The sequence below is a fragment of the Dechloromonas sp. H13 genome, from assembly GCF_009469615.1.
GTDB lineage: Bacteria > Pseudomonadota > Gammaproteobacteria > Burkholderiales > Rhodocyclaceae > Azonexus.
Genome location: NZ_SSXX01000006.1, coordinates 113444 through 169805, shown reverse-complemented (window position 1 = coordinate 169805; position 56362 = coordinate 113444). Strand labels below are relative to the sequence as shown.

Here is a 56362-nt window from a genome sequence, read left to right as displayed (position 1 = left end):
AGACCCCGGTGCCGAATGCCGAATACCGCCTCGTTTCGCTGCCGGACAACGACCGTACCTGGTTCAGCGCCGGCTTCCAGTGGAAGCCCGCCAAGGACATGGCGCTCGACGTTGGCGCTGCATACCTGTATCTGAGGGATGCGAATATCAATAACGACCTGCGCGCCGAAGGAAAGGGGCTGGTCAAGGGCTCCTACAATGACAGCGCTTGGCTGATCGGTACCCAGTTCTCGATGTTCTTCTAAGCGACTTTCCGTTTTATTCATTGCCCCGGCCAGTCCGGGGCTTTTTTTTGAGTATTTCCTCTAAAAAATGCGTTGACCGCAACCGCGCCTCCTCTATAATTCAAACGTTCGTTTTAGTTTAGCGAAGCAGTCAAAAGACCATTAAAGGAGAACCGCTTGAACAAGCTGATCGTAAGAAAAGCCGCCGTGCTAGGCGCCGGCGTGATGGGGGCGCAGATTGCGGCGCACCTGGCGAACGCCGATGTGCCGGTGGTGCTGTTCGACCTCCCGGCGAAGGAAGGCGACAAGAACGGCGTCGTGAAAAAGGCCCTCGACGGCCTCAAGAAGCTCGACCCGGCCCCGTTGTCCGGCAAGGCCAAGCTCAAGTACATCGACGCCGCCAACTACGATGAGCACCTGCCACTGCTCGCCGAGTGCGACCTCGTCATCGAAGCCATCGCCGAGCGCATGGACTGGAAGAACGACCTCTACGCGAAGATCGCGCCGCACCTCAAGGGCGATGCCATCATCGCCTCCAACACCTCCGGCCTGTCGATGAACGCCCTGGCCCAGGGCCTGCCCGAGAACGTGCGCCCGCGCTTCTGCGGCATCCACTTCTTCAACCCGCCGCGCTACATGCACCTGGTCGAGATCATCGGCACGCAAAGCACCGATGCGTCCACGCTCGATGCCCTCGAAACCTGGCTGACCTCGCGTCTCGGCAAGGGCGTCGTCCGCGCGCTGGATACCCCCAACTTCGTCGCCAACCGCATCGGCGTCTTCTCCATCCTGGCGGTGATGCATCATACCCAGGCCTGCGGCCTCGGCTTCGACGAGGTCGATGCCCTGACCGGCCCGCGCATCGGCCGCCCGAAGAGCGCCACCTACCGCACGGCGGACGTCGTCGGCCTCGATACCCTGGCCCACGTCGTCAACACCATGCAGTCCACACTGCCGAACGACCCGTGGCACGCCTACTTCACCAACCCCGCCTGGCTGCAGGCCCTGATCGCCAAGGGCGCGCTCGGCCAGAAGACGCGCGGCGGCATCTATCGCAAGCAGGGCAAGGAGATCCAGGTGCTCGACCTGGCGGCGCAGGATTACCGCAAGTCGGGCGGCGAAATCGCCGACGAGGTCGCCGCCATTCTCAAGATCAAGTCGCCCGCCGAGAAATTCGCCGCGTTGCGCGCCTCGGCGCATCCGCAGGCGCAATTCCTGTGGGCCATCTTCCGCGACATCTTCCACTACGCCGCCGTGCAGCTCGAAAGCGTTGCCGACAACGCCCGCGATCTCGATCTCGCCATGCGCTGGGGCTTCGGCTGGACGCAAGGCCCCTTCGAAACCTGGCAGGCTGCCGGCTGGGCCGACACTGCCCAAGCCATCGCCGCCGACATCGCTGCCGGCAAGGCGATGAGCGCCACACCGCTGCCGGCCTGGGCGCTGGAAGCCGGGCGCACCGGCGTGCATACCGCGCAGGGTTCCTACTCGGCGAGCAGGAACGCCTACGTCGCTCGCTCGACCCTGCCGGTCTACCAGCGCCAGCTCTTCCCCGAGCGCGTCCTCGGCGAAGCCGCCGCCACCCCGGAAAAATCCGGCGAAACGCTCTATGAAAATGATGGTGTGCGCCTGTGGAAGCTGGCTGCGGTCGACGCCAAAATCGGCATCATTTCCATCAAGTCGAAGATGCACACCATCGGCAACGAAGTGCTCGACGGCGTCATCGCCGCCGTGCGCCAGGCCGAAACGACGCTCGACGGCGTCGTCATCTGGCACGAAGCCCCGTTCGCCGTCGGCGCCAACCTGCAGCAGGTCGGCGAAGCCTGCGCCGCCGGTCAGTTCGACCTGCTCGAAGCGACCGTCGAGAAATTCCAGCGCGCCTCGCAGACGCTGAAGTACGCCCAGGTGCCGGTCGTCGCTGCGGTCCAGGGCCTGGCCCTCGGCGGCGGCTGCGAATTCGTCATGCACGCCGGCAAGCGCGTCATGGCGCTGGAAAGCTATGTCGGCCTCGTCGAAGCCGGCGTCGGCCTGATCCCGGCCGGTGGCGGTTGCAAGGAATTCGCCGTGCGCGCCGCCGACTGGGCCGCGCAATCGGCGACGCCGGGCGAAGTGTTCAACTTCCTGCAGCAGGTGTTCCAGACCATTGCCATGGCCAAGGTCGCCAAGAGCGCCCAGGAAGTCATCGACTTCGGCTTCGCCAGGCCGTCCGACACCATCCTCTTCAACGCCCATGAGTTGCTCTACGTGGCGATCCGCGAGGCGCGGGCGATGGCCGAGGCCGGCTACGCGCCACCGCCGCTGGCTCGCGCTATCCCGGTTGCCGGCAAGAACGGCATCGCGACCTTCGAGATGATGCTGGTCAATATGAAGGAGGGCGGCATGATCTCGGCCCACGACTACAAGGTCGCCCGTTCGGCTGCCGTTGCCCTGTGCGGCGGCGAGGTCGAGACCGGCAGCCTGGTCGACGAGGAATGGCTGATCACCGTCGAACGCCAGTTGTTCGTCGAACTGCTGAAAACCCCCGAAACCCAGGCCCGGATCAAGCACATGCTGGAAACCGGCAAGCCGCTGCGTAACTGATCGGGTCGAGGAGAGATAAAGAAATGAGCAAACAGATTCAGGAAGCCTACATCGTCGCCGCCACCCGCCTGCCGGTGGCCAAGCGCAACGGCATGTACAGGAACGTCCGTCCGGACGACATGCTGGCCGCCGTCCTCAAGTCCGTCGTCACCCAAGTGCCGGGCATCGACCCGGCGCGCATTGGCGACGTCATCGTCGGCTGCGCCATGCCGGAAGCCGAGCAGGGCATGAACGTCGCCCGCATCGGCCTGCTGCTGGCCGGCCTGCCGATCACCGTGCCGGGCATCACCATCAACCGCTTCTGCTCCTCCGGGGTGCAGGCGGTGGCTGATGCCGCCAACCAGATCCGCCTCGGCCTGGCCGACGTCATGATCGCCGCAGGTACCGAGTCGATGAGCGTGATGCCGCAGATCATGGGCAACAAGATGTCGATGAACCCGGCCATCTTCGCGAAAGAGGAAAACCTCGGCATCGCCTACGGTATGGGGCTGACCGCCGAGAAGGTGGCGCGCCAGTGGAATATCAGCCGCGAGCAACAGGACGCCTTCGCCCTGGCCTCCAACCAGAAGGCCTGCGCCGCCATCGCTGCCGGCTATTTCAACGCCGAGACGACGCCTTACGCCATCCGCGAAAGCCTGCCCGACCTGAAGAGCGGGCAGATCAAGGTTCGCGAGCGCGTCGCCGAAGTCGATGAAGGTCCGCGCGCCGATGCCTCGCTGGAAAAGCTGGGTAAGCTGAAGCCGGTCTTCCATGCGCGCGGTTCGGTCACCGCCGGCAACTCGTCGCAGATGTCCGACGGCGCCGCTGCCGTGATGCTGGTGTCGGAGAAGGTGCTCAAGGAACACAACCTGACCCCATTGGCTCGCTTCGCCGGCTACGCGGTGGGCGGCGTGGCGCCGGAGATCATGGGTATCGGGCCGATCGCGGCGATCCCCAAGGTGCTGCAGCAGGTCGGCATCAAGCAGGATGACCTCGACTGGATCGAACTCAACGAAGCCTTCGCCGCGCAGTCGCTGGCGGTGATGCAGGAGTTGGGGATCAACCCGGACAAGGTCAATCCGCTCGGCGGCGCCATCGCGCTCGGCCATCCGCTGGGGGCGACCGGCGCCATACGCATCGCCACCGTTGCCCATGGCCTCAAGCGTACCGGCGGCAAGTACGGCATGGTCACCATGTGCATCGGTACCGGCATGGGCGCCGCCGGCATCATCGAGGCGCTCTGAGCATGAAACCCGCCTGGCTCGCGAAAATGCCGCCGGCCTGGCGGGCGCGCATGGTGCGGATGGGGTTCAACCTCCATCCCGCCTTTCGCGGCACCGGCGGGCGGGTCGAGCATGTGGCCGCTGACCTCTCGCATATCCGCATTCGCCTGCCACTCAGCTGGCGGACGCGCAACGTCGTCGGCTCGATCTATGGTGGCTCGCTGTTCGCGGTGACCGACGGCGTGCATCCGATGATGCTGATGGCCGCGCTCGGCGAAGACGTGATCGTCTGGGACAAGGCGGCCAGCATCCGCTACAAGAAGCCGGGCTACACGACCCTGTTCGCCGATTTTTCACTGGCGGCAGACGAAATCGCGGCGATCCGTGCCGCGCTCGACGAGTCGCCCGAGCTTGATCGCACCTACCTGGTCGAGTTGAGGGATAGCCAGGGCACGGTGCATACCGTGGTCGAACGTACGGTTTATATCGCCGACAAGAAGCATTACCGGCAAAAATCCATCGAAGGAGACAAAACAAGATGATTTCGCATTCCGTACGGGTGGCGGCGCTGGTCGCGGCGTTGCTGGCGGTTCCCGGCCTGCAGGCGGCCGAGGTGGCCGGGGTCAAGCTGGACGAGCAGATCAAGGTCGGTGCCGGCGAACTGGTGCTCAATGGCGCCGGTCTGCGGACCAAGGTTTTCGTCAAGGTCTATGTCGGGGCGCTCTACGTCACCCAGAAATCGAACACGCCGGCCGGCCTGCTCGATGCCGCGACGCCGCGCCGCATGAGCATGCGCATGTTGCGCGACATCGACGCCGATACGCTCTACGGCGCCCTGCGCGACGGTCTCAAGGACAACAACAGCGAAGCCGAGATGGCCGCACTGAAGGCGCAGATCGACCAGTTTGCCGATATCATGAAAAAGATCGGCAATGCCAAGAACGGCGATACCGTCGCCATCGACTTCACGGCCGACGGCGTCGGTGTAAGCTTCAATGGCGAGGTGCGCGGCAAGGTCGCGGGCGCACCCTTCGCCAGGGCATTGCTCAAGGTCTGGCTGGGCGACAACCCGGTGGACGCCTCGCTCAAGAAGGCGCTGCTCGGCGGCTGAACAATTCAAGGAGGAGATAAAAATGGACAAGATCTGGGTCAAGAGTTATCCGTCCGGCGTGCCGGCCGACATCAGCATCGACCATGTGCCGTCGCTGGTGACGCTGTTCGAGGACGCCTGCCGCAAGTATGCCGACAAGATGGCCTACGTCAGCATGGGGCAGGAGATGACCTACGGCGAACTGGATCGCCTGACGCGCGACTTCGCCGGCTGGCTGCAGTCGCTCGGGCTGCAGAAGGGCGACCGCGTCGCGCTGATGATGCCGAACCTGCTGCAATACCCGGTGGCCCTGTTCGGCACCCTGCGCGCCGGCTGCGTCGTGGTCAATTGCAACCCGCTCTACACGCCGCGCGAACTCGAGCATCAGCTCAAGGATTCCGGCGCCACGGCCATCGTCATCGTCGAGAACTTCGCCAACACGCTGCAGCAGGTGATCGCCAAGACCGCCGTCAAGCATGTCGTGGTGACGCCGATGGGCGAGATGCTGGGCATGGTCAAGGGCGCGCTGGTCAATTTCGTCGTCCGCCACGTCAAGAAGCTGGTGCCCGCCTGGTCGCTGCCCGGCTCGATCAATTTCACCGCGGCGTTGGCTGCCGGCCGCCGCCACGGCATGGACCCGGTGGCCCTCGGTCATGACGATCTCGCCTTCCTGCAATATACCGGCGGCACGACCGGCGTCTCCAAGGGCGCCATGCTGACCCATGCCAACATCAGTTCCAACGTCATGCAGGCGTACAGCTGGATCAAGCCGGTGGTCAGGGAGGGCGAGGAGTTCATCATCACCGCCTTGCCGCTCTATCACATCTTCGCGCTGACGGCGAACTGCCTGACCTTCCTGATGATCGGCGCGCGCAACCTGCTGATCGCCAATCCGCGCGACATTCCCGGCTTCGTCAAGGAGTGGGCCAAGTATCCGATCACCGTCGTCACCGGCGTCAATACGCTGTTCAACGCGCTGCTCAACAACGCCGAATTCGCCGCCCTCGACTTCTCGACCATGAAGGTCACGCTGGGTGGCGGCATGGCCGTCCAGGGGCCGGTTGCCGACCGCTGGATGAAGGTGACCGGGACGCCGCTGCTGCAGGCCTACGGCCTCACCGAGACCTCGCCGGCGGCGACCATCAACCCGCTGCACATGACCGAGTTCAACGGCTCGATCGGCCTGCCGATCTCGTCAACCGAAGTGTCGATCCGCGACGATTCCGGCAAGGAGGTGCCGCTCGGCCAGGTCGGCGAAATCTGCATCCGCGGGCCGCAGGTCATGAAGGGCTACTGGCAGCGCCCGGCGGAGACCGCCAACGTGATGTACGGCGACGGTTTCCTGAAGACCGGCGACATGGGCTACATCGACCATCTGGGCTATGTTTTCCTGGTCGACCGCAAGAAGGACATGATTCTCGTCTCCGGCTTCAACGTATATCCGAACGAGGTGGAAGAGGCGGTCGCCATGCACGAGGGGGTCAGCGACGTGGCGGCGATCGGGGTGCACGACGACAACTCCGGCGAGGCGGTGAAGATCTTCGTCGTCCGCAAGGATCCGAACCTGACGGCCGAGGAACTGATTGCCCACTGCCGAAAGCACCTGACCGGCTACAAGGTGCCGAAGCATGTCGAATTCCGCGCCGATTTGCCGCGCACCAACGTCGGCAAGATCCTGCGCCGCGCTCTGAAGGAGGCCGCGTAATGCCGATTCCCGCTTCGCTGCAAAAGGGCCTGGCGCTGCCCGTCATCTGCGCGCCGATGTTCATCGTTTCCAACCCGGATCTCGTCATCGCCCAGTGCCGGGGCGGCACCATCGGTTCCTTCCCGGCGCTCAACGCGCGGCCCAAGGAGGAACTGGACACCTGGCTGAGCATCATCAAGTCGGCGCTGGCCGATGATCCGCATGCTGCGCCGTTCGCCGTCAACCAGATCATCCACCAGTCGAACGAGCGCCTCGAGCACGACATGGCGCTGTGCGTGAAGCATGAGGTGCCGCTGATCATCACCAGCCTGCGTGCGCCGGACGAGATCGTGCCGCACGTCCATGCCTACGGCGGCAAGGTTTTCCACGACGTGATCAGCGTGCGCCATGCCGAAAAGGCCCTGGAGGCCGGCGTCGACGGTTTGATCCTGGTCTGCGCCGGGGCCGGCGGCCATGCCGGCATGTTGAGCCCGTTCGCCCTGGTCGGCGAGGTCCGCAAGTTCTACGATGGCCCGATCGCGCTTTCCGGCGCCATCGCCAGCGGCAGCGCTATCCTCGCCGCGCAGGCGATGGGTGCCGATTTCGCCTATATGGGTACGCGCTTCATCGCCACCCAGGAAGCCAATGCCCAGGCGGCCTACAAACAGGCCATTGTCGACTCGGCCGCGGTCGACGTCGTCTACACCCCGTATTTCACCGGCGTGCATGGCAACTACCTGAAGAAGAGCATCGTCGCCGCCGGCCTCGACCCGGACAACCTGCCGGTCAAGGACAAGACCTCGATGAACTTCGGCGCCGCCGCCGGCGCGGCCAAGGCGTGGAAGGACATCTGGGGCGCCGGGCAGGGCGTCGGCAACATCGACGACATCCTGCCCACCGCCGAACTGATCGAGCGCCTCAAGCAGGAATACCGCAGCGCCAAGCTGGCGCTGTGCAGCAACCCATTCTGAGAACAGACAAGGAGACAGCAAGATGAGCGATTACCGCGCGCCCGTGAAGGACATGCGCTTCGTGATGGACGAAGTGGCCGGATTCAGGGAATTGAGCGCCTTTCCGCAATACGCCGAGGCGACGCCCGACATGGCCGATGCCATTCTCGACGAGGCGGCGAAGTTCGCCAGCGAAGTCCTGGCGCCGCTCAACCGCGTCGGCGATACGCAGGGCTGCCAGCTGACGGCGAACGGCGTCGTCACGCCGGCCGGCTGGAAGGAAGCCTACAAGGCCTTCTGCGACGCCGGCTGGAACGGCATCGCCTCGGCCCCGGAATATGGCGGCCACGGCCAGCCGGACACGCTGGCGGTCGCGGTCAAGGAAATGGTCTGCTCGGCCAACCTTTCGTTTTCGCTCGGCCCCTTGCTTACGACCGGCGCTGTCGAGGCGCTGATGATCTGCGCCAGCGACGAACTGAAGGCGACCTATCTGGAAAAGATGGTCACCGGCGAGTGGACCGGCACGATGAACCTGACCGAGCCGCAGGCCGGCTCCGACCTCGCCCTCGTGCGCAGCCGCGCCGAGCCGCAGGCCGACGGCAGCTACCGCGTCTTCGGCCAGAAGATCTTCATTACCTATGGCGACCACGACATGACGGACAACATCGTCCACCTCGTGCTCGCCCGCCTGCCGGATGCACCGGCCGGAGTCAAGGGCATCTCGATGTTCCTCGTGCCCAAGTTCCTGGTGAACGCCGACGGCTCGTTCGGCGCGCGCAACGATGCGCATTGCGTCTCGATCGAGCACAAGCTCGGCATCCACGCCAGCCCGACCTGCGTCATGGCCTACGGCGACAACGGCGGTGCCGTCGGCTACCTGCTCGGCGAGCCGAACCGCGGCCTCGAATACATGTTCATCATGATGAACGAAGCCCGCCTCGGCGTCGGCCTGCAGGGCATCGCCCTCGGCGAGCGCGCCTACCAGCAGGCGCTCGGCTATGCCCGCGAGCGCAAGCAGGGCCGCGACGCGCTGACCGGCGAGGCGCTGGTCACCATCGACAAGCACCCCGACATCCGCCGCATGCTGATGCTGATGAAGTCGCGCGTCGAAGCCTGCCGTGCCATGGCCTACTACACCTCGGGCCTGCTCGATCGGGCGCATGCCATCGAGGACAAGGAAGAGAAGAGGCGCCAGCTCTACCTTGCCGAATTCATGATTCCCATCGTCAAGGGCGGCGGTACAGAGATGGGCATCGACGTCACCTCGCTCGGCATCCAGATCCACGGCGGCATGGGCTTCATCGAGGAAACCGGCGCCGCCCAGCACTGGCGCGATGCGCGCATCACGACGATCTACGAGGGCACCACGGGCATCCAGGCCAACGACCTGATCTTCCGCAAGCTGATGCGCGACCAGGGCGCCACCGCCCGCGTTGTCTTCGGCGAAGTGGCGGCCACCGCGCGCGCCTTGGCCGAATCCAGCCGCCCGGAACTGCTCGCCATCGGCCGCCGTCTCGGCCGTGCGCTCAAGGCATGGACCGACGCCACGGAATTCCTCGCCGGCGACGCGAAAAACGGCCTCGCCGGGCCGTTGACCGCAGCTGTCCCCTATCTGCATCTCGCCGTCACTGTCTGCGGCGGCTGGCTGATGGGCAAGGCGGCGCTGGCAGCGGCCGGCCATCTCGACCGTGGCGACGGCGACCAGACCTTCTACCGCGGCAAGATCGCCAGCGCGCACTTCTACGCCGACCAGATGCTGCCGCAGGCCGCCGCCTATGCCGATACCGTCATGGCCGGGAGTGTCGCCCTGGCGGCGGTGACCGACGACATGCTGTAAGGCGGAAGGCGTTCGGCCGCTTCGATCATCCCCGCCGCGGCGGGGATTTTTTCGTGCTCGTCGCCGGCGCCGAGGCGCTAATATGCATTCCATGCTGACCATCGACATCGTTTCCGACATCGTCTGCCCGTGGTGCTTCATCGGCAAGCGCCGGCTGGCACGCGCCGTCGAACTGGTGCGCACCAGCCATCCAGAATTCACCTGTCGCACCCGCTGGCTGCCGTTCTTCCTCAACCCCGACACGCCGCCGGAAGGCGAGCCCTATCTGCCGTTCCTCGAACGCAAGTTCGGCGGGCGGGACGCGGTCGATGCGCTGTTCGCGCGCGTTCGCGCGGCCGGGCAGGCCTACGGCATCGACTACGCCTTCGAGAAGATTCCCCTGCGCGCCAACACGCTGCGCGCCCACCGCCTGATCCACTGGGTCCAGCAGCGCGGCGTCGCCGACGAACTGGTCGAGCGCCTGTTCGTCGCCCAGTTCCAGCGCGGCGAACACGTCGGCGACATCGCCCTGCTGGCGGAGATCGCCGCCGGCTGCGGTTACGACGCCGAAGCGGTCGCCAGCTACTTGCGTTCGAACGAGGACGAGGAACTCGTCCGCACGCGCGAACGCCAGATTCGCGCCATGGGGGTGAGGATGGTGCCGACCTTCATCCTGCCCGGAGACCGGGCTATCGTCGGGGCCGAAGACCCGGCCGTGCTGGCCGCCGGTATTCTCGAACAGCTTCGGTGAGCGGGCCCTACGGCGCCGGATGGGAACAGGGCGCAACGAAATGGGGCGCTGCAAGAGCGCCCCACTGCGTACGTCCGCCGGGCCAGGCTTACTTGGCCTGCATGCGGTTAAGGTAGTCGATCAGCGCCAGAATGCGCCCGCGGACGAAAGCTTCCGGGTCGTAGTAGCTGTCGGCGTAGAACTCGCCAGCCTTGATCTGGTAGTCCCGGCCCCAGATCGGCATTTCGCGCGGGCCGTGCGCCTGGACCTGTTGCCGCCCGTCGATCACCGCATAGACGCGCTCCAGCGGGAAGGTGCCGCCGTTCTTCTTCGACAGCAGCGTCAGATCGGGCGGGGTCACCTTCAGGAAGTCGACGTAGGCGCCACCCTTCAGATTGTTGCCGTGGCAGGCGACGCAGTTGTTGTCATACTCATACTTGCCGAGGTCGATCCTGTCTGCCGCGACCGCAGTCGTTGCGCCGGCTGTGGCAAGGGTGATGGCGATGGCTACATTCAAGGTGAAAATTTTCATTCCATGTCTCCTTATGGTTTATGTAGAACCTCAACTGCTATGGATAAGACTACTCACGATAGGATCATTTTGCTAGGGGTGATTTGGCCTGAATGAAGCGTTCCTGAGCCAGATCAAATCAGCCATCGCTGTCATGACATGAAAGCGACTTTCATCGTTGCTGCATCGATGGTGCCGAACTTCGGATTGTTTCAGCCGTCATGTCCATCGAATGCGGGTAGAGGCGGGGAGCCGCCTTGAAGTTCCCCGCGCGCTGATCCATATTGAATATGAAGTGCGAGTCATCGACCGGGAGAGTGGTTTTCGCATTCGGCACTTGAAAAAAATAAGGAGGGAGACAGGATGAAACAACGCAAATCGAACGGGTTGGCCGTTGTCGCAACCCTTGTGCTCGGCATGCTGGTTATTCCGCCGGCGTCGTTCGCGCAGGCGCCCGATCCAAGGCTCAGTCCGGCGGTTCCGCAGGGCGGGGGTTTCACCTCCCGGCCTTTGCTCATCGCGCCGGTCACCGGCGACGACAGCAAGGAGTTCGCGCTGATCGCCGTGACGCTGGCGCCGGGCGCCTCTTCGCCGATGCATACGCACCCGGGCGATTGCGTCGGGGCGGTGATCGAAGGCGATCTGGACCTAGTCGTCGACGGCCAAGGAGCGAAATCGGTCAAGGCGGGTGAAGGCTTTCACAATGCCCGCGGGCTGGTGCACCAGTTCAGGAATGCCGGCGACAAGCCGGTACGTCTCGTCACGACGATTTTTTACGACAAGGGCCAGCCGCGCGTGCAGCCGCTTCCGGCGCCGCAGAAATGACCGGCCGCCTGTCGAATGCCGATGATCGTTCCGTTTTCCGCTTCCTGAAAGACCAATGATGACCAAAAAAGCTTCGCCCGCTGCCCGGGCTACGAAAACACGAGCCGGCAGTGCCTCCGCTGCCTTGGCCAAGCCGCTGGATGCCGTCGGTGGCCTGACCAAATCCCTGCGTTCGCTGACCGAACAGGTCGTCGGCATGGCCGGCGCGGCGGTCGATACCTCGCTGGCGGCGGCGACCGGACTCTTTCCGCATGGCGTGGCGTCGACGCGGGCGCTGGTCAAGGCCGGCAGCTTCCTGCGCGGCGTGCGCGAGGCGGCGGGCATTCCGCTCGAGGACCTCGGGCAGGCGATCAGCCTCAAGGATTCGGCCCTGCTGGAACTCGCGGAGAACGGCAAGATGGCGCTGCCCTTCGAGGTTATCCTGCGCCTGGCCGCCGTGCTGGCGCGCAACGACCCGGTGCCCTTCGTCATGAACCTGGCCAAGGTCCATAGCCCGGGAACCTGGCAGAACCTAGAATCGCTCGGCGTCGGCCGCCTGGTCGAGCATGCCGGGCGCGAGCATGAGTTCGTCGGCATCTACCGGGCGCGCGACGAGGCGCGCAAGCTCACCGACGAGGAGTTCGCGCGGGTGCGCCGGTTCGTCGAGACGGCTTTCGACATGGCGCTCGAATTCAACCGGGAGGCCAAGGCGGCGAGCGCCGGCAAGGGGGGCACGAAGAAGGCGCCGCGCCCGCGCAAGAGCGCCGGCTGAAGGCGGTCAGCGGCCCTTGAGGGCCAGCTCGGCTGCCGCTTCGAGGTCGGCCTTCTTCATCAGGCCCATCTTCTTCTGGACGACCTGGCCGTTGCGGTCGACGACGATGGTGAACGGCAGGCCGCCCTTGGTGTTGCCCAGCGCCTGCATCAGCGGAATGCCTTTTTCCTTGGCGACGAAGACCGGGTAATCCATTTCATAGGCCTTGGCGAATTCCTTCGCCGGGTCGGACTTGTCCTCGATGCCGATGCCGAGTACCTCCAGCTTGCCCTTGTGCGCCTTGCGGATGGCGATCAGTTCGGGAATCTCGGCGCGACACGGGCCGCACCAGCGGGCCCAGAAGTTGACGATCAGCGGCTTGCCCCGGAAGCGTTCCAGCGCCACCGGCTTGTCGTCTAGATCGCTCAGGGTGGCGGCGAACAGCGGCGCCGAGGACGGCAGGTCGTCTGCGGTTGCGGTCGACGCCCAGAAAAGGGCAAAAATCAGCGGAACGAGGAATTTTTTCAAGGCAGGTCGCCGCGGCGGAACAGGAAGTAGCCGATGGTAGCACTCAGCAGCCCGAGCGCCGCCGGGTAGGCCAGCGCGAAGACCTTGTAGCCGGCGACGCCGAAGGTGTCGAGGATGACGTAGGCGGAGGGGCCGAGGACGATCAGCTGCGGGTCGAACAGCGCCAGCGCGGCGGTGCGGAAGACCTGTAGCGGGTTGATCAGCGCCAGCCCGACGGCGACTTCCGGCGCAACCTTGCCCTGGATCATGACGCCGAGCAGGATCAGGTCGAGGAAGAGCAGCAGGGTCAGCCAGACCATGAAGGCGGCGCCCTGCGCGATGTCGGTGCTGCGGGCGACGGCCGAGATCAGCATGCCGATGCCGAGGAAGCACAGCGCCATGGTGGCGAGCAGGGCGGTGTAGTAGCCGAACATGCCCCACGGCACCTCGATGTCCTTGAAGCTCGCCCAGCCGACGGCACCGAGCATGGCGAGGAAGACCGGCGCGAAGACGACGATGTAGCGGCCGACGATCTTGCCCCAGAACCAGGCCGACAGCGATACCGGCAACGAGAGGAGGTATTCGAAGACGCCCGCCTCGCGGTCACCGGCCACCGAGCGGACGGTGGTGATGAGGACGAAGATGGGCAGGATCGCCATGGTCAGCTGGATGTAGGTGACCAGCAGGCGCGACAGGCCGATGAAGCCGAGCACCCGCGACTCGGTGAGGCCGAAGAGGAAGAGCAGGGCGACGATGCCGCCGAAGACCAGGGTGTAGATCTGGAACCAGCGGGCGCGCAGCGACTCGACGATGTCCAGCTTGGCGGTGAGCCAGAGTTGCTTCATTTCCTTAACCTTGCCAGCACGTGCTGGCTCATGTCGTTGAAGTCGATGGCGCCGGCCTGGGGCGCCTTGACGGCGGCGAAGTTGAATCCCATCGGCGAGGTGCGGGCGATGTAGTAGGCGCGCCGCGGGTCGAGCCACTGCATTTCCTCGCGGCTGCGGCTCTCGAAATCGGCGACCCACATCCGCGTCGCGGCATCGCCCGCCCAGGGATGTTTTGCCGCCTTTTCCTTCAGCCAGACCGCCATGCAGCCGGGGTCGTCGAATTTGAAGACAGTGTTGTCCGGGCCGCCGCGAATCTGGCCGGCGAAGCGGCGGTCGGAAATGACCATGCTGCAGACGACGCAGGTATCGCGGTCCCACTTGATCTCGGCCATGCCCTCCGGCCAGCCGCTCTTGCTGCAGGCCGAGAGCGCGGCGGCGAGCGGCGTCAGCAGCAGGCCGCCGAGGCCGAGGCGGCCGACGAACCGGCGGCGGTGACGATCGCACATGTCAGTTCTCGGCCAGCGACAGGTCGCTGACCAGCGCCGTGTAGCGCGAAATCATGCCGAGGAAGCGCAGGCGGTCGGGGCCGGCGATGCGGCCGGTCCACACCAGGTTGTCGTCGCTGGCGGCGAATTGCCAGGCGGCGATCGCCTTGGCGAAGGCCTGCTCGTGGCGCTTGACGACGATGCGGCAGGCGAGCGTGCCGGACAGCGAGACGTCGTCGGCGACCCGGTCGTCGAGCACGACCTTGCCCATGTCCATCTCGATGACGCGATTGACCAGCGACGACACTTCGTCCAGGCGGTGGCTGGAGATGATCATCGTCGCGTTGTCCAGGCGCTCGGCGAGCAGGTCGAAGAAGATCTTGCGCGCTTCCGGGTCGAGGTTGGCGGCCGGCTCGTCCATCACCAGCACGCGGGCCTCGCGGCCGAGCGCGATGGCGATCAGCAGCTTTTGCTTCATGCCGCCGGAAAGGCGCACGAACTGGCGGGAAAGAATGCCGTCGAGATCGAGCCCGAGGCGCTTGGCGATGCCGTGGATGCGGCGCGGATCGGTGCCGCACAGCGAAGCCGAAAAGTCGATCAGCTGGCCGACCGGCATCTTCAGCGGGGGCGGCAACTGCGGCACGAAGCCGATGTCGCCGAGGACGGCGGTACGGTTGCTGCGCGGGTCGCGGCCGTCGATGGCGACGCTGCCGTCATAGGTGTATTCGCCGAGCAGGCAGCGGATCAGCGTCGTCTTGCCGGCCCCGTTGGAACCGATCAGCGCCACCCGCTCGCCCAGCCCGATGTCGAGGCTGATGCCGTCGAGCACGCGCGCGCGCCGGAAAGTCTTGGCAACGTTCTTGAACTGGATCATGCGGCCGATTATAGAAGGGCTGCCGCGGTCGACATTGAATTTCGATCAAAAATCGGGAAGGCGGGGAGTGCTTGTCGGCGAGCGATCGGGCGAAGTCGGAGTGAGGAGGGGGTTCGAGTCGAGTTGCCGGCGTCTGCTACAGGGGGGCGGAGCGAACTGGCGTTGCCGGGCAGGAGTTCTCCTTTGCCATTCCGGCAAGCGAGTCGTTCAGGCGAGGGGTTTCAGGCGCCCTCCTGCTGGCCCACGCCGCGAATCATGATCAGCAGCATCTTGAACCCCCCGATTGGATTCACCGCGTGCGGGACGTTGGCCGGTAGCAGCAAGCTATCTCCTTCGGTCAAGGCATGGCTTGCGCCTCCGACCGAAATCTCGGCACGGCCATCGACCGCGATTACCAGCGCATCATGGGAGACGGTGTGTTCGCTGAGTCCCTCATTGCCGTCGAAGGCGAACAGGGTCACGTTGCCGGAGGGATTCTTGAGCAGCATCCGGCTGACGACCGCCTTCTCCTGGTATTGCAGCATCTGTTTCAGGTTGCGCACTTCCGGCGCGCCGCTTTCAGCACTCATCACTGTTTTCTCCTTGCCTGGGTGGCACCGTGCGGCCGCCCGCAGTCAGCTCGAATGCACGCCCTTGATCGACCAGGTGTACATGAGACTCGCCTCGTTGAATTCCTGCTTGGTTTCGGTATCGAGCCACCATATCAGTCTTCGGCTATCCGGGCCAAGGTATCGCCAGTAGCGGATTTCGCCACTGCAGAGTTCAATCGCATACACGGCGTTTATGATCAGATCGTTCATAGCGGTCTCGGATGCGGTTTGCGCTCAACCACGAGGAACTTTCCAGTTGGGATGCTGGAAGTATTTCCCGTAGGACTCCAGGGCCTGCCTGACGCGCACGGCACCATCGTGGCGCGCGGCGGCAGTTTTGCCCTCCATGATCTCCGCCCCGGCCATCAGGTCGGCGAGGACGAGATGGAGCATGGTGTCGGCCTTTGCTTCGAGCTTGCAGTGCTCGATGGCATAGCCGACCTTCTGGTTGATGGTGGTGGCAAGCGCCGCGTAATCGGAATCGCCGAAGCGATCCTTGTGGATCAGGGGAAGCGCCTTGGCCATCGCCTGGTTGATGTCATCCATCGATTGCCGCAGGGCGGCATCTGTCGCCCATTTCTTCCCGGCATTCAATTGCAGCTTCTGCACTGCCGAGCCGCTCTCGCCGTGGTGGCGGTCCTCGGCGGCCAACACCCCTCGTCCGGGTGCGGCCACGACAATGAGAACGACGGCGGCCAATGGCAGCAGGAGATTCCTTTTCATCCAATTCATCCCTGGTAAGAGTCAAATACCTGACTAACATACTCAGGTAAAGGTCTGCTGGCTTTAACCGAAATCAATTGCGGCAACAGGATGGCCCCGAGCGACTGCCAGAATTCGGTCCCTGCCGTTGAATTCATGATGCATCCGCATGGCTGGTGCGGGTCGGGCGTGTGAGTTCGTCAGTTCGGGAAGCGCTCATCAGCGATCTCCGGCGCTGCAACGAGAAGCAAATGACCGGTACCTGTTGCGCAAGAGCGTCGGCCGCCAGCGGGAACTCCTTTCCATGCAGGCACGATATTCGTCACCGAATTCGCTGATTACATTTCAGTCAGCCTTGTCGCCTCTTACGCCGCGCAGGCGAAGGGCGTTGCCGACGACGCTGACCGACGAAAGGCTCATCGCCGCGGCCGCGATCAGCGGGGACAGAACCCAACCGAAGACCGGGTAGAGGACACCCGCGGCAATCGGAATTCCCAGGGCGTTGTACAGGAAGGCGAAGGCCAGGTTCTGGCGCATGTTGGCGACTGTGGCCATCGACAAGGTGCGTGCCCGGGCGATGCCGCCCAGGTCGCCCTTGACCAGCGTGACCTGGGCACTGTTCATCGCCACGTCGGTGCCGGTGCCCATGGCCACGCCCACGTCCGCCCGAGCCAGTGCCGGGGCATCGTTGATGCCGTCTCCGGCCATGGCCACCACCCGTCCTGCCTTCTGAAGGTTTTCGACGAGCGCCAGCTTGTCAGCCGGCTTTACTTCGCCGTGGACCTCCTCGATGCCCAGACGCCTGCCGACCGCCTTGGCCGTCGTCAGCCCGTCGCCGGTCGCCATGACGACACGCAGGCCGGCCTGCCTGAGGCTGGCGAGGGCCGCGGGCGTGGTCGCCTTGACCGGATCGGAAACCACCAGGAGTCCCCGCAGCTTGCCATCGACGGCCAGATGCATGACGCTGGCGCCTTCGGTCCGCAAGGCCTCGGCGGCGCTCGCCAGGGGTATGGTATCGACATGGTCGGTGGCCATCAGCGCCGCGTTGCCCAAGGCCACCTTGCGGCCGCCTACGATTCCGCGCACCCCGATGCCGCTCGACGACTCGAAGTCGATGGTCTTTTCAAGGGACAGTCCGCGCTCGTTCGCGGCGCGAACAATGGCGTCGGCCAGTGGATGCTCGCTGCCCAGGTCCAGGCTGGCAGCCAGCCGCAGTACCTCGTCCGCCGAAATTCCCTCGCCCGCGACAACCTGTTCGAAGGCCGGGCGCCCCTCGGTCAAAGTGCCCGTCTTGTCGACGATCAGCGTGTCGACATCGCGGAATCTCTCGATGGCGGCGGCGTCGCGAAACAGGACACCCTGAGTCGCCGCCTTCCCGGTGGCGACCATGATCGACATCGGCGTCGCCAGTCCCAGGGCGCAGGGACAGGCAATGATCAGGACCGATACGCCGCTGATGAGGCCGAACAGCCAGCCGCGCTCGCCACCGAACAAGCCCCAGCCGAAGAAGCTGAGCAGGGCGATGCCGACCACCGCGACGACGAAATAGCCGGCCACCACATCCGCCATGCGCTGCATCGGCGCCTTGGAGCGCTGCGCCTGGGCGACCATCTGGACGATCTGGGCGAGTACCGTCTGCGAGCCGATTTTTTCGGAGCGGATGACCAGGCTGCCGGACGTGTTGATGGTCGCGCCGATCACCGGGTCCCCGGGACGTTTGGTCGCGGGCAGCGGTTCGCCGGTGAGCATCGATTCGTCCACAGCGCTGCTGCCTTCCAGCACCACGCCGTCGACTGGCACCTTTTCTCCCGGTCGCACGCGCAGGACGTCACCGACGTGCACGTGCGCGAGCGGCACGTCGACCTCCGTACCATCGGGGTCGATCCGGCGCGCCGTCTTGGGCGCCAGGCCGAGCAGGGACTTGATGGCGGCCGATGTCCTGGCGCGGGCCCTTAATTCGAGCATCTGGCCGAGCAGGGTCAGGGAAATGATGACGGCCGCCGCTTCGAAGTAGACGCCAATGCGACCGTGGGCCATGAAGGAGGCGGGAAACAGTCCGGGCGCGAGTGTGGCGACGATGCTGTAGAGAAAGGCTGCTCCGGTTCCCAGGCTGATCAGCGTCCACATGTTCGGGCTGCGGTTGATGAACGACTGCCCGCCGCGAACGAAGAACGGCCACCCGGCCCAGAGGACGATGGGCAGGGTGAGGAACAATTCCCCCCAACTGCGGACCGATGGCGCGAGCCAGCTCAGCAGGTGCCCCGCCATGGCGAGAATGACGACAATGACGGTGAGCGGCAGGCTGAACCAGAAACGACGGTGAAAATCCCGATATTCGCCATCGTCCTCCGCGGCCTCAAGGTCGGGGACTACGGGCTCGAGGGCCATTCCGCACTTGGGGCAACTGCCGGGGCCGATCTGGCGCACCTCGGGGTGCATCGGGCAGGTGTATTCGGCACCTGGATCAGCGGCCGGAGCGGCTTTCGGCTGCAGATACGCCGGCGGATCGGCATCGAATTTCGTCTTGCATTTCGCGCTGCAGAAGCGGTAGGTCGAGCCGTCGAACTGGCTGTGATGCGGCGAATCCGGGGTGACCGCCATGCCACAGACCGGATCGGTATCCGCTCGGTGGGCCTTGTCGTGGCTGTGAGACGAAGCGTCCGCCATGTCGCGCTCCCTATTGGATGCCGGCCTTGCGTTGTTCGCTGCGGACATAGGCCGTAATGTGTGCCACATCGTCCGGCGTTACCTGGGGCACCGGCGCCATGTCGCCGTAGGGCCAATGATGGGCGCGCACACCATTCTTCACCGCCAGCTGGAACGCGGCGTCCCCGTGGTGCGACGGTTCGTAGATCTTGTGCAGCAGGGGAGGTCCCCTCTTTTCACCCTTGTCGACGCCCTTCAGGTCGGTACCGTGGCAGGCGGCACAATATTGTGCAAACAGCGTCTTGCCGGAGGCCGGATTCGGCATCAGGCCGGGCGTCGGTTGCGGCACCTGCCAGCCCTGTGCCAGGACGCTTGCCTGGGCCACCCAGAGCAGGAGGCCCAAAAGCGCCTGTTTGCGTTGCTTATTAACGGGTCTTTGACGGGGCGTCGGTTCGGCGTTCGTGGGCATGGGGTTTCGCGTCATGGAGGGATCTCCTGATTCCTGAGCGGACCATTTTCCAGCATCGACGCTAACGGGAAGCGGACGCGCAGATTACATTTCTGCAATCCTGGAGAATCGCGGCGTTCGTTGAAGACGGGGGTCGTAGGAGTTGGATAGGCAGCTAATTGCCGCTACGTGGATTGGACAAAGCGCAGGCCCACGACTTGTTGCTCGCCAGGCTTTAGGCGCATGACGTCTCGGATTCTCGAACGCGAACTCTGAGATTGATGCTTACAAAGCCAAGCGCGGTCATCGCTGCGGTCGACCGCCCAAAACAGCTAAAAATCAGGCCAGCTTCGACAGCCCCTTGACCTCGAAAGTCAGCGACCCGGTCGGGCAGGTGTCGACGCACAGGCCACAGCGGGTGCAGTCGGGGCCGATCGGGACTTCGGTGTCGACGGCGCGGCCCTTGATGACGGTGTCGAGCACGTGCGGCACGAGGCAGACCTTGCGGCAGTCGCCTTCATGGAAGCAGCCGTCGAGCTTGTACTTGATGCGGACCGGCGAAATGATGCCGACGACGCCGTAGGTGAGGCCGATCGGGCAGGCGTAGCGGCACCAGGCGCGGCGCGAGAAGAAGACTTCGAAGACGAGCAGGGCTAGCACCCAGAGCAGGGCCAGCCCCGGACCGTAAATCAGCGCCCGCGACAGGATGCCGGTCGGCGAGATGGCTTCGAAGACGGTGTAGCCGGTGGCCAGGGCGAGCAGGGCGAAGACGACCCAGAAGACGGTGCGCAGGCGGCGGTCCATGGTCTGGTCGGTGACCAGCTTCTTCCCGGCCAGCCAGAGATGGATCTTCTCGGCCCATTCGGCGACCAGGTGGTAGGGGCACACCCAGGAGCAGAAGGTACGCCCGCCGAACAGCACCCACAGTACCAGCACCGTGCCGGTGCCGATCAGCAGGTTGTTGATGATGTGCTTGTGGGCGAGCATCACCTGCAGCGCGGAATTGAGGTCGATCAGGTGGAAGCCGACGAAGCGCGAGGCGGTCAGTGCGCCTTCGAGGATCTGGATGTCGAGCGCGAAGGAGACGACGAACAGCAGGTTGGCAAGGATCAGCGTCGCCCAGCGCCGGTTGCGCCAGGTGTTCTTGTGCTCGGCGTGGGCACGGGCGTGCAGCTTCTGTGCGATGAGGTCGCGGTTGCCCTTCTTGTAGAAGTGGATCTTCTGGGCAGCCGGGGTGATTTCGGTTGGCTTGGAAGGCTCCCAGCCGAACATGACCTTGATCTGGTCGAAGAATCGGCGTTTCAGGACATCGCTCATGTTTTCCAGACCTCGCGGGCTTCGATGGTGATGGCGGCCGGTTCGACCGGGCAGACCATTTCGCAGACGCCGCAGCCGACGCAGGGTTCATGCACGACCGGCGACTTGCGTTTGCTGCCGTCCGGGGCGAAGACGGTCTCGATGGAAATGGCACCCTTGATCGGGCACTCGCGGGCGCAGAGATCGCATTCGGGCACGTCGTAGGGATGGTCGGCGATGCGGATCGGCTTCCAGCGGTCGACGTCCATGTAACGCATGGTGCCCTTGAAATCCGGGCCGCGCGTCTGCCCCTTGAAACCCTTGCCCTGGACCGCCAGGCAGGCTTCCGGCCGGGTCAGGCGGGCCACGCCCATGCGCTCGCCCAGGTTGAGCGTCGGCTCGGGGTCCTTTTCCTTGGCCAGCAGGATCGGCTTGGCGGCCAGCGCGGCGCCGGCGCGCACCGGCAGGAACGAGGGCTTGTGGTAGGTGAGCGAGCCGGTCGGGCAGGCGAGGACGCACTGGACCGCATCGCACGAGAAGTCGCAGGCCTGGGCGCGCGCATCGATGTAGGGCGTGCCGACACCCATGCCGTCGATCAGGTCGGCGAGCTTGATGGCGGAAACCGGACAAACCTGGACGCACTGGCCGCACTTGATGCAGCTGGCGAGGAAGTCCTTCTCGTCGAGGGCGCCGGGCGGGCGCAGCCGCTTTTTCTGCGAATAGATCAGGGGCAGGAAGCCGGACAGCCCGGCGCCGAGCACGCCGCCGGTCAGCAGGATGGTGCGCAGTACGCGCCGGCGGTTGGTCTGCCGCTTGGCTTTCGATAACGGCGGTGTCGCCTCGGCCGCCGGTTTGCGGTCGTTTTCGTTGTCGCTCATGATCTGGCCGTTCTTTCGGGTTTGGCAAAGCGCGGCGCGGGGTCGCGCAACTGCAGCTCGGGCGAGGAGAAGGGCGCCAGGCGTTCGAGGAAATCGAGCAGTTCGAGCACCGGTGAGGTCTTGAAGAACTGGGCGGCCGGTGTCTCGATCCAGATCTGGTCGGCGTACGAATAGAGTTCGTAGGGGGTGTCGCCGGTGCCGTCGCCGTCGCGGTCGAAGCCCTGGTAGTCGGCGAAGAAGTTGCCTTCCCACTGGTTCCGGTCGGCGACGCCGCGGCCCATCTGGACGACGTCGGTCAGGTTGCCTTCAAAAATGTTGCCCTTGAGGATGTTGCCGCCAAGTTCGCTGGTGAAGCGGATGGCGATGCCATTGAAGGCGAAGCGGTTGTTGATGAAGCGGATGGTGGTGTCGGGCTCGAAGGGCGAAAGGTCGGAGCCGACGCCGACGGCGCAATAGATGATCTCGTTGTTCTCGATGTCCGAGTCGCTCGATTCCTTGAAGCCGAGGCCCATGCCGGTGGCGCCGGTGGCGTGGGAGATGATGTTGTTGCGTAGGTGGATGCGCTCGGTGTACATCAGGTAGACGCCGACCGCGTTGTCGTAGAAGGAGTTGCCTTCGACCACGCTGTCCTTGGCGAACATGAAATGGATCGAGTAGCGGCTGCGCTTGCCGATGTTGCCGCGATAGGTGTTGTGGTTGGCATACCAGGCGACCATGTCGCGCGAGTCGATCACCTCGTTCTTCTCGATCAGGTTGTGGTTGCTGTACCAGAGGCGCAGCCCGTCGCCGCGTACGCCGAGCTCGAAGGGCTTGGAGCTGATGCGGTTCTCGCGGATGACATTGTGGTTGGCCTGCTTGAGGTCGATACCGAACAGGCAGTCGTCGATCACGTTGCCTTCGACGACATGATGATCGCCGCGCACGTTGAGGCAGGTGTCGTCGCTGTCGTGCGAGTCGCCGGAGCCTTTCAGGTGCACGCCGCGCAGTGTGGCGCCCTTGGCGTCGATCACGAAGACGGTGCCCTTGCCGCCGCCGTCGATCGTTACCTTGCCGCCGCCATCGATGACCAGCGGCTTGTCGACCAGCACCGGGCCGGCGTAGTCGCCGGGCGGCGGCTTGAGGACCGAGCCGGGGGGCGCGGCATCGACTAGGGTCTGGAACCAGGGGATGTCGGTGCGGTGCGGAGCGGCGGGGCGCAGCGCCTTCTCGGTCGAGGAGCCCCAGTTCGCCGCCAGGTTGGGCTTGCCCATGCCTTCCAGCGATTGCGATGCCGCCAGGCCAGCCACGCCGAGCCCCGTTGCGATGCCCAGGGCGAGCAGGGGGCGGCGGATGAAGCGCAGCATCGCTCTACTCGGCGCGACCTTCGCGCAGCTGCTTGCGGCGGATCAGCAGGGCCAGCATCATGCAGACGAAGATGATGAGCAGCAGGCCATAGCCCCAGTAGGGGTAGGAGAATGTCGAGAACTGCGCGACTTTGCCTTCGCCGAAGACGGTGGGCATGAATGGCTTGACGGTGAAGGCGCCCCACGGATGCAGGTTGTGGCCGAAGAACCACAGCCAGCCGGCGTAGGTGATGACGAAGAAGACGGGCAGTAGGGCCGGCACCAGCGCCAGCAGGAGCTGGAAGGAGCGAATCTTGGCGACGCCGGCGACGACGATGGCCATGACGGCGATCAGGCCGAAGATGACGATTTTCGATATGGCGCTGACGTTGTCGCCCCAGACCTTGATCTTGTCCGGTTCCTTGAAGAAGGTGCCGGCTTCCTTGACATAGCTGTCGACATGGCTGGCCAGGTGGCCGAGGACGAACTGGTCGACGATCATCCACGCGGCGACGGCGAGGAAGCCTGCGGTCAACACCGCCAGACGGGCCTTTTTCGCGCTGACGGCGAAGCCGATCATCATGACGGCGAAGAAGCCGAAGAAGAACTTGGCCAGCGGCTTTTCGACCGGCGCGCCGGTGGCGATCGGGAACATGCCGACGTAGTGGTTGATGGTGTTCATCTCATGGACGCAGTCGAGGCCTTCGGCGCCCTTGTCGACGTCCTTCTTGGCGTCGGTGATCGGGTTGTAGCGCTCGTCGTCGTGGGCGAGATCCTTCTGGATGATCTCGCTGGCCATCCGGCTACCCTTGCCGGCCGCCTTGCAGCCGTTGTAGACGCCGTCGAAATGGAAGTGGATGCGGATGCCGTCGGGGAAGGCATCGGGCGGATAGTTCGGGGCGGTCAGCGAAACCCACCAGATCGGCGCGAAATAGGCGACCACCAGGGCCACGAGCGAAATGAAGGTGAGGCCGGCAACGATCCTGTTCTGCTTGTCCATGGCGCTACTCTCAGTGTTGCGTGTTGTGCGAAGGCATTCTGCGATGCCTGGAGAGCGGCCGCCGGCCGGGAGGCAGGCGGGCGGCCGCGTACTGCGATGTTACTTCTTCTTGGCCGGTGCGGCGCCTGCCTTCGGCTTGCACATCGCGCCCGGCATCACCAGGCTGGACTGGTAGGCGGAGATCGCCACCAGCTGGTCGTTGGTGTAGGGCTTGATGACCTTGACCATGTCCGGGTTGGCGTTGCGGCGATGACCGTCGCGGATTTCGGTCATCTGGCGCAGCAGGTACTTGTAGTGCTGGCCGGCGATCACCGGGTAGAACTTCTCCTTGTTGCCTTCGCCGGTCTTGCCGTGGCACTCCAGGCACTGCTTCTCGTAAAGTTCCTTGCCCTTGGCGATCTGGACGGCGGCGTCCGCGCCTTCGTACTTGCCGTGCTCGATTGGGATGCACAGGCTTTCGATGTAGGCGGCGACGTCGGCCAGTTCCTGGGCGTCGGTCAGGGTGGCGGCGAACGGGTACATCGTCGGGTTGTCGCGCAGGCCGGCGCGGATGTCGGCCATCTGCTTGATCAGCACGGTGGTGTGCTGGCCGGCGAGCTGCGGGAAGGTGCCGTCGGGGCGGCCGGCGCCGGAGGGCAGGTGGCAGGCGCCGCAGACTTCGTAGCCTTCGGCGCCGGCAACCTTGTCACCCTTCTTGGTCAGGGCTTCGGACTTCTCGCCACCCTGGGCGTTCCACTTGTAGTCCTTGCCTTCGATGCCTTCCGATTTCGGGGCAGGAGGGGCGGCGAAGGCGATGCCTGCGCTGAGCAGGCCGATCAGCAGGAGTGATGCTTTCATGTTCGGTGTCCTTTTATGGCAGGTTGTTCGGAACGCTGGAAGCATTCTTTCACTTCGTATATCAGCGTTCCTTGATGTGCGTCATAAGCCGGAAAGGCCGGCCAGATGGTTCATTTCAGCTTCGAGAGGTAGTCGGCCAAAGCCTTGATTTCCTCGTCGTTGACCAGGTGCATGACGCCCTTCATGGCGGCGGTCTGGCCGTTGTTGCGGGCGCCGCTCTTGATGTCCTTCATCTGCTGTTCGGCGTAGGCCGCGTTCTGGCCGGCGATCTTCGGGTAGTTCGGCATCAGGGGCTTGTCGCCCTTGGGGCCGTGGCAGGCGTTGCAGGTCTTTTCGGCGAACAGCTTGGCGCCATCCGGGGCAGCGATGGCGGGCGATGCGACGAACGCGGCGGCGATCAGAGTCATTACAAATTTCATGGTTATTCCCTCCTGAAAGTGAAGCGGGGAGCAGAATGACTCCGCTCCCCGATAACTGCCTTAAGTCAGATCAAGTTTGCTTACTTGACCTTCTTGGCGCCGTTCTGCTCGAGATAGGTCTTGGCGCGCAGGCCGATGTCCGCAGCCTTGACCTGGTATTGCCAGATCTGCTCGGACCACAGGTTGGCCTGGTCCCAGTCCTTCTTCGCCGCAGCGGCATCGGCCTTGGCCTTGGCTTCCTTGATCTTGTTGAGCTGGTCGGTTGCATCGTCGACCATGTTCACCACATCCGGGAAGTCCTTGAAGTTGACGCTGGTGATGTAACCCACCACGGAGTCGATGACGGCCTGGGTGTCGGCAATCTTCTTCAGCGTCGTCTTGTAGTCGGCTTCGGTGTAAGCAGCCTTGGCCTCGGTCGAGGTCTTGGTCGGCTTCCAGCCCTTCGGCTTGACCAGCAGGTAACCCTGCATTTCAAGGTGCAGCGCCGAGCAGAATTCCGTGCAGTAGTACGGATAGACGCCTTCCTTGTCGGCCTTGAACTTGACGGTGACCGTCTTGCCCGGTTCGACGGAAGCATGGGTGTTGTAGGTCGACACGGTGAAGCCGTGGGTTTCGTCCTGGGCACGCTCGAGGTTGGTCAGGTGGACCGTGATTTCGTCGCCCACTTCCGCCTCGATGGTTTCCGGCGTGATGTGCGAGCGGATCAGGGTGCCGAAGACTTCGATCTTGTTGCCCTTCTTCTCGGTGCGCTCTTCGCCAGCGCGAACCATGCCGGGGTGCGGCTTGTCCGTGCGGGAGTCGGTACCGACCTTGTAGCGGACGCCCGGCTTCAGCTTGGTCGCTTCGATACCGACGGCGTAGTGCGGCTCGCCCAGCGGCAGCGGCATGTCGTACAACAGTTGCATCTTGTCGTTCGAGATGTCGATCAGCTGGTGATTCTGCGGATGCAGCGGGCCAACGGGCACGAAGCGGTCGATCGCCAGCTTGTTCAGCGCGACCAGGTAGCGGCCCTTCGGATCGGCGGAGTCACCTTCCATGGTCATCAGGTGACCGATGTTGTAGTGCACCGAGATCTTGTCGAGTACCTTGCCTTCGCAGTGGTTCCACTTGACGACTTGCGAATCCACGTAGAGCGAGGTGTAGGCGATACACGGCTTGGAGTCATACTGCGTGTGCAGGGGGCCGAGGCCGAGCTGGACCTGGGTGTGCAACGCATCCTTCATGCCGATCACCGGAATGCCGTACGGATCCTTGGATTCGAACTTGCCGGCCTTGATCGCTTCCTGGATCTTGTCGAAGGAATAGACGGAAACGTGGGTGTCGAGCTTGCCGGCGACGGTGATGAACTTGCCGTCCGGGGTCACGTCGACGCCGTGCGGCGACTTCGGTTCCGGCACCAGGAAGAGGATGCCTTCCTTGATCGAAACGTCCATCGGCAGAACCTTGTGGCCGTTGATGGTCTTCGCCTTGCCGGCGGCGACCAGTTCGGCGGCCTTCTTCCAGTTGATCACGTGCAGGTAGTCGGTGTCCTTGGCGGAACAGCCGGCTTCATACGGCGGGCGGCCCTTTTCGATGCCGCCGACGTAGCGCTCGGAACAGAAGGAGTTGGTGAACGACCAGCCGTCGGACGGACCCTTGCCGGCATCGGACAAGTCCTGGCTGTAAGGCGGCAGTTCGAGGGAGAAGGACTGCTTCGGATCGAGGCGGCCTTCCTTGCGGTCGAACTTCCAGTAGGTCACGCCACCGCGGTACTTCTCGTTGAATTCCTCGAGCGGATAGAACTTCTTGTTCTCGAGCGGCGCGGCGTACTGGGCGGCTTCGATCACATAGTCGGTGTTCGGCGTAACGAAGGCACCGCCGTGTTCCGACTTGTAGATCGGGTTGACGACGATCTGCTTGGTTTCGAAGTCGCGCAGGTCGATCACGGCCAGGCGCGGGTTGGCCTTGTCGTTGATGAACAGGAACTGGCCGTCGTACTTGCCCTGGGTTTCGGAGATGGCCGGGTGGTGCGTGTCACCCCAGGTGATCTGCTTGCCGTCGATGGCGCCCTGGGCGAGCACGGCCTTGGAGTTCTCGTCGAAGCCGTAGCCCTGCCACGGTTCCGGCGTGAATACGCCGATGTACTTGAGGATGCGCATGGACGGAATGCCATACACGATGATCTGGCCCGACTGGCCGCCGGAACTGAAGACCACGAATTCGTCGCGTTTGCCGGTCGGGACATAGGTCTTGGACGCGGCCAGCAGATCCTGCTGGCTCAGGCCACGACGCTTCATCACGTCCTGCAGCGATTCGGCAGACCACGCGTTGGCGGCCCCGAACCCGATCCCCGCTGCGACGAGCAGCGTGGTGGATTTCACTGCAAATTTTTTCATCTCGATTTCTCCCATGAAAACAAGAAGTAGAACTTCCTACCCTCCATCGTCACTGGCGCTTGAAGACGCTGCGACAATTTGCCGCACACTGTATGCCCCCCCGCGTGGTAAAAAATTGATCTTTGCTAATTCCGTTTTGTCTGCATGCAGGAAAATGCGTTATCCCGTTCGGCCGCCAGGCCAGGAACAGACTGGTGAATAAAAAAATACTGATGGACGTGATCGGCATCCTGCTGATCGCGCTGGTGGTTGTGGTCGGCTACAAGCTGTCGCCGCTGCTGCTGCCCAAGGCCGACCTCACGGTACAGCCGGATCAGGCCTGCGACCTGCATCGCGGCCCGTGCCAGGTGGCGTTGCCGGGCGGCGGCAAACTTGAGGTGCGCATGAATCCGCTCCCGATCCCGATGGTGAAACCCTTCCAGGTGGAGGTGCGCATCGACGGCCTGAGCGTCTCCCGCGTCGAGGTCGATTTCGCCGGCGTCGACATGAACATGGGCCTCAACCGCCCGCAACTGGTGGCCAGCGCGCCCGGCCTCTACGCCGCCGAGGCGACCTTGCCGGTCTGCATCACCGGCCGGATGGACTGGCAGGCGACGGTGCTGGTCGAAAGCGGCAGCCAGCGCATCGCGATCCCTTTCCGCTTCGCTTCTGCCCCCCACGGATAACGCATGGCCCAACGACTGCTGCTGGCGATCGCCATTCTTCTTGCCGCGCTGGTGCTCGGTCTCGCCTTTTTCTGGCAGCCGACGCTGCCCGAGCGTCCGCTGCCGACCGCCGCTGCGCCGGCCGGCGGCGACTTCACGCTGCAATCGGCCACCGGCCCGGTGGCGCTGCAGGACTTTCGCGGCAAGCTGGTGCTCGTCTATTTCGGCTACACCTACTGCCCGGACATCTGCCCGACATCGCTGGCGGCGACCGCCGAAGGCCTCAAGCTGCTGACCCCCGACGAACTGGCCCGGGTGGCAGTGGTTTTCATCTCGGTGGATCCGGAGCGCGACACGCCGGCCCGCCTCAAGGAATACGCCGAATTCTTCCATCCCGCCATTGTCGGCGTTACCGGCACGCCGGATGAAGTGGCCGCCATCGCCCGCCGCTACGGCGTGTTCTATGCCCGCCAGCCAGTCGACACAGCGGGCGGCGGGTACGTCGTCGACCACACCTCGGACACCTACATCGTCGCTGCCGACGGCAAGCTGGACGGCAAGATCGCCCACGCGGCGCCGCCCGACCAGGTGGCGGCCGAAATTCGCAAACGCCTGACCAAACCATGAAGGAGAGAACACCCATGAAACACCTGTCCCTGCTGGCCGCCGGCCTGCTGCTTTCCGCCGGCGCACTGGCCGGCGCCGCCGACAACGTCTCCGTCCAGGATCCCTACGTCCGCCTGGCGCCACCCAACGCCCCGGCGACCGGCGCCTTCATGGTCATCAAAAATAATGGCGACAAGGACGTGAAGGTGGTCAAGGCCGACAACCCGGCCTCGAAGGTCACCGAACTGCATACCCACATCAATGACGGTGGCGTCATGAAGATGCGCCCGGTGCCGGCCATCGACATCAAGGCCAAGGGCGAGGCGGTGCTCAAGCCGGGCAGCTTGCACGTCATGCTGATCGACCTCAAGGCGCCGATGAAGGAGGGCGATTCCGTGCCCATCACCCTGACCTTCGACGACGGCAGCAGCAAGCAGGTCGACGCCAAGGTGGTGCGCCCGATGCCGGCGCCGGCGATGGAGCAGAAGCAGCACTGATTTTTGGTTGTTTTTCGGGGTCGACCGCAACCGTCTTGCGGTCGCCGCGGCAACGCCTGTCAGCGCCGTGACGGTCCGGAAATTGGAGGGATGGTGCCAATTTGATGCAGGTCGTGAATTCATTCACGGACACTTCTGTAGCGAATTGGCATCATTGCGCCAACGACTTCAGGAAAGGTCACGGATCATGACAAAAAATTCCAGCAAGATGAATTCTTCCTACAGTGGACCCTACCCGGGCAGCGATCGTCGCGAATATGGCGGCGAACTTGCCTTGACGGGCTTCGAACTCCGGGACACGCTTTGCGAAACCGAGGTGCGCGAGGCGAGCTTCGCCGAATTTCTGGCTGCGCTGAAGAAGGCTGGCAAACACCCCGGCTGAGTGCCCGGCGCCGCTGGCGCATGATGCCTGGGGGAGCGGCCCGGCTCGCCGGCCGGATCGACCTTTCCTCCCTGTTCCCCAGGCGTCGGGCAACCCGGTTTCAGGTCTTGACCGGGCGCTTCGACAACTTCCTTTGCAAGGTACGACGGTGCATCTTCAGGGCGCGTGCAGTCGCCGAGATGTTGCCGTCGTTTTCGTTCAGCACGCGCTGGATATGCTCCCACTCGAGCCGGTCGACCGACAGCGGTTCATCGGAGACGGGCAGGGCGAAGTCCGGTCCGTCGTCGTTGTCGAAGGCAGCGAGAATCGCCTCGATTTCCACCGGCTTGGCCAGGTACTGGACGGCGCCCAGCTTGATCGCGTCGACCGCGGTGGCGATGCTGGCATAGCCGGTCAGCACGACGATGCGGCAGGCGGCGTTGATCGCCAGCAGCTCCGGGATCAGTGCGAGGCCTGAACTGCCGTTGAGGTTGAGGTCGAGCACGACGCGGCCGGGCACGATTTCTTGGGCCAGGGCGAGCGCCGCGGCAGGATCGCCGGCGCCGCGCGCCGGGTGGCCGCGGCGTTCCAGGGTGCGAACCAGGACCGCGTTGAATGCGGGGTCGTCGTCGATGATCAGGATGGGTTCGGGCATCAGCTTCTCTGGGGTAGTTCGAGGCGTGCGAGGGCGCCACCCGCGGGCGGGTTGGCGAGCGACAGGCGGCCGCCGATCTGTTCGATCGCCGAGCGCGTCAGCATCAGGCCGATGCCGCTGCCGTGCTCGTGCGGCGGAAAGGCAGTCTGGCCGCCCTGCTGCAGGACCGCCGGCGGGAAGCCGGGGCCATGGTCGTGGATCTCGATGACGATCTGCGCATCGCGCCAGGTCAGGTGAATGTCGATGGGGGCGGACGAGGCATTGGCCGCGTTGTTCAGCAGATTGAGCACGGCCTGTTCGAGGCGCGGGTCGGTGATTACCTGCGGCGCCGGTTGGGCACCGGCGACCTCCAGGCGGCTCGCGGCCTGCGGACGCAAGGCGTGCCAGCGCTGACGGACGCCAGCCAGCCAATGGTCGACGGCCTGGGCCGTGGAGCTTTCCAGGCGTTCGGCGCCGGCCCGGCGCGCCAGCCCGCTGATGATTTCCTTGCAGACGCCGAGCTGCTGGCGGAGCAGGGCGATGTCCTCGCGGGCGGCGGGCGGTAGTTGCGGGTCGCGGGCCAGTTCTCCGGCGAGCAGGGCCATCGTGCCGAGCGGGGTGCCCAGTTCGTGTGCCGCGCCGGCAGCCAGGGTGCCGATGGCCATGATCCGCTCGTCGCGCAGCGCCTGTTCGCGGGCCGCCGCCAGTTCGGCGTCGCGTTCGCGGATCAGGCGGGTCATGCGGACGACGAACCAGGCGATCATCAGCGCCGACACGGCGAAGGTCAGCCACATGCCGAGCAGGTGCAGGCGGGTGGCGCGGCTGGCGTCGCTCATCGGCAGCGGCACGTAGAAGACCATCAACGCCGAATAGGCGGCGACGGCGACGATCCCGATGGCGACCACGCAGCGCACCGGCAGGGTCAGCGCGGCGATCGCAACGGGGGGCAGGAGCAACGACACCAGCGGGTTGGTGGCGCCGCCGCTGAAGAACACCAGGGCGCTCAGCGTGGCGATGTCGATCAGCAACTGGGTGAAAAGCTCGACCGCGGTCGCCATCTCGGCCCGGCGCAGGTGCCAGTGGGCAATTCCATTGAACAGCGCGGCGATGCCGATGAGGGTGAACAGCGGCACCAGCGGCAATGGAATCTCGAGCGTGCCGGGTACCAGCAGCGCCAGGCCCGCCAGCAGCGCCAGGGCCACCCAGCGCGCCACGACCAGGCGCCGCAGATTGGCCAGATGGTCGCTGCCGTCGGTGGTGCAGGAGATGAAAGGCATGGGTTGGATTATGCGTGATTTGCGTCAATTTTCGGTTGCATGGCCCGTGCGACAATTCGCCGCATCGCATCCCCGGAGTCGCCGCGCATGAAGTTTTACCGCCTTTTCCTGATCTTGACGGCCGGCTGGCTGGCCGCTGGCACGGCGGTTGCGGTCGACCTCGAAAAAGGCAAGGAAATCAACGGTACCTGTGCAGCCTGCCATGGCGACCAGGGGGCCGGCGGCAAGAAGGGCGAGTATCCGCGCATCGCCGGTCAGCGCGTCAGTTATCTGGAAGGCCAGCTGAAGAGCTTCCGCGCCCGCACGCGGATCAACATCCCGATGTTCCCCTATACCCAGGAGCGCGAACTTTCCGACGAGGACATCAAGGACGTCGCCGCCTACCTGGCCGGGATCGAACTGTCCAACAAGATGCCGACCTATACCGGCAAGGAAGATGCGCTGACCAAGTTGCTGATGGCGGAGCGGGTGATGATCATTCCGCGCGCCGAAGGCGACCTCGCCAACGGCGAGGCGATCTACCAGAAGAAATGCGCCGCCTGTCACGGCAAGACGGGCAAGGGCCGGGGCATGTTCCCGATGCTGGTCGGCCAATACACGAACTACCTGAAGCGCCAGGCCGACCTCTACCTGAAGGGCGACCGCCCGCACGACGCCGAGGGCGTGGTCGGCGTGCTGAATACGCTAAAGGAACAGGATATCCAGGACATCCTCGCGTATCTCACCTCGATTCAGGAGCCCAACGAATGAAGAGACTGACAGCGAGCGCCTTCGCCCTGCTGGCGGCGACCAGTGCCTGGCCGCACGGGCATGCCGGCAACATCGACGACAGCATGCCCGACGCGCAGAAGATCCGTTTCTGCGAGCGGGTTCGCGATTTCGCGCTGCAGGCCTTCTACGACCGCGAGAAGGGGCGCCCGATGAAGGTTTTCGTCGAGGACGGCAGCGACGGCGCGCGCATAACCAATGCCGTCATCAAGCGCATCTACGAGGAGCCGCAGATCTCCAGCCCGAAAAAAGCCGAGACTTTCGGCCGCGCCACCTGCAACGAGATGATGGGCAGCAAGTTGGCGCCGGAGTAGGTCGCCTACCTGCCGGAGACAGTCAGCGCCAACCGCCGGCCATTTGGCGCGTTGCAGGAAAATCGCTATCTCCTTGATATTCCGTTGGTTGTTTACTAAGCTGGACTTTCCCTCCGCTCCTTCGTCACAGGGCGACGGCGGGGAGCGGTACGGCGAGGCATTTCACGGCTCGTTGGAAATCTCGGGTGGTCGTAGGTTGCCCCCTCTTTCCTGTAGTTCGTTTCGTGATGATGTGCTTGTTCCAGGATCAGGGCTGTTCGGTGCTTTCCGGCGAGATGGCCCCCTGTGGAGACAAGAAGATGATCGAAGACCTGCTGCCCAAGTTGTTTCGCCACATCCGCACGAACGGCTTGAACGCCACCTCGGACGTGATTGCGAAAAACCTGCGCCATTCGATACGCTCAACGCTCGAAGAGCGGTTTGACCACAAATTCCAGATTGACACGGCCGGCAGCATTCAACTGGAAGACCTGACGATCGATAGTGACAACAAGGCGCGCGGCGTCTATTACGAGCCCACGCCGCCGCATGTCTTCCGCTACATCCTTTCCAAGCTGGACATCGACCACCGGGAGTTCGATTTTGTCGATTTCGGCTGCGGGAAAGGGCGCGTCGTCTTTCTGGCTTCGCAATACCCGTTTCGTCGGGTTACCGGCATCGAATTCGCGCCCGAACTGGTCGAGGTGGCGAAGCACAATATCGAATGCGGCAAGTCGGGCTGCCTGAACTGCGAGAATGTCGATGTCTTGTGCATGGATGCGACGCAGTTCGAAATCCCCGATTCGAAAGCCGTCCTATATTTTTACAATCCGTTCGACGCCATGATCATGAAGGCGATCGCGCAGAACCTGGAAACGAGTTTTCTGAAGAATCGGGCCGAGAAATACGTGATTTATTACAACCCGCAGAACGAGGTGGTTTTCGAAAGACTCCCCTTCATGAAGAAGGTGGCTTCCGAAAAACGGGTCGTGGACTTCGCCAGCCCGCGTTTTCATGGCTATTCGATCTTCAGGACGATCGACTGAAGCGCCGCGCGAGCTTCGTTGCCCGGAGCGAGAGCGCCTGCAGCGCCGTTCCAATGCCCGCGAGATCATGAAGGGGCACGGCATTCCGCAATCGCCTGAGCACGGTTAAACTCCGGCGATGAGCGAAATCCTGATCACCCGCAAACACCGTCTTTCAATGAAGAAGGCACGGGCCGCCGCTGAGCACGTGGCGGCCGACCTGCAGAAGGAATTCAACCTCGAATACGCGTGGGACGAGGAGGGCGTGCTGCACTTCGAGCGCAGCGGCGTGCATGGCCGGTTGACCCTTGCCAAGGGGGAGGTGACGGTGCAGGTGCGCCTTGGCTTCCTGCTCATTCCGTTCCGGGCCAGCCTGGAACGGGAGATCCACGACTACTTCGATGCGCGCTTCGCCTAGCCTGCACTAACCCCTCAGCGCGCCGATCAGGTCGACATAAGCCTGCATGGCGGCCTCGGCCGATGTGCCTTGGAGGCCAGCCCAGGCATCATATTTGGCGCGGCCGACGAGGTCGGTGAAGCCGGGGCGCCGGCCGGCGACATCGCCTTCGGTTGCCTGCTTGAACAGCGAATAGATACGCAACAGCGTCTGGTTGTCTGGGCGCTCGCTCAGGGTCTTTGAAGCGGCGACGGCGGCGTCGAAAGCGGCTTGCAGGTCGCTCATCGGTATCTCCTCGAATGGGCTGTGAATTGCCGGTATTATAGGTACTCCGTCGATTATGGAGTCTGCAATGCCGTCTCGCGAGCGCATTTCGAATGTCGATACCGCATGGCTGCGCATGGATCGTCCCTCCAACCTGATGCAGATCGTCGGCGTCCTGCTGTTCGAAGGGCATCTCGATTTCGAGCGCCTGCGCAACAGCATCGAGCGTCGAATGCTCGGTTATCGCCGCTTCCGCCAACTGGCCGTCGCCGACGGCAGCGGTTATGTCTGGCAGGACGACCCGGACTTCAACCTGGATCATCACCTGCATCGCGAAATGCTGCCCGGTGCGGCGGGCAAGGCCGAACTCGAGCAATTCGTCGCCGACCTCGCATCGACGCCGCTCAACCACAACCGTCCGTTGTGGGAAATGCACCTGGTCGACACGGCGCTTGGTGGCCAGGCGCTCGTCATGCGCATCCACCACAGCATTGCCGACGGGATCGCGCTGGTTGGTGTCATCCTGTCGATGACGGATACCTCGCCCGGCGCTTCGGCAAGGCACGCGCCGGCGCGCCTGGCGGAGCCGGAAGAGGAGGATGGGGAGGACGATCTGTTCTGGGATGCGATCTGGCGTCCGATGACCGACGCCATGCTGACCTCGGTTCGCATGTCGACCAACCTGTGGGCGCGCTACGTCGATTTGGTGACCAATCCCGCCAAGGTCCTCGACTATGCCCGGATCGGTACCGGCATCGCCGGCGAGATCGCCAAGCTGGCGACCATGCCGGACGACAGCAGGACCTGTTTCAAGGGCAAGCCGGGAATCGCCAAGCGGGTCGCCTGGTCGGAGCCGATGTCGCTGCCGGAGGTCAAGGCGGTCGGCAAGGTGCTCGGCTGCTCGGTGAACGACATGCTGCTCTCGGCCGCCGCCGGCGCCCTGCGTGCCTATCTGGTCGAGCGTGGGGATGCGGTTGATGGCGTGGAAATCCGCGCGCTGGTGCCGGTCAACCTGCGGCGTCCCCAGGATGCCGGCACCTTGGGCAACCGCTTCGGCCTGGTCGCGCTCGAGTTGCCGGTCGGCCTCGAGAACCCGCTGGCTCGCCTGTACGCCACGCGCGAGCGCATGGAGAAGCTCAAGGGGTCGTATCAGGCGGCCCTGACGCTCTCGATTCTCGGCGCCGTCGGCATGGCGCCCAAGTTCGCCCAGCAGCAGGTGCTCGACCTGCTGGCCAGCAAGGCCACCGCGGTGATGACCAACGTGCCGGGGCCGCAATCGGCGCTTTATCTGGCCGGTGCCCGACTGCGCCAGCCGCTGTTCTGGGTCCCGCAGTCCGGCGACATCGGCATGGGCGTGTCGATTCTTTCCTACGACGGCAAGGTGCAGTTCGGGCTGATCACCGACAAGAACCTGGTGCCCGACCCGGAACGCATCGTCGGGCGCTTCGCCTGCGAATTCGACAAGTTGCTGATGCTGGTGCTCATGGAGCCGTGGGACCGGCTGGGCGATCCCGATGCCGTCGAAGCCGGGCTGGCGCAGGCGGGGGCGTGAACCCCGGATGACCTCCGGGGCGACGCGGCAATCGGCCCGTTTCCGGGCCGGCGCTCACTCCATTTCCGCCCTGGCGGCCTCGATGTCGAGCTTTTCCATGGCGTCGGCCGGGGTACAGGCGACCGCCTCCTCGTAGAGCTTTTCGGCATCCTTGATGCGCGAGCGGCCGAAAAGCATGACCAGCCCGTTGGCGTATTCGGTGCGGGCGATGGCCGAGTCGGGGTTCAGTTCGAGCGCGGCGCGGAAATGCTTGTCGCTGGCTTCCTTCTTGGCGCCATAGGTGAGGCCGCCGACCAGGCTGCCGACCTTGTCGATGATTTCTGCGTGCCAGGTGCCGAGCGCGATGTGGGCGTCGGCATGCTTAGGCTGCAGCTTCAGCGCCTGGTCCAGGCTGTCCTTGATCTTGCCGCCGAGCCCCTGGGCGAGCGCCTTGGCCACGGAGATTCCCTGGCTGTAGCGGCCCAGCGCGTAGGCGTGGATGTACCAGGCATTGGCGTTTTTCGGTTCCGCCTCCTGTAGCGCGACGCAGCGCTCGGCGATTTCCTCGAAAATCCTGAGCTTCGCGCCGTCGTCGTCCTCGAGATAGTTGGCGTAGATCATCGCCGCCTTGTTGGCGGCGTTGATGCCCGAGGGGCCGGCGGCAAGCCCGAGTTCGACGGCCTTGGCGAAATCGCCGGCATGGTAGGCGCGCCATGCCTCCTGCGCCGCCTCGTCGGCCGGGAAAGGTTCGCAGTCGCCGCGATGCAGACGCTCCCAGTGCTTCTTGAGGGCGGCGCCGGCGTAGCCGAAATGCTTGTCCGGGTGCGGAAATTTCTTCCAGGTCTTCTTGCTCACCTTTTCTCTCCTCTAGTTTTTGTCGACATAGGCCTCGGAAAGCCGCTCCAGCAGGTGCCGCGCCTGGCCCTGCAGGTAGGGGGCGGCGAGCGACATGACCTGGTAGACGCCGCGTCCGATGTCCGGCTCGCCACGCGGGCGGCGGGCATGTTCGAACGACAGCCAGAAGGTCGCGACGACGCTCATGTTGGTGGCCAGCGCGCGGATCTCGCCGGCTGTTGCGGTCAACGTGCCGGAAGCGGCCAATCCCTCGCAGACGGCGACCGCGGTATGTTCCTTGTGTTCGAGGATGCGCTGGAAGTGGGTTTCGACGAGGCGGTTGCGCGTCAGCAGGTCGTTGATGTCGCGGTAGAAGAAACGGTACTTCCAGATCGTCTCGAACAGCAGGTGCAGGAACAGCCAGATGTCCTCGGTCCCCTGTGGCCGGCTGCCGGGTGCGGTGAGCAGCGGTTCGATTTCCTTCTCGTAGTCGCCGAACAGCGCGTTGACGATCTCGTCCTTGCTGTGGAAATGGTAGTAGAGGTTGCCCGGGCTGATTTCCATTTCATCGGCGATGACCGTGGTCGTCACGTTCGGCTCGCCGAAGTCGTTGAACAGCTTGAGGGCGGTTTCGAGAATGCGCTCGCGGGTGCGGCGTTTGGGTTTGCGTTCCATGTCCGGATTCTTTTTGTGTTGTCTCCAGACAGCAGGATACATCACGCCGGCTGTCGCGATTCAAGCCAGTGCTGCAATTCGTCCAGGGAGGTGTCGAGGGCGCGCGTCGTCTTTTCCAAGCTGACCCGGGCACGGTGCCGGCTCGGCGAGATCAGCGAGCGCCGATGGTCCTTGAGCACGGCCAGATCGAGATCCAGGCCGTGGCGTTCGAGGATGGGCCGCAGTTCGTGGCGGCGCCGGTAGAGATCGATGCGCGTGCGCTGGTAGGCGTGCTCGCACAGACGCCGGCGGTCGCGGTAGCTGAAGACGTTGGTGAAGAACATCTCGGCGTCGTCGCGGGTCGGCTCGAACAGGACGACGTCGGCATTTTCGTACTGGTGCTTGTAGCGATCCATGCCGACGCGCATGCGCGAATGGATGATGGCGCGGAAGGTCTGAGACAGCACGACGGGCAGGCCGCCATCGTTGAGCGTCTGGCGTTCCTGCGCATTCCGCCGGGCGGCGAGCTCGGCGTCGAAAGGAACGAGCGGGTTGATGCAGAGCACCAGTTCGGCGCCTTCCTTCAGCGCTACCGAGGCGTGCAGGGTCTTGATCAGGGCGCCGTCGACGAAGTAATGGCCGTCGATGCGCACCGGCGGGAAGAGGCCGGGCAGGGCGGTGCTCGCCTGGACGGCGGTCGAGATCGGGATGCCGTCGTGACCGGGCGAACCGAAGGCGACGGTCTCGCCGGAATCGAGATCGGTCGCCACGAGAAACAGCTTGTGCTTGAGTTTGCGGAAATCGTTGGTGCGGCCACGGCGGGAAAACAGGTTCTTCATGACGCGGTCGATGCCGCTGTTGTCGAAGAGGCCGGTCGGGATGGCGCGCGACAGGCGCTGGAACGACTCGAACAGGCCGTGATGCAGGGGGTCGGCGAGATAGTTCTGCGTCGCCGACCACAGCAGGTGGGGCACCGACAGCACGCGGCTGAGGTATTCGCCGAAGGCCGGACGCAACAGCATTTCCGGGTCGAAGAACTCTTCGGCGTCGTTGTCGATCAGGATGCGGGCCAGCTTCTCCGGAGTGATGCCATTGGCAAATGCGGCGGCCACCAGACTTCCCGAACTGACGCCGACGAAGATGTCCGCGTGGTTGAAATCCAGGCCGACGATCGCCTCGGCGAGCGCCACGCTGGCGCCGATCTCGTAGATGCCGCCGAGCGGGCCGCCGCCGGCCAGCGCAATGCCAATGGTGGACAAGTTGTCTTCCCCCTTGATAAGAAAGATGCCCGGTCGTTGCCGGGCATCCCGAAGTGCTGTCCTGCCTTTTCGGGTACCTGCTATACCCGGGCCGCCTGCTTAGGCAGCAGCTGCTGCACCAGCAGCGGCATCAGCAGGCTCTGCGGCCTTCTTGACGGCAACGCTTTTGGCCGCGGCCGGCTTCTTGGCCGGCGCTGCCTTGGCGGCAACTGCTTTGACGGTTGCCGGAACTGCCGCTGCCTTGGTGGCGACCTTCTTCGCTGTGCCTTCCTGCGCCTCGGTCAGTTGCTGGACCACGGCGGTCAGTTCGGCGACGCGCTTGGACAGCTTGTCGATGTCCTTCTTGGTCGGCACGCCGAGACTCGACAGGGCGCGGGCGACGCGATCCTCGAAGACCTGTTCCAGACGATCCCACGTGCCGGCAGCCTTGCCGGCGACGACGGCCATCTTCTCGTCAGCCGCCTTGCGGGTCTTCTTCTGGATGGTTTCACCTTCCTTGACCAGCGCGTCGAACACCTTGTTGCCTTCCTCCTGGGCCTTCGAGTAGGCACCTAGTCCGGCCAGCCAGATTTGATGGGCGGATTCCCTGACGGTTTGCGCCAGTTGATTTTCAGAGAGGGCTTTGAATTTCTTGACCATGATTGACTCCTCGAAAGTGTTGAATCGTCCGGCAGCTTTGTTCTCTGCCCTTGAAGCCAGTGTAGGATATTCAATTAGAAGAGGCACACTAATATCCTAGGTGGGCTACTCTAGAATGTCGTTGATTCTTATAAATTCGAGGAGAGAGACGTGCAGTATTTCATTACTGGAGCATCGGGTTTCATCGGCAAGCGTCTGGTCAGGAAACTGCTGGAACGCGAAGGCAGCACGGTCTTCTTCCTCGTCCGCGAGTCGGAGAAGGATTCGCTTGCCGGGCTCTACGAATTCTGGGGTTGCGATGCCACGCGGGCGATCCCGGTGGTCGGCGACCTGACCCAGCCGCTCCTGGGGGTTGCTGCGGTCGACCGCAGGAAACTGGGCAAAAAGACCACGCACTTCTTCCACCTGGCGGCGATCTACGATCTGGCGGCCGACGCCGAGATCCAGCTCAGGGTCAATGTCGATGGCACGCGCAATACGGTGCAGTTCGCCGAAGCGATCGGCGCCAGGCATTTCCACCTGTTCAGCTCGATCGCCTCCGCCGGCCTCTTCGAAGGACTCTTCCGCGAGGACATGTTCGAGGAGGCCGAAGGGCTGGAGCACCCATATTTCCGCACCAAGCACGACTCGGAAGGCATCGTCCGCCGCGAATGTTCGATTCCCTGGCGCATCTACCGGCCGGCGCTCGTCGTCGGCGATTCGCGCACCGGCGAAATGGACAAGATCGACGGCCCCTACTATTTCTTCAAGCTGATCCAGAAGATGCGCAAGATGCTGCCGTCGTGGATGCCGACCATCGGCATCGAGGGCGGGCGCATCAACGTCGTGCCGGTCGATTTCATCGTCGATGCCGTCGATCACATCGCCCACCTCAAGGGCGAGGACGGCAAATGCTTCCACCTCGTCGATCCGACGCCGATGCGCGTTGGCGACCTGCTCAACACCTTCGCCCGGGCCGCCCACGCGCCCGAGATGACGATGCGCATCAACGCTGCGCTGTTCAGTTTCATCCCGCGCCACATGCGCAAGGGGCTGATGGCGCTGACCCCGGTGCGGCGCATCCGCCATGCGGTGATGAAGGATCTCGGCCTGCCGGACGACATGTTCCGTTTCGTCAATTACCCGACGCGCTTCGACTGCCGCGAGACGACCCGCGTGCTCAAGGGCACCGGCATCGCCGTGCCGCCGATCGACAGCTACGCCTGGCGCCTGTGGGATTACTGGGAGCGCCATCTCGACCCCGATCTCTTCATCGACCGCAGTCTGCGCGGCCAGGTCGAGGGCAAGGTCGTGTTGGTCACCGGCGCCTCGTCCGGGATTGGCAAGGCGACCGCCTGGAAGCTGGCGGAAGCCGGCGCCCACGTGGTGACCATCGCCCGCGACAAGGAGCAGCTCGACGAAGTGGTCGCCGAGTTCGAAGCCGCCGGCCTCAAGCTGCACGCCTACGTCGGCGACCTGGCCGACATGGCCTCCGCCGAGGCGGTCACGCAGCAGGTGCTGGCCGAGCACGGCGTGGTCGACATCCTGATCAACAATGCCGGCCGCTCGATCCGCCGCGCCATCGAGAATTCCTTCGACCGCTTCCACGATTTCGAGCGCACCATGCAGCTCAACTACTTCGGTGCGCTCAAGGTCAGCATGGGCGTTCTGCCGAAGATGGTCGAACAGAAGCGCGGCCACATCATCAACATTTCTTCGATCGGCGTGCTGACCAACGCGCCGCGCTTCTCGGCCTACGTCGCCTCGAAGTCGGCGCTCGATGCCTGGACGCGTTGCGCCGCCTCGGAATTCGCCGACCGCGGCATCTACTTCACGACCATCAACATGCCGCTGGTCAAGACGCCGATGATCGCCCCGACCAAGCTCTACGACCAGGTGCCGACCCTGACCCCGGAGGAGGCGGCGGCGCTGATCTGCGATGCGGTGATCCACAAGCCGGTGCGCGTCGCGACCCGGCTCGGCATTACCGGCCAGGTGCTGCATGCGCTGGTGCCGCGCGTGGCGCAGATCATCATGAACACGACCTTCCGCATGTTCCCGGATTCCGCGGCCGCCAAGAAGCCGGAGCCCGGCATCCTGCCGAGCATGCCGTCGGCGGACCAGGTCGCCTTCCAGCAATTCATGCGCGGGATCTACTTCTGATGGGCACGCATCTCAAGGCAGGTGACCCGGCGCCTGATTTTTCGGCGCCGGCGACCGACGGCAGCACGCTGCGGCTGGCCGATTTTCGCGGCCGCAAGCTGGTCATGTACTTCTACCCGATGGACGACACGCCGGGCTGCACCAAGCAGGCGTGCAGCCTGCGCGATTCGAGCGCCGAAATCGCCGCGCGCGGCGCGGCCATTCTCGGCGTTTCGGCCCAGGGTACGGAGTCGCATCAGCGCTTCACCGAGAAATTCAGCCTCAACTTCCCCCTGCTGGCGGATACCGACCTGACGGTGGCCAAGGCCTACGGTGTCGCCGGTTCCGGGCTCGGTGGCCTGCTGCGCAGCGTCGTCAAGGTCAGCGAGCGGGTCACCTTCATCATCGACGAAAACGGCCGCATCAGCCACGTGATCGACGAGCCGGACTGCCCGGACCACGGCGAACAGGTGCTCGCCGTCCTGTAGCTTGGAAGTTGGCTAGCGGCAGGCCCTGACCAGTTCGGCGGCCGTGCGACCGGCGTAGAGCAGTGCGAGGTGGCCGATGCCGTCGAGCTCCAGGTCGAGCGCGCCGGGCAGGCGCTGGTTGTCCTGCGGCATCACGTAGTTGTCGTGCGGTGTGCGGATCGAGATGGTCGGCACCGGCACGTTTTCCGCGGCCAGGTCCTTCAGCCACAGCGATCCCGGCACCATTTCCCGCGCGTTCCTGCCGATGCCGATGCGCGCCAGTTCGGTACCGGCGTGCGGCGAGGCGATGGTGACCAGGCGCTCGACCCGGCGGACGCCGTGGCGCGCCAGGTAGGAGCGGCAAACCAGCCCGCCCATGCTGTGCGCGATCAGGGCGACCTGTTCGGCGCCGGTCGCCTGGCAGACTTCTTCGATGCGCTGATTGAGCTGCGGCACCAGTTTGCCGATGCTGGTGTAGGGCGGGTAGAGGCTGACGCTGGCGACGGTGTGCCCGGCCGCTTCGAGTTCGCGCCGCAGGCGCCACCAGACGCCGCGGCTGCAGGCATAGCCGTGCACCAGCAGCAGCGGGCGGGAGCACGGGCGCAGGCGGTCGGGCGGCATCCACAGGCGTTCGAAGGGCATGACGACGACGAAGCTCATGACGAAGGCGAGGTATTCGCCAAGCACCATGCGCACTCGTTCGCCAAACGGCAACGGGCGCGCCGGCGACGCGTAGGCGCTGGCGAAGGCCCAGGTTACCGCGACGATGCCGGCGCGAACGGCGAGCAGCGCAGCCAGCGCAATCAGGCCGGCGGTGCTCCACGAGGCATCGAACAGGTGGCGGGCAACCGCGGCGTAGACGGCCGTTTCCGCGGAAAGCCAGAGCAGGAGCGCGATGGGGACCATGCTCAGAGGATCGCGGGTTTCGGTTTGCCGGTCAATGCGGCGGCGAGCAGCGAGGCGTTGCGCGCCACCAGGCCATAGATGGAAAGCTGCGGATTGGCGCCGATGCTGGTCGGGAACAGCGACCCGTCATGCACCGACAGGTTTTCGATCTGGAAGTGGCGGCCGTCGTCGTCGACCACGCCGCGCGCCGGGGCGTCGCCCATGGCGCAACCACCCATGACGTGGGCGCTGACGACACGGCAGCGCAACGGTGCCAGCGGCAGTTCGGCGAGGCCGCGCCTGGCCTCCGCCCAGCTCGTGTAGCCGCTCGCCGTCTCGTGCACCGGCGTCACCCAGCGCGCGCCGGCGGCGAACTGGATCTCGGCCATCGCCAGCAGGGCGCGCCGGGCGGCTTCCCAGAAGGTCGCGTTGAGCGGGTAGTCGAGCAGCGGCGAACCGTCGTCGCGCAACCTGACCTGGCCGCCTCGGCTGTCGGGGTGGAAGCCGTCGCGGACCAGCGCCAGGACGGTCTGGCTGTGGGCGAATTCCCGCATCAGGCGGGCATGCGCCTCACCCCAGCCCTGCAGGGTCGTCGAGAACAGCACCGGGTGGAGCGGCGGCACTTCCAGTTTGAAGCCCAGCGGGCCGTCGACCGCGGCCTGCTCGAGGAAATGGTCCGAGTAGACCGATTGCGGCGCGCCGGCGTAGGCGCGGATCGGCTTGTCGAAGAGGCCCGACGAAATCAGCGTCGGATGCAGGAAGGTGCGCTTGCCGAGCAGGCCGTGCGGGTCGGTGGCCTTGCTGCGCAGGAGCAGGGCGGGCGTATTGACGGCGCCGCCGGCCAGCACGAAGTGACGGGCACGCAGGCCGACCCGGACGCCGCTCGGGTGCAGGCCGTCCGGCTTGAGCGCCACGGCGTTCAGGGCTACGACCTTGCCCCCCGAGAATTCGAGCCGCTCGGCGCGCAGCCGCGAAATCAGCGTCGCGCCGCGCGACAGTGCGCCGGGGATCGTGGTCATCAGCATCGACTGCTTGGCATTGGTCGGGCAGCCCATGCCACAGTAGCCGAGGTTCCAGCACATCTTGACGTTGCGCGGGATGACCGCGACCGGAATGCCGAGTTTGGCCGCGCCGCGCGCCAGGGCGGCATTGTTCTCGTTGGGCGGTATCGGCCACAGCCCGACGTGCAGCCGCTGCTCCATCGCCGCGAACCAGGGGGCCATGGCGTCGACGCTCAGGCGCTTGAGCCCGTGCGCGGTCTGCCACCAGTTCAGGGTGCTGGGCGGGGTGCGGAAACTGCTGGTCCAGTTGACCGTGGTCGAACCGCCGACACAGCGGCCCTGCAGGATGTTGATCGCCTTGTCGGCGGTCTTGCGCGCCGCGGATTCCTGGTACAGGTCGGGGTAGGCTTCCGCTTCGCGCATGTTGAAATCGCGGGTCGTGCGCAGCGGGCCTTCCTCGACGAGGATAACCCTGAGGCCGGCGGCCGCCAGGATCTCGGCCGTCACGCCGCCACCGGCACCGCTGCCGACGATCACCACGTCGCCCTCGAATTGCAGATCGTCCGCGAGTTCGGAGGCATCGACGTGCTTCCAGCCGGCAGCGAGTCCTTCACGGAACGGGTCGCGCATCATTTCACCTCGGGCGGGCCGGGGTAGGCGATGGCGGCCCAGGTGTCGGGTCGCGCGTACCAGGCACCGAAAATCAGGTCGTGCAGGGCGGCATAGCCGGACTGGAGGAGGTCGAAGCGGCTGTGGCGCCAGCTTTCGAGAAAACTGCCGATCGCTTCCGGCGTCGCCTTGGGCCACGGCGACCAGACGCCGGCGGCCAGCATGCGCGTGGGTGGGAAGGCGAGGAGGTCGAACAGTTCGCCGACCTCGCGCTGGGTGGCGAGCGACAGGCCGGCGATCGCCTTGTCGACGCCGGCCACGGTGCGGGCGATCAGGGCCTCCCGCGCCTCGCCCTCGGCGACCAGCGCGCCGGTCAGCATGACCGGTACCAGCGCCGTCAGCACCGTCGTGCGGCCGCCGTTCTCGGAGGGGCGGGCGCAGCCGGCGACATTGAGCAGAAGCCCGCCGGCAAGACCGGTCTTGAGGAATTCGCGGCGCGTCGTCATCGCAGCAGAACCTTGATCAGGCGCTCGAAGCGCTTGCCGTAGGGCGGATTGAAGAGGCCGATGGCGTTGATCCGCGACTGGCGGAACACCGGCTTCAGCTTGGAAAAGGTCATGAAGCCTTCGCGGCCGTGGTAATGGCCCATGCCGCTCGGGCCGACGCCGCCGAAGGGCAGGTCGTCCTGGGCGATGTGCAGGATCGTGTCGTTGACCGTCACGCCGCCGGAAACGGTGTGGTCGAGCACGTGCTCGATCCGGGCGCGGTCGTCGTCGAACAGGTAGAGCGCCAGCGGGCGGTCGTGGCGGTTGATGTAGTCCAGCGCGTCGTCGAGACGCTCGTAGGTCAGCACCGGCAGGAGGGGGCCGAAAATCTCGTCGCGCATGACCCGCATGTTGTCGTTCGGGTTGAGGATCAGGGTCGGCGGCAGGCGGCGGTGGCTGCGCCCGACTGGGGAGTCCTCGGCGAGCGGGACCGGCTTGCCGCCCAGCATGCGCGCGTTTTCCAGATAGCCGGTCAGGCGCTCGTAATGGCGCGCGTTGACCACGGCGGTGTAGTCGGCATTGCCGGCGAGGTCGGGGTAGCTGTGGCTGACGATGCGGCGCGCGGCGTCTACGAAGGCCTCTTCCTGCCCGGCGGGAACGAAGAGGTAGTCGGGCGCGATGCAGGTCTGGCCGGCGTTCAGGCACTTGCCGGCGAGTATCCGCGCAGCGGCCTTGTCGATCGGGTAGCCGGGCGCGATGATGGCCGGCGACTTGCCGCCGAGCTCGAGGGTCACCGGCGTCAGGTTTTCCGCAGCGGCCCGCATGACATGGCGGCCGACGGCCGTCGAGCCGGTGAACAGCAGGTGGTCGAAGGGAAGACGGGAAAAGGCCTCGGCGACGGCCAGGTCGCCCTCGACGATCGCCAGTTCGTCGGCCGTGAAATAGCGCCTGGCGAGGTCCGCCAGGACGGTTGCGGTCGACGGTGTGAATTCGGACATTTTCACCAGCGCCCGGTTGCCGGCGGCGAAGGCCGCTGTCAGGGGGCCGATGGCGAGATAGACCGGGTAATTCCACGGCGCGATGATGCCGACGCAGCCGAGCGGCTGCGGCCGCACCTCGGCCCGCCCGGGCTGGAACCACAGCGACACCGCGCGCCGTTGCGGTTTGCTCCATTGCGCCAGGTGACGGCGGGCGTGGCGGATGCCTTCTAGGCTGGGAAAGATCTCCAGCAGGCGGGTTTCATGCTGCGAACGATGGCCGAAATCGGCAGCGACCGCCGCGCACAGCGCGTCCATATTGTCGTGCAGCAGGGCGGCCAGGGCATCCAGCCGGCGTCGACGTTCGCCCACCGGCGGCGCCGGATCTGCCCGGCTGGCCTGCCGGATGCGGGCAAACGCATCGTTGAGCCGGACCTGGTCGTCGACCAGCGGAACTGAAGCGGACATCGGCCTGGGTTTCCCATGAAAATATTCAATTTCAGTGTAGTTGGCGCACTCGGCGGTCGTTAGGCAAATGCTTCTAAACGCCGTTTGGCAGCTTATTCATAATTGACCTATGAGCGATTCCGAACATTCCGATCTCGACCGGGCGGCCTGCTCGGCGGCCTTGGCCGCCTTTCTTGCCGAGGCGCGCGACCTGCGCCGTGCGGCGACGGCCGACGCGGTGCATGGCCGGCGCCGGCAGCGCCTGCGCGAGTGGCAGGCGGCGCGCCTGGCGCGCACGCATGCCGACCTGCTGGCCAGCCCGCGCTATGGCACGGCCGCCACCTTCTTCCTTTCCGATCTCTACGGGCCGAAGGATTTCAGCGAGCGCGATGCCGAAGTCGAGCGCATCCTGCCGCTGATGACCACCATGCTGCCGGTTTCCGGCCTGCGCACCCTGCTGCTGGCGGTCGAGGTCGATGCGCTGTCCGAACGTTTCGACGCGGCGATGGTGGAAAAGCTGGGGGCGCAACTGGATGACGAACAGTTGAGCGAAGCCGCCTACGCCGCAGCCTACCGCGCGGTGGGCGATCGCGCGGGGCGCACTACGCAACTGCGCCTGATCGGCGAAACCGGCGAGGCGCTCGAGGCGCTGGCGCGCAAGTCCTTCGTCCGCGGCGCGCTGAAGATGATGCATGGTCCGGCCCATCTGGCCGGCCTCGGCGAGCTGCACGCCTTTCTCGAACGCGGCTTCGAGGCGTTCCGCAGCATGCGCGACGCCAGCGAGTTCCTCGAAACCATCATTGAGCGCGAGCGGGCGATCGCCGCCGCCATGTTCGCCGGCCGGGATCTGCCGGACTAGCCTGGCAAGCCAGTCGGCATGCGCTCCGGCACCCATCGGCAGCGTGCCGCAATGACCGTTTAGGAATTTTCCTACAGGGGCAGGAGAACATTCCGACTGCCGGCGGGTCATTTCGTCTCTATCGTTGCATCCTCGATTCCAAGAACTCTAGCGAGGAGAACACCGATGAACACCCCGAATATTGCCGTCACCCCGTCCGCCTACGCGTATCCGCTGCTGATCAAGCAGTTGCTGCACACGCCGATGGCGACCGCCGCCGATCAGGAAATCGTCTATCGCGATACGCATCGCATGACTTATCGCGACCTGTTCGGCCGCATCGGCCGCCTGGCCAACACGCTTTCCGGCCTTGGCGTCGGCCAGGGCGACACGGTCGCCGTCATGGACTGGGACAGTCACCGCTACCTGGAGTGCTTCTTCGGGGTGCCGATGATGGGCGCCGTGCTGCAGACGGTCAATGTCCGCCTGTCGCCGGAGCAGGTGCTCTATACGCTGAATCACGCCAAGGCCGACGTCGTCCTGGTCAACGCCGAATTCGTGCCGCTGCTGGCGATCATCAAGGACCAGCTGGAGACGGTGAAGAAATTCGTCCTGATCAGCGACGACGGCGCCGACATGGCCGCATTCAAGATCCCGTTCGTCGGCGAATACGAGGCGCTGCTCGTCAGCTCTTCGGCGCACTACGATTTCCCGGATTTCGACGAAAACACCCGCGCCACGACCTTCTACACCACCGGCACGACGGGCCTGCCCAAGGGCGTCTATTTCAGCCACCGCCAGCTGGTGCTGCATACCATGGCCGTCGCTGCCCATCTCGGCACCGCGCCCGACCACGGCCGCCTGCATCGCGGCGACGTCTACATGCCGATCACCCCGATGTTCCACGTCCATGCCTGGGGCCTGCCCTACGTCGCCACGCTGCTCGGCGTCAAGCAGGTCTATCCCGGCCGCTATGCGCCGGACACCCTGGCCCAGTACATCCGTGACGAGAAGGTGACCTTCTCGCACTGTGTGCCGACCATCCTGCACATGCTGCTGAGCAGCCCGGCCGCCCGGGACGTCGACTTCTCCGGCTGGAAGGTCATCATCGGCGGCTCGGCCCTGCCCAAGGGTCTGGCGGCCAGCGCGCTGGGCCGCGGCATCGACGTCTTCGCCGGCTACGGCATGTCGGAAACCTGCCCGATCCTGACCATCGCCCGCGTGCCGGCCGAAGTGGCCGCCGACGACATCGAGCGCCAGTCGGTGGAGCGCATCCGCACCGGCTATCCGATCCCGCTGGTCGACCTGCGCACGGTCGACGGCGACCTGCTCGACACCCCGCGCGACGGCGTCAGCGCCGGCGAAATCGTCGTCCGCTCGCCGTGGCTGACGATGGGCTACCTGCACAACCCGGCCGCGTCGGAAGACCTGTGGGCCGGCGGCTACCTGCATACCGGCGACATCGGCGTCTTCGACGCCAGGGGCTGCCTGCAGGTCACCGACCGCCTGAAGGACGTCATCAAGACCGGCGGCGAATGGGTTTCCTCGCTCGAACTGGAAAGCATCATTTCCGAGTACCCGGCGGTCAACGAAGTGGCGGTGGTCGGCGTCCGGGACGAAAAGTGGGGCGAACGTCCGCTGCCTCTGATCGTGCTGAAGGAAGGGCAGTCGGCGACGCTGGAAGACATCCGGCGCCACGTCCAGAAGTATTCCGACGCCGGCCACATTTCCCGCTACGCCATTCCCGACCAGGTGCGTTTCGTCGAGACGCTGGCCAAGACCAGCGTCGGCAAGCTCAACAAGAAGGCCATGCGCGAGCAGATCGCCGGCTGACCGGAACATCCATTCGGAGAACATCGTGAAGAAACTGCATGTAAGGAAAGCCGCCGTCCTCGGCGCCGGCGTGATGGGCGCGCAGATTGCCGCGCACCTGGCGAATGCCGGCGTGCCGGTGGTCCTGTTCGACCTCGCCGCCAGGGAAGGCGATCGCAACGGCATCGTCAGGAAGGCCCTCGACGGCCTGAAGAAACTGGAACCGGCGCCGCTGTCGAGCAAGGACAAGCTCAAGTACATCGACGCCGCCAACTACGACGAGCACCTGCCGTTGCTCGCCGAATGCGACCTGGTGATCGAGGCGATCGCCGAGCGCATGGACTGGAAGAACGACCTCTACGCAAAAATCGCCCCGTTTTTGTCGTCGACCGCAATCGTTGCCTCCAACACCTCCGGTCTGTCGATGAATGCGCTCGCCCAAGGCCTGCCCGCAGCCGTGCGGCCGCGCTTCTGCGGCATCCACTTTTTCAACCCGCCGCGCTACATGCGCCTCGTTGAAATCATCGCCACCGAAGGCACCGATGCCGCGACGCTCGATGCCCTCGAAACCTGGCTCACCTCGCGCCTCGGCAAGGGCGTCATCCGCGCCCTCGACACGCCGAACTTCGTCGCCAACCGCATCGGCGTCTTCTCCATTCTCGCCGTCATGCACCACACCCGCGCCTTCGGCCTCGGCTTCGACGTCGTCGATGCGCTGACCGGCCCGAAGATCGGTCGCCCGAAGAGCGCCACCTACCGCACCGCCGACGTCGTCGGTCTCGACACGCTGGCCCACGTCATCCGGACGATGCGCGACACGCTGCCGAACGACCCGTGGCATGCCCATTTCCAGTCGCCGGACTACCTGTTCGCGCTGATCGAGCAGGGCGCCCTCGGCCAGAAGACCCGGGGCGGCATCTTCAAGAAGATAGGCAAGGACATCTGCGTCCTCGATCCGGCGAGCGGGGACTACCGTCCGTCGGCCGGCGAGTTGAGCGCCGAAGTTGCCGCCATCCTCAAGGAGCGCAACCTGGCGACCCGCTTTGCCGCGCTGCGCGCCGCGAACGATCCGCAGGCGCAGTTCCTGTGGGCCATCTTCCGCGACGTCTTCCACTACGCCGCAGTGCAACTGGAACACATCGCCGACAACGCTCGCGACCTCGACTTCGCGATGCGCTGGGGCTTCGGCTGGGCGCAGGGCCCGTTCGAGACCTGGCAGGCCGCCGGCTGGGCCGACATCGCGCAGGCCATCGCCGCCGACATTGCCGCCGGCAAGGCCATGAGCGCCAAGCCGCTGCCGCCTTGGGCGCTGGAAGCCGGGCGCACCGGCGTGCATGCGCCGGCAGGCTCGTACTCGGCCCGCCGCAACGCCTATGCGCCGCGCTCGGCGCTGCCGGTCTACCAGCGCCAGCTCTTTCCCGAGTGCGTCCTCGGCGAGGGCTCCGCCACCCCGGAACAATCCGGCGAGACGCTGTACCAGAACGACGGCGTGCGCCTGTGGACGTTGCCTGCGGTCGACGCCGGAATTGGCATCATTTCCATCAAGTCGAAGATGCATGCGATCGGCGCCGAAGTGATTGAAGGCGTCAGGGCAGCTGTCGCCCGGGCCGAAGCGGGCCTGTCCGGCCTGGTGATCTGGCACGAAGCGCCCTTCGCCGTCGGTGCCAACCTGGCGCAGGTGGCCGACGTCTGCGCGACCGGTGATTTCGCCAAGGTCGACCGCTTCGTCGCCGAGTTCCAGAACGCGACGATGGCGATCAAGTATGCGCAGGTGCCGGTCGTCGCGGCGGTGCAGGGCATGGGCCTGGGCGGTGGCTGCGAATTCGCGATGCACGCCGCCCGGCGAGTGCTGGCGCTGGAAAGCTACATGGGCCTGGTCGAGGCCGGCGTCGGGCTGATCCCGGCCGGTGGCGGCTGCAAGGAGTTTGCCCTGCAGGCGGCGGCCTGGGCGGCGCCCACGGCGACCCCGAACGAAGTGCTCGCCTTCATCCAGCCGACCTTCATGAACATCGCGACCGCCAAGGTTTCGAAGAGCGCGCACGAGGCGATCGGCTACGGCTTCGCCCGCGCCACGGACACCATCCTGTTCAACGCGGATGAGCTGCTCCATGTTGCGATCAAGGAAGCCCGCGCCCTGGCCGATGCCGGCTACGCGCCACAACCGCGCGCCCGCGGCATCCCGGTCGCCGGCCGCGCCGGCATCGCGGCACTCGAGATGACGCTGGTCAACATGCGCGACGGCGGATTCATCTCCGCCTACGACTACCGGGTCGCCCGCGCCGCGGCCGTCGCCCTCTGTGGCGGCGAGATCGAAGGCGGCAGCCTGGTCGACGAAGCCTGGCTGCTGCGCATCGAACGTGAGCAGTTCGTCGCCCTGCTGAAGAACCCCGAAACCCAGGCCCGGATCAAGCACATGCTGGACACCGGCAAGCCCTTGCGCAACTGAGCGGGCAGAGGAGAGAAAGAAATGAGCAAACAGATTCAGGATGCCTACATCGTTGCCGCGACCCGGACGCCGGTCGCCAAGCGCAACGGCCTGTTCAAGCACGTCCGTCCGGACGATCTGCTGGCGCACGCCATCCGGTCCGTCGTCGCCCAGGTGCCCGCCGTCGACCCGGCGCGCATCGGCGACGTCATCGTCGGCTGCGCCATCCCCGAGGCCGAGCAGGGCATGAACATCGCCCGCATCGGCGTGCTGCTGGCCGGCCTGCCGAACACGGTGCCGGGCTACACCATCAACCGCTTCTGCTCGTCGGGCCTGCAGGCCGTCGCCGATGCCGCCGCCCAGATCAGCCTCGGCCTGGCCGATGTGATGATCGCCGCCGGCACCGAGTCGATGAGCGTGATGCCGCAGATCATGGGCGACAAGGTGATGCCCAACCCGGCCATCTTCAGCGACGAGAACCTCGGCATCGCCTACGGCATGGGCCTCACCGCCGAGGAAGTCGCCAGCAGGTGGCAGATCAGCCGCGACGCGCAGGATGCCTTCGCGCTCGTCTCGCACCAGAAGGCCTGTGCGGCGATCGCCGCCGGCCATTTCAATGCCGAGACCTCGCCCTACGCCGTCTGCGACCGCCTGCCCGACCTGGCGAGCGGCCAGATCAGGGAGCGCCGCCGCGTCGTCGAGAACGACGAAGGCGCCCGTCCCGACATTTCGCTGGAAAAGCTTGCCAAGCTGCGCCCGGTCTTCCGCGCCAGGGGCTCGGTCACAGCCGGCAACGCCTCGCAGATGTCCGACGGCGCCGCCGCCGTGATGCTGGTGTCGGAGAAGATGCTCAGGGAACACAACCTGACCCCGCTGGCCCGCTTCGCCGGTTACGCGGTCGGCGGCGTCGCGCCGGAGATCATGGGCATCGGCCCGGTCGCCGCGATTCCCAGGGTGCTGCAGCAGACTGGCATCCGCCAGGACGACCTCGACTGGATCGAGTTGAACGAAGCCTTCGCCGCGCAGGCACTGGCGGTGACCCGTGACCTCGGCCTCAATCCGGACCGCATCAACCCGCTCGGCGGCGCCATCGCCCTCGGCCATCCGCTCGGCGCCACCGGCGCCATCCGCACCGCGACCCTGGTGCATGGCCTGCAGCGTACCGGCGGCCGCTACGGCATGGTCAGCATGTGCATCGGCACCGGCATGGGCGCCGCCGGCATCTTCGAGCGCGTTTAAACAATTCAAACAGGAGACAGCAAATGAGTGACTACCGCGCACCCGTCAAGGACATGCGTTTCATCATGGACGAGATCGTCGGCTTGGCCGAGATCGCGCAACTGCCCGGCTACGAAGAGGCAACGCCCGACATGGCCGACGCCATCCTCGAGGAGGCGGCCAAATTTACCGGGGGCGTTCTCGCCCCGTTGAACCGCAGCGGCGACCAGCAGGGCTGCCAGCTCGGTCCCGACGGCGTGACCACGCCGGACGGCTGGAAGGAAGCGTACAAGGCCTTCTGCGAAAGCGGCTGGAACGGTCTGGCGATGCCGGTCGAGTTCGGCGGCCAGGGGCTGCCCGAAACCCTCGGCATCGCCGTCAAGGAAATGAGCGCCTCGGCCAACATGGCCTTCTCGCTGTGCCCGATGCTGACCGGCGGCGCCATCCAGGCGCTGCTCACCTGCGCCAGCGATGAACTCAAGGCCACCTATCTGGAAAAGATGATCACCGGCGAGTGGACCGGCACGATGAACCTGACCGAGCCGCAGGCCGGTTCGGACCTCGCGCTGGTCCGCAGCCGTGCCGAGCCGCAGGCCGACGGCAGCTTCAAGGTGTTCGGCCAGAAGATCTTCATCACCTACGGCGACCACGACATGACGGACAACATCGTCCATCTGGTGCTCGCCCGCCTGCCCGATGCGCCAGCCGGCGTGCGCGGCATCTCGCTGTTCCTCGTGCCCAAGTTCCTGGTCAACGCCGACGGCAGCCTCGGCGCGCGCAACGACGCGCATTGCGTGTCGATCGAGCACAAGCTCGGCATCCACGCCAGCCCGACCTGCGTGCTCGCCTTTGGTGACAATGGCGGCGCCGTCGGCTACCTGCTCGGCGAGCCGAACCGCGGCCTCGAGTACATGTTCGTGATGATGAACGAGGCGCGCATGGGCGTCGGTCTGCAAGGGGTGGCGCTCGGCGAGCGCGCCTACCAGCAGGCGTTGGGCTATGCCCGCGAGCGCAAACAGGGCCGCGACGCGGTGACCGGCGAGGCGCTGGTCACCATCGACCACCATCCCGACATCCGGCGCATGCTGATGGCGATGAAGTCGCGCGTCGAAGCCAGCCGCACGACGACCTACTACGCCGCCGGCCTGCTCGACCGCGCCCACGCCGGCAGCGATCCCGAGCAGAAAAAGCGCGACCTGTATCTGGCCGAATTCCTGATTCCCATCGTCAAGGGCGGCGGCACCGAGATGGGCATCGAGGTCACCTCGCTCGGCATCCAGATTTACGGCGGCATGGGCTACATCGAGGAAACCGGCGCCGCCCAGCACTGGCGCGATGCGCGCATCACCACCATCTATGAAGGGACGACCGGCATCCAGGCCAACGACCTGATCTTCCGCAAGCTGATGCGCGACCAGGGCGCCACCGCGCGCGTCGTCTTCGGCGAAGTGGCGGCCACCGCCCGCGCCCTCAACGAAGCCGGCCGCCCCGAACTGCAGGCCATCGGCCAGCGCCTCGACGCCGGCCTCGCGGCGTGGGAGGAGGCGACCGAATGGTTGCTGGCCCACGCGAAAACGGCCGTTTCCGGGGCGTTGACCGCAGCGATGCCTTACCTCGAGCTTTCGGTGATCGTGACCGGCGCCTGGCTGATGGGCAGGGCGGCGCTGGCGGCGGCCGGCCATCTCGAGCGCGGCGCGGGCGACCAGAGCTTCTACCGCGGCAAGATCGCCACCGCCCAGTTCTACGCCGACCAGATGCTGCCGCTCGCGCCGGGCAAAACGGCAACCATCATGGCCGGCGATGCGGCGCTGGTCGCAGTCACCGACGACATGCTGTAGGCGGTTGCCAACGTCCTCTGCGGACGGGGCGCGGTTTCATGCATCGCTACCCCGTCTTTTCCGGAGCCTGCGGGCTCCGCTTTTTTTATCTCCCGCCCCAGCGGCCGTAGAATGGCGGAGCAGGGCACGCCGTCCTGATCCGCCCACCAACCGCCCGTAGACCATGGCCCATCCTTCGCTGGACATTCCCTTCCGCGGCATCGTCGAGCAGTCGCTCGCCGGCATCTACGTCATCCAGGACGAGGTGTTCCAGTACGCCAACGCGACCTTCGCCGGGATGATGGGCTACACGCCCGAGGAACTGATCGGGAAGAACCTGAGCGAGCTGGTGGCGCCTGACGTGCGCGACGCGCAGCTCGCCAATTACCGCCGGCGGATCAGCGGCGAGGTGGCGAGCATCCGCTTCTTCACCAAGGGCATCCACAAAGATGGCAGCTTCGTCGACCTCGAAGTGCATGGCTCGCGCCTGCTGTATCGAGGCCGGCCGGCGGTGGTCGGGGTCGGCATCAACATCACCGAACAGGTGCGCCAGCAGGAGGAGCTGCGCGCTTCGCGCGAACGGCTGCGCGAGCTGGCCAGCTACATCAACACCGTGCGCGAGGAGCAGCGTTCGCGCATCGCCCGCGAGCTGCACGACGTCGTCGGCGGCCTGTTGACCTCGATGAAGATCGACATCCAGCGCATCGACCGGCGCAGCGACGACGCCGACGTCAAGGCCATCGTCGCCGACCTGCTATTCCTCGTTCAGGAAAGCATCGGCGCCGTGCGCCAGATATCCGAGGACCTGCGCCCGGGGGTGCTCGACCACCTCGGGCTCTTCGCCGCGCTGCGCTCGGCGCTGCAGGAATTCGCGCGGCGCACCGAGATCGCCTGCACGCTGACTCCGGACGACTTCGACCTCGACCTGCTGCAGCAGCGCGCGACGACCATCTACCGCATCTGCCAGGAAGCCCTGACCAACATCGCCCGCCACGCCGGCGCCACCCAGGTCACCGTCAGCCTGGCCCGCGACGGCGCCGATCTCGTGCTGGAGATCCGCGACAACGGGCGTGGCGTCTCGCGGCGGACGACGACCGGCAAGAGCATCGGCCTGGTCGGCATGAGCGAGCGGGCACGCGAACTTGGCGGCACGCTGACGATCGGCGACGCGCCGGGCGGCGGCACCCTGCTGTCCCTGCGCGTCCCTCTGGAGGAGCAGCCATGATCGACGTCCTGGTCGTCGACGACCACGCCATCTTCCGCAGCGGCCTGAAACGCCTGCTGGCGGACGAGGCGGACATGCGGGTGACCGGCGAGGCGGGGAACGGGCAGGAAGCGCTCGACATGCTGCAGGCCGGTACCTGGTCGGTGATCCTGCTCGACATCAACATGACCGGGCGCAGCGGCCTCGACACGCTCAAGCGCATCCGCGCCCGCTGGCACGAGCAGCCGGTGCTGATGCTGTCGATGTATCCGCACGAGCAGTACGCCGCGATGGCGCTCGACGCCGGCGCCAACGGCTACCTCTCCAAGGACTGCGACGCCCGCGAGCTGGTGCAGGCGATCCGCATCGCCGCCGGCGGCGGCTACTACCTCTCGCCGGCCGCCGCCGGCAACATCTTCGTCAAGCTGCGCAAGGAAGGCAGCCAGCCGCCGCACTACAAGCTGACGCCGCGCGAACTGGAAATCCTGCACCTGATCATCCAGGGCGTATCGCTGACCGAGATCGGCAAGCGCCTCTTCCTCAGTGTCAAGACGGTCAGCACCTACCGCACCCGCCTGCTGGAAAAACTTGGCGTCGAGAACAACGCCGACCTGCTGCGCTACGCGCTGCGGCACGGGCTGACTGATAGTTAAGCCAAGAGGCCATGGCTTCAACTGAAGACCGTTGTTTGATGCAACTTCTCAGTTCGGGCAACTGGTGCAATCGGCCATGAGCGGAAGTTCGGCCTCGCCGAATAGCTTTCAGTCAATGGGCAGCTCTACTCGGAAACCTGTCTGATGGCCGGCGGGAGCAGTCGGACAAATTTAC

57 protein-coding genes (1 of these 57 only partly in view) are annotated in these 56362 nt (G+C 65.1%); 29 read left to right on the top strand and 28 right to left on the bottom strand.

Translation table 11 applies throughout. From position 1 onward, the window contains the following. From GH660_RS14000 to GH660_RS13960, 9 genes are all read left to right on the top strand, one after another. Positions 1-245, top strand: the 3' portion of a protein-coding gene (locus GH660_RS14000) for an OmpP1/FadL family transporter (RefSeq protein ID WP_153147294.1). Its footprint begins 1102 nt before the window's first position; 245 of the gene's 1347 nt are visible here — the last part of the coding sequence; its start codon lies off the left edge, out of view; the stop codon is at positions 243-245. 156 nt (positions 246-401) lie between these two features. After that, positions 402-2801: a 3-hydroxyacyl-CoA dehydrogenase/enoyl-CoA hydratase family protein gene (locus GH660_RS13995; RefSeq protein WP_153147293.1), complete on the top strand. Its 2400-nt coding sequence runs from the start codon at positions 402-404 to the stop codon at positions 2799-2801. A gap of 23 nt (positions 2802-2824) precedes the next feature. Further along, positions 2825-4024, top strand: coding sequence for an acetyl-CoA C-acyltransferase (locus GH660_RS13990; protein WP_153147292.1), 1200 nt, complete (start codon positions 2825-2827; stop codon positions 4022-4024). A gap of 2 nt (positions 4025-4026) precedes the next feature. Next, entirely contained in the window at positions 4027-4545 is a 519-nt protein-coding gene (locus GH660_RS13985; RefSeq protein WP_153147291.1) for a DUF4442 domain-containing protein, read from the top strand. After that, entirely contained in the window at positions 4542-5114 is a 573-nt protein-coding gene (locus GH660_RS13980; RefSeq protein WP_153147290.1) for a chalcone isomerase family protein, read from the top strand. Before GH660_RS13985 ends, GH660_RS13980 begins: the two co-directional genes overlap by 4 nt. A 22-nt stretch (positions 5115-5136) precedes the next feature. Further along, positions 5137-6798 carry a long-chain-fatty-acid--CoA ligase gene (locus GH660_RS13975; RefSeq protein ID WP_153147289.1) on the top strand — a complete coding sequence of 554 codons (1662 nt, stop codon included), beginning with the start codon at positions 5137-5139 and terminating at the stop codon, positions 6796-6798. Continuing rightward, entirely contained in the window at positions 6798-7748 is a 951-nt protein-coding gene (locus GH660_RS13970; RefSeq protein ID WP_153147288.1) for a nitronate monooxygenase family protein, read from the top strand. The genes GH660_RS13975 and GH660_RS13970 overlap by 1 nt, the downstream gene beginning before the upstream one ends. A gap of 22 nt (positions 7749-7770) precedes the next feature. Beyond that, complete coding sequence (locus tag GH660_RS13965; protein ID WP_153147287.1) at positions 7771-9564, top strand: acyl-CoA dehydrogenase; 1794 nt, start codon at positions 7771-7773, stop codon at positions 9562-9564. A gap of 82 nt (positions 9565-9646) precedes the next feature. Next, a complete protein-coding gene (locus GH660_RS13960; RefSeq protein WP_228276504.1) occupies positions 9647-10294 on the top strand; it encodes a DsbA family oxidoreductase in 648 nt (215 codons plus the stop codon). Between the two features lie 88 nt (positions 10295-10382). On the opposite strand, the gene GH660_RS13955 is transcribed toward GH660_RS13960, so the two are convergent. Then, positions 10383-10805: a c-type cytochrome gene (locus GH660_RS13955; RefSeq protein ID WP_153147286.1), complete on the bottom strand. Its 423-nt coding sequence runs from the start codon at positions 10803-10805 to the stop codon at positions 10383-10385. Positions 10806-11147: 342 nt separating this feature from the next. Between GH660_RS13955 and GH660_RS13950 the strand changes: the two genes are divergently transcribed. Together GH660_RS13950 and GH660_RS13945 are read left to right on the top strand one after the other, a co-directional pair. Further along, entirely contained in the window at positions 11148-11609 is a 462-nt protein-coding gene (locus tag GH660_RS13950) for a cupin domain-containing protein (protein WP_153147285.1), read from the top strand. A 124-nt stretch (positions 11610-11733) separates the two neighbouring features. Further along, positions 11734-12360, top strand: coding sequence for a helix-turn-helix transcriptional regulator (locus GH660_RS13945; RefSeq protein ID WP_153147284.1), 627 nt, complete (start codon positions 11734-11736; stop codon positions 12358-12360). A gap of 6 nt (positions 12361-12366) precedes the next feature. On the opposite strand, the gene GH660_RS13940 is transcribed toward GH660_RS13945, so the two are convergent. From GH660_RS13940 to nosZ, 16 genes are all read right to left on the bottom strand, one after another. Next, positions 12367-12867, bottom strand: a complete 501-nt coding sequence (locus GH660_RS13940) for a TlpA disulfide reductase family protein (RefSeq protein WP_153147283.1) — start codon at positions 12865-12867, stop codon at positions 12367-12369. Continuing rightward, positions 12864-13691 carry an ABC transporter permease gene (locus GH660_RS13935; RefSeq protein WP_153147282.1) on the bottom strand — a complete coding sequence of 276 codons (828 nt, stop codon included), beginning with the start codon at positions 13689-13691 and terminating at the stop codon, positions 12864-12866. The genes GH660_RS13940 and GH660_RS13935 overlap by 4 nt, the downstream gene beginning before the upstream one ends. Then, positions 13688-14179 (bottom strand): nitrous oxide reductase accessory protein NosL, encoded by a 492-nt coding sequence (locus GH660_RS13930; RefSeq protein WP_153147281.1) that lies wholly within the window; start codon positions 14177-14179, stop codon positions 13688-13690. Before GH660_RS13930 ends, GH660_RS13935 begins: the two co-directional genes overlap by 4 nt. Position 14180: 1 nt before the next feature. After that, the gene (locus GH660_RS13925) at positions 14181-15032 is read right to left on the bottom strand and encodes an ABC transporter ATP-binding protein (protein ID WP_153147280.1); all 852 of its coding nucleotides are present in this window, start codon (positions 15030-15032) and stop codon (positions 14181-14183) included. Between the two features lie 221 nt (positions 15033-15253). Beyond that, positions 15254-15601 (bottom strand): cupin domain-containing protein, encoded by a 348-nt coding sequence (locus GH660_RS13920; protein ID WP_153147279.1) that lies wholly within the window; start codon positions 15599-15601, stop codon positions 15254-15256. Between the two features lie 45 nt (positions 15602-15646). Then, positions 15647-15832: a hypothetical protein gene (locus tag GH660_RS13915; protein ID WP_153147278.1), complete on the bottom strand. Its 186-nt coding sequence runs from the start codon at positions 15830-15832 to the stop codon at positions 15647-15649. 24 nt (positions 15833-15856) lie between these two features. Next, positions 15857-16345, bottom strand: a complete 489-nt coding sequence (locus tag GH660_RS13910; protein ID WP_153147277.1) for a hypothetical protein — start codon at positions 16343-16345, stop codon at positions 15857-15859. 324 nt (positions 16346-16669) lie between these two features. Continuing rightward, positions 16670-18991, bottom strand: a complete 2322-nt coding sequence (locus GH660_RS13905; protein WP_153147276.1) for a heavy metal translocating P-type ATPase — start codon at positions 18989-18991, stop codon at positions 16670-16672. Positions 18992-19001: 10 nt separating this feature from the next. Next, positions 19002-19454 (bottom strand): c-type cytochrome, encoded by a 453-nt coding sequence (locus GH660_RS13900; RefSeq protein ID WP_228276503.1) that lies wholly within the window; start codon positions 19452-19454, stop codon positions 19002-19004. 303 nt (positions 19455-19757) lie between these two features. Continuing rightward, complete coding sequence (locus GH660_RS13895; RefSeq protein ID WP_194266321.1) at positions 19758-20735, bottom strand: NapH/MauN family ferredoxin-type protein; 978 nt, start codon at positions 20733-20735, stop codon at positions 19758-19760. Further along, positions 20732-21592 carry a 4Fe-4S dicluster domain-containing protein gene (locus tag GH660_RS13890; RefSeq protein WP_153147275.1) on the bottom strand — a complete coding sequence of 287 codons (861 nt, stop codon included), beginning with the start codon at positions 21590-21592 and terminating at the stop codon, positions 20732-20734. The genes GH660_RS13895 and GH660_RS13890 overlap by 4 nt, the downstream gene beginning before the upstream one ends. Beyond that, complete coding sequence (gene nosD / locus GH660_RS13885; RefSeq protein ID WP_153147274.1) at positions 21589-22935, bottom strand: nitrous oxide reductase family maturation protein NosD; 1347 nt, start codon at positions 22933-22935, stop codon at positions 21589-21591. Before nosD ends, GH660_RS13890 begins: the two co-directional genes overlap by 4 nt. 4 nt (positions 22936-22939) lie before the next feature. Further along, entirely contained in the window at positions 22940-23914 is a 975-nt protein-coding gene (locus GH660_RS13880) for a hypothetical protein (RefSeq protein ID WP_153147273.1), read from the bottom strand. A gap of 99 nt (positions 23915-24013) precedes the next feature. Further along, on the bottom strand, positions 24014-24751 hold the full coding sequence (locus tag GH660_RS13875) for a c-type cytochrome (protein ID WP_153147272.1): 738 nt from the start codon (positions 24749-24751) through the stop codon (positions 24014-24016). A 110-nt stretch (positions 24752-24861) separates the two neighbouring features. Next, positions 24862-25170, bottom strand: a complete 309-nt coding sequence (locus tag GH660_RS13870; protein ID WP_153147271.1) for a cytochrome c — start codon at positions 25168-25170, stop codon at positions 24862-24864. An 80-nt stretch (positions 25171-25250) separates the two neighbouring features. Continuing rightward, complete coding sequence (nosZ, locus tag GH660_RS13865) at positions 25251-27545, bottom strand: Sec-dependent nitrous-oxide reductase (protein ID WP_153147270.1); 2295 nt, start codon at positions 27543-27545, stop codon at positions 25251-25253. A gap of 194 nt (positions 27546-27739) precedes the next feature. Here nosZ and GH660_RS13860 point away from each other — a divergent pair, with 194 nt between their 5' ends. From GH660_RS13860 to GH660_RS13845, 4 genes are read left to right on the top strand one after another with little or no spacing between them, the layout of a single operon-like run. Beyond that, positions 27740-28210, top strand: a complete 471-nt coding sequence (locus GH660_RS13860; RefSeq protein ID WP_228276502.1) for a hypothetical protein — start codon at positions 27740-27742, stop codon at positions 28208-28210. A 3-nt stretch (positions 28211-28213) separates the two neighbouring features. Next, entirely contained in the window at positions 28214-28816 is a 603-nt protein-coding gene (locus GH660_RS13855) for an SCO family protein (protein ID WP_153147269.1), read from the top strand. Between the two features lie 14 nt (positions 28817-28830). Continuing rightward, complete coding sequence (locus tag GH660_RS13850; RefSeq protein ID WP_228276501.1) at positions 28831-29292, top strand: copper chaperone PCu(A)C; 462 nt, start codon at positions 28831-28833, stop codon at positions 29290-29292. A gap of 7 nt (positions 29293-29299) precedes the next feature. Then, positions 29300-29674 carry a hypothetical protein gene (locus tag GH660_RS13845; RefSeq protein WP_153147267.1) on the top strand — a complete coding sequence of 125 codons (375 nt, stop codon included), beginning with the start codon at positions 29300-29302 and terminating at the stop codon, positions 29672-29674. Positions 29675-29774: 100 nt separating this feature from the next. Here GH660_RS13845 and GH660_RS13840 read toward each other — a convergent pair whose 3' ends face one another. Both GH660_RS13840 and GH660_RS13835 read right to left on the bottom strand, forming a co-directional pair. After that, positions 29775-30308, bottom strand: a complete 534-nt coding sequence (locus GH660_RS13840) for a response regulator transcription factor (protein WP_153147266.1) — start codon at positions 30306-30308, stop codon at positions 29775-29777. Further along, complete coding sequence (locus GH660_RS13835; RefSeq protein WP_153147265.1) at positions 30308-31564, bottom strand: ATP-binding protein; 1257 nt, start codon at positions 31562-31564, stop codon at positions 30308-30310. The genes GH660_RS13840 and GH660_RS13835 overlap by 1 nt, the downstream gene beginning before the upstream one ends. A gap of 87 nt (positions 31565-31651) precedes the next feature. Here GH660_RS13835 and GH660_RS13830 point away from each other — a divergent pair, with 87 nt between their 5' ends. From GH660_RS13830 to GH660_RS13815, 4 genes are all read left to right on the top strand, one after another. Then, on the top strand, positions 31652-32314 hold the full coding sequence (locus GH660_RS13830) for a c-type cytochrome (RefSeq protein ID WP_153147264.1): 663 nt from the start codon (positions 31652-31654) through the stop codon (positions 32312-32314). Further along, positions 32311-32646 carry a hypothetical protein gene (locus GH660_RS13825; RefSeq protein WP_153147263.1) on the top strand — a complete coding sequence of 112 codons (336 nt, stop codon included), beginning with the start codon at positions 32311-32313 and terminating at the stop codon, positions 32644-32646. Before GH660_RS13830 ends, GH660_RS13825 begins: the two co-directional genes overlap by 4 nt. A gap of 299 nt (positions 32647-32945) precedes the next feature. Further along, entirely contained in the window at positions 32946-33671 is a 726-nt protein-coding gene (locus GH660_RS13820) for a class I SAM-dependent methyltransferase (RefSeq protein WP_194266320.1), read from the top strand. Between the two features lie 118 nt (positions 33672-33789). Continuing rightward, positions 33790-34068, top strand: a complete 279-nt coding sequence (locus tag GH660_RS13815; protein ID WP_153147261.1) for a polyhydroxyalkanoic acid system family protein — start codon at positions 33790-33792, stop codon at positions 34066-34068. A 6-nt stretch (positions 34069-34074) separates the two neighbouring features. Here the strand turns inward: GH660_RS13815 and GH660_RS13810 are convergent, their stop codons facing one another. Then, positions 34075-34332 carry an acyl-CoA-binding protein gene (locus tag GH660_RS13810; RefSeq protein WP_153147260.1) on the bottom strand — a complete coding sequence of 86 codons (258 nt, stop codon included), beginning with the start codon at positions 34330-34332 and terminating at the stop codon, positions 34075-34077. Between the two features lie 67 nt (positions 34333-34399). Here GH660_RS13810 and GH660_RS13805 point away from each other — a divergent pair, with 67 nt between their 5' ends. Further along, the gene (locus GH660_RS13805; RefSeq protein ID WP_153147259.1) at positions 34400-35863 is read left to right on the top strand and encodes a wax ester/triacylglycerol synthase family O-acyltransferase; all 1464 of its coding nucleotides are present in this window, start codon (positions 34400-34402) and stop codon (positions 35861-35863) included. Between the two features lie 54 nt (positions 35864-35917). Here the strand turns inward: GH660_RS13805 and GH660_RS13800 are convergent, their stop codons facing one another. The 4 genes from GH660_RS13800 to GH660_RS13785 all read right to left on the bottom strand — a co-directional run bounded on the left by GH660_RS13800 (position 35918) and on the right by GH660_RS13785 (position 39228). Then, positions 35918-36697, bottom strand: a complete 780-nt coding sequence (locus tag GH660_RS13800; RefSeq protein WP_153147258.1) for a hypothetical protein — start codon at positions 36695-36697, stop codon at positions 35918-35920. 12 nt (positions 36698-36709) lie between these two features. Further along, the gene (locus GH660_RS13795; protein ID WP_153147257.1) at positions 36710-37351 is read right to left on the bottom strand and encodes a TetR/AcrR family transcriptional regulator; all 642 of its coding nucleotides are present in this window, start codon (positions 37349-37351) and stop codon (positions 36710-36712) included. A gap of 41 nt (positions 37352-37392) precedes the next feature. After that, positions 37393-38589, bottom strand: a complete 1197-nt coding sequence (locus GH660_RS13790) for a patatin-like phospholipase family protein (protein WP_153147256.1) — start codon at positions 38587-38589, stop codon at positions 37393-37395. A gap of 99 nt (positions 38590-38688) precedes the next feature. Next, a complete protein-coding gene (locus tag GH660_RS13785; RefSeq protein WP_153147255.1) occupies positions 38689-39228 on the bottom strand; it encodes a phasin family protein in 540 nt (179 codons plus the stop codon). 150 nt (positions 39229-39378) lie between these two features. Here GH660_RS13785 and GH660_RS13780 point away from each other — a divergent pair, with 150 nt between their 5' ends. Together GH660_RS13780 and GH660_RS13775 are read left to right on the top strand one after the other, a co-directional pair. Continuing rightward, positions 39379-41370, top strand: a complete 1992-nt coding sequence (locus GH660_RS13780; protein WP_153147254.1) for an SDR family oxidoreductase — start codon at positions 39379-39381, stop codon at positions 41368-41370. Then, positions 41370-41837, top strand: a complete 468-nt coding sequence (locus GH660_RS13775; RefSeq protein WP_153147253.1) for a peroxiredoxin — start codon at positions 41370-41372, stop codon at positions 41835-41837. Before GH660_RS13780 ends, GH660_RS13775 begins: the two co-directional genes overlap by 1 nt. Before the next feature lie 12 nt (positions 41838-41849). Here GH660_RS13775 and GH660_RS13770 read toward each other — a convergent pair whose 3' ends face one another. Genes GH660_RS13770 through GH660_RS13755 form a run of 4 tightly spaced genes read right to left on the bottom strand, consistent with a single transcriptional unit; the run spans position 41850 to position 46241 of the window. Next, a complete protein-coding gene (locus GH660_RS13770) occupies positions 41850-42722 on the bottom strand; it encodes a triacylglycerol lipase (protein ID WP_153147252.1) in 873 nt (290 codons plus the stop codon). A 2-nt stretch (positions 42723-42724) separates the two neighbouring features. Beyond that, complete coding sequence (locus GH660_RS13765) at positions 42725-44335, bottom strand: GMC family oxidoreductase (RefSeq protein ID WP_228276500.1); 1611 nt, start codon at positions 44333-44335, stop codon at positions 42725-42727. Next, positions 44332-44817 carry a twin-arginine translocation signal domain-containing protein gene (locus GH660_RS13760; RefSeq protein WP_153147251.1) on the bottom strand — a complete coding sequence of 162 codons (486 nt, stop codon included), beginning with the start codon at positions 44815-44817 and terminating at the stop codon, positions 44332-44334. Before GH660_RS13760 ends, GH660_RS13765 begins: the two co-directional genes overlap by 4 nt. Continuing rightward, positions 44814-46241: a coniferyl aldehyde dehydrogenase gene (locus GH660_RS13755; RefSeq protein WP_153147250.1), complete on the bottom strand. Its 1428-nt coding sequence runs from the start codon at positions 46239-46241 to the stop codon at positions 44814-44816. Before GH660_RS13755 ends, GH660_RS13760 begins: the two co-directional genes overlap by 4 nt. A gap of 109 nt (positions 46242-46350) precedes the next feature. Between GH660_RS13755 and GH660_RS13750 the strand changes: the two genes are divergently transcribed. The 7 genes from GH660_RS13750 (at position 46351) to GH660_RS13720 (ending at position 56187) form a co-directional block, all read left to right on the top strand. Beyond that, entirely contained in the window at positions 46351-47079 is a 729-nt protein-coding gene (locus tag GH660_RS13750; RefSeq protein ID WP_153147249.1) for a hypothetical protein, read from the top strand. A gap of 165 nt (positions 47080-47244) precedes the next feature. Beyond that, the gene (locus GH660_RS13745) at positions 47245-48891 is read left to right on the top strand and encodes a fatty acid--CoA ligase (protein ID WP_153147248.1); all 1647 of its coding nucleotides are present in this window, start codon (positions 47245-47247) and stop codon (positions 48889-48891) included. Between the two features lie 25 nt (positions 48892-48916). Next, positions 48917-51316 carry a 3-hydroxyacyl-CoA dehydrogenase/enoyl-CoA hydratase family protein gene (locus tag GH660_RS13740; protein WP_153147247.1) on the top strand — a complete coding sequence of 800 codons (2400 nt, stop codon included), beginning with the start codon at positions 48917-48919 and terminating at the stop codon, positions 51314-51316. Positions 51317-51337: 21 nt separating this feature from the next. Beyond that, positions 51338-52534 carry an acetyl-CoA C-acyltransferase gene (locus GH660_RS13735; RefSeq protein WP_153147246.1) on the top strand — a complete coding sequence of 399 codons (1197 nt, stop codon included), beginning with the start codon at positions 51338-51340 and terminating at the stop codon, positions 52532-52534. A 23-nt stretch (positions 52535-52557) separates the two neighbouring features. Next, on the top strand, positions 52558-54351 hold the full coding sequence (locus GH660_RS13730) for an acyl-CoA dehydrogenase C-terminal domain-containing protein (protein WP_153147245.1): 1794 nt from the start codon (positions 52558-52560) through the stop codon (positions 54349-54351). 163 nt (positions 54352-54514) lie between these two features. Beyond that, positions 54515-55555 carry a PAS domain S-box protein gene (locus GH660_RS13725; RefSeq protein ID WP_153147244.1) on the top strand — a complete coding sequence of 347 codons (1041 nt, stop codon included), beginning with the start codon at positions 54515-54517 and terminating at the stop codon, positions 55553-55555. Then, positions 55552-56187 (top strand): response regulator transcription factor, encoded by a 636-nt coding sequence (locus tag GH660_RS13720; protein WP_153147243.1) that lies wholly within the window; start codon positions 55552-55554, stop codon positions 56185-56187. Before GH660_RS13725 ends, GH660_RS13720 begins: the two co-directional genes overlap by 4 nt. Positions 56188-56362 lie beyond the last annotated feature (175 nt).

Bases quoted from the DNA above. Each gene is read 5' to 3' on its own strand.
- GH660_RS13925 (WP_153147280.1), bottom strand. From the start codon at position 15,032: ATGATCCAGTTCAAGAACGTTGCCAAGACTTTCCGGCGCGCGCGCGTG.
- GH660_RS13950 (WP_153147285.1), top strand. From the start codon at position 11,148: ATGAAACAACGCAAATCGAACGGGTTGGCCGTTGTCGCAACCCTTGTG.
- GH660_RS13770 (WP_153147252.1), bottom strand. From the start codon at position 42,722: ATGGTCCCCATCGCGCTCCTGCTCTGGCTTTCCGCGGAAACGGCCGTC.
- GH660_RS13815 (WP_153147261.1), top strand. From the start codon at position 33,790: ATGAGCGAAATCCTGATCACCCGCAAACACCGTCTTTCAATGAAGAAG.
- GH660_RS13775 (WP_153147253.1), top strand. From the start codon at position 41,370: ATGGGCACGCATCTCAAGGCAGGTGACCCGGCGCCTGATTTTTCGGCG.
- nosZ (WP_153147270.1), bottom strand. From the start codon at position 27,545: ATGAAAAAATTTGCAGTGAAATCCACCACGCTGCTCGTCGCAGCGGGG.
- GH660_RS13910 (WP_153147277.1), bottom strand. From the start codon at position 16,345: ATGAAAAGGAATCTCCTGCTGCCATTGGCCGCCGTCGTTCTCATTGTC.
- GH660_RS13840 (WP_153147266.1), bottom strand. From the start codon at position 30,308: ATGCCCGAACCCATCCTGATCATCGACGACGACCCCGCATTCAACGCG.
- GH660_RS13915 (WP_153147278.1), bottom strand. From the start codon at position 15,832: ATGAACGATCTGATCATAAACGCCGTGTATGCGATTGAACTCTGCAGT.
- nosD (WP_153147274.1), bottom strand. From the start codon at position 22,935: ATGCTGCGCTTCATCCGCCGCCCCCTGCTCGCCCTGGGCATCGCAACG.
- GH660_RS13830 (WP_153147264.1), top strand. From the start codon at position 31,652: ATGAAGTTTTACCGCCTTTTCCTGATCTTGACGGCCGGCTGGCTGGCC.
- GH660_RS13725 (WP_153147244.1), top strand. From the start codon at position 54,515: ATGGCCCATCCTTCGCTGGACATTCCCTTCCGCGGCATCGTCGAGCAG.
- GH660_RS13835 (WP_153147265.1), bottom strand. From the start codon at position 31,564: ATGCCTTTCATCTCCTGCACCACCGACGGCAGCGACCATCTGGCCAAT.
- GH660_RS13890 (WP_153147275.1), bottom strand. From the start codon at position 21,592: ATGAGCGACAACGAAAACGACCGCAAACCGGCGGCCGAGGCGACACCG.
- GH660_RS13935 (WP_153147282.1), bottom strand. From the start codon at position 13,691: ATGAAGCAACTCTGGCTCACCGCCAAGCTGGACATCGTCGAGTCGCTG.
- GH660_RS13955 (WP_153147286.1), bottom strand. From the start codon at position 10,805: ATGAAAATTTTCACCTTGAATGTAGCCATCGCCATCACCCTTGCCACA.
- GH660_RS13975 (WP_153147289.1), top strand. From the start codon at position 5,137: ATGGACAAGATCTGGGTCAAGAGTTATCCGTCCGGCGTGCCGGCCGAC.
- GH660_RS13850 (WP_228276501.1), top strand. From the start codon at position 28,831: ATGAAACACCTGTCCCTGCTGGCCGCCGGCCTGCTGCTTTCCGCCGGC.
- GH660_RS13895 (WP_194266321.1), bottom strand. From the start codon at position 20,735: ATGAGCGATGTCCTGAAACGCCGATTCTTCGACCAGATCAAGGTCATG.
- GH660_RS13880 (WP_153147273.1), bottom strand. From the start codon at position 23,914: ATGGACAAGCAGAACAGGATCGTTGCCGGCCTCACCTTCATTTCGCTC.
- GH660_RS13720 (WP_153147243.1), top strand. From the start codon at position 55,552: ATGATCGACGTCCTGGTCGTCGACGACCACGCCATCTTCCGCAGCGGC.
- GH660_RS13765 (WP_228276500.1), bottom strand. From the start codon at position 44,335: ATGATGCGCGACCCGTTCCGTGAAGGACTCGCTGCCGGCTGGAAGCAC.
- GH660_RS13930 (WP_153147281.1), bottom strand. From the start codon at position 14,179: ATGTGCGATCGTCACCGCCGCCGGTTCGTCGGCCGCCTCGGCCTCGGC.
- GH660_RS13730 (WP_153147245.1), top strand. From the start codon at position 52,558: ATGAGTGACTACCGCGCACCCGTCAAGGACATGCGTTTCATCATGGAC.
- GH660_RS13875 (WP_153147272.1), bottom strand. From the start codon at position 24,751: ATGAAAGCATCACTCCTGCTGATCGGCCTGCTCAGCGCAGGCATCGCC.
- GH660_RS13795 (WP_153147257.1), bottom strand. From the start codon at position 37,351: ATGGAACGCAAACCCAAACGCCGCACCCGCGAGCGCATTCTCGAAACC.
- GH660_RS13855 (WP_153147269.1), top strand. From the start codon at position 28,214: ATGGCCCAACGACTGCTGCTGGCGATCGCCATTCTTCTTGCCGCGCTG.
- GH660_RS13745 (WP_153147248.1), top strand. From the start codon at position 47,245: ATGAACACCCCGAATATTGCCGTCACCCCGTCCGCCTACGCGTATCCG.
- GH660_RS13805 (WP_153147259.1), top strand. From the start codon at position 34,400: ATGCCGTCTCGCGAGCGCATTTCGAATGTCGATACCGCATGGCTGCGC.
- GH660_RS13750 (WP_153147249.1), top strand. From the start codon at position 46,351: ATGAGCGATTCCGAACATTCCGATCTCGACCGGGCGGCCTGCTCGGCG.
- GH660_RS13970 (WP_153147288.1), top strand. From the start codon at position 6,798: ATGCCGATTCCCGCTTCGCTGCAAAAGGGCCTGGCGCTGCCCGTCATC.
- GH660_RS13735 (WP_153147246.1), top strand. From the start codon at position 51,338: ATGAGCAAACAGATTCAGGATGCCTACATCGTTGCCGCGACCCGGACG.
- GH660_RS13820 (WP_194266320.1), top strand. From the start codon at position 32,946: ATGATCGAAGACCTGCTGCCCAAGTTGTTTCGCCACATCCGCACGAAC.
- GH660_RS13985 (WP_153147291.1), top strand. From the start codon at position 4,027: ATGAAACCCGCCTGGCTCGCGAAAATGCCGCCGGCCTGGCGGGCGCGC.
- GH660_RS13870 (WP_153147271.1), bottom strand. From the start codon at position 25,170: ATGAAATTTGTAATGACTCTGATCGCCGCCGCGTTCGTCGCATCGCCC.
- GH660_RS13900 (WP_228276503.1), bottom strand. From the start codon at position 19,454: ATGACGCGAAACCCCATGCCCACGAACGCCGAACCGACGCCCCGTCAA.
- GH660_RS13755 (WP_153147250.1), bottom strand. From the start codon at position 46,241: ATGTCCGCTTCAGTTCCGCTGGTCGACGACCAGGTCCGGCTCAACGAT.
- GH660_RS13810 (WP_153147260.1), bottom strand. From the start codon at position 34,332: ATGAGCGACCTGCAAGCCGCTTTCGACGCCGCCGTCGCCGCTTCAAAG.
- GH660_RS13825 (WP_153147263.1), top strand. From the start codon at position 32,311: ATGAAGAGACTGACAGCGAGCGCCTTCGCCCTGCTGGCGGCGACCAGT.
- GH660_RS13965 (WP_153147287.1), top strand. From the start codon at position 7,771: ATGAGCGATTACCGCGCGCCCGTGAAGGACATGCGCTTCGTGATGGAC.
- GH660_RS13905 (WP_153147276.1), bottom strand. From the start codon at position 18,991: ATGGCGGACGCTTCGTCTCACAGCCACGACAAGGCCCACCGAGCGGAT.
- GH660_RS13760 (WP_153147251.1), bottom strand. From the start codon at position 44,817: ATGACGACGCGCCGCGAATTCCTCAAGACCGGTCTTGCCGGCGGGCTT.
- GH660_RS13980 (WP_153147290.1), top strand. From the start codon at position 4,542: ATGATTTCGCATTCCGTACGGGTGGCGGCGCTGGTCGCGGCGTTGCTG.
- GH660_RS13990 (WP_153147292.1), top strand. From the start codon at position 2,825: ATGAGCAAACAGATTCAGGAAGCCTACATCGTCGCCGCCACCCGCCTG.
- GH660_RS13960 (WP_228276504.1), top strand. From the start codon at position 9,647: ATGCATTCCATGCTGACCATCGACATCGTTTCCGACATCGTCTGCCCG.
- GH660_RS13785 (WP_153147255.1), bottom strand. From the start codon at position 39,228: ATGGTCAAGAAATTCAAAGCCCTCTCTGAAAATCAACTGGCGCAAACC.
- GH660_RS13920 (WP_153147279.1), bottom strand. From the start codon at position 15,601: ATGAGTGCTGAAAGCGGCGCGCCGGAAGTGCGCAACCTGAAACAGATG.